The sequence below is a fragment of the Methylotenera sp. G11 genome, assembly GCF_000799735.1.
Classification (GTDB): domain Bacteria; phylum Pseudomonadota; class Gammaproteobacteria; order Burkholderiales; family Methylophilaceae; genus Methylotenera.
Genome location: NZ_JUHH01000001.1, coordinates 1613248 through 1670651 on the forward strand (window position 1 = coordinate 1613248; position 57404 = coordinate 1670651).

Sequence of the window (57404 nt, forward strand, 5' to 3'; positions counted from 1 at the left end):
CGTTGCACCGGTAGTCGAGTCATGGAATGCGATTAGATTGAATGCGCCATAAGCGGTCTCGATGACGCGTTCCGCAACGCGCTTCACCAGACGTTCAGTCTGATTGCGGTAGTTAATAAGGTCGGCAATCGTGCCTACCTTCAGTTCATGTTCTGCCGCAAATTTCAGCAGGTCCGGCAAGCGTGCCATTTCGCCGTTGTCTTTAAGGATCTCGCAAATCACGGATGTAGGTTCAAGGCCGGCCAGCTTGGCAATGTCACAACCGGCTTCGGTATGCCCGGCCCTGACCATGACCCCGCCATTCTGTGCGATCAGGGGGAATACATGGCCCGGACTGACAATATCCACAGACCTGGCATTGGCACTGACCGCCACCTGGATCGTGTGCGCCCTGTCTGCAGCGGATATACCGGTTGTCACGCCCTCGGCGGCTTCTATCGACACGGTGAAATTAGTCCCCATCTGCGTACCGTTCTTTTGCACCATAGGCTTGAGATTGAGCTGCTTTGCGCGCCCCTCGGTCAGCGTCAGGCAGATCAGGCCGCGGCCATGTTTGGCCATAAAGTTAATGTCGGTCGGCGTAACGAACTGCGCCGCCATGACCAGGTCACCTTCGTTCTCGCGGTCTTCATCGTCAAGCAGCACAACCATGCGGCCCTGCCGCATTTCCTCGATGATTTCGGCAATCGGGCTAATGCTCACAGGGGTCGTTTCAAGCAAGCAAAATGCAACCTTTGCCTGGGGTGCCGTCGCCCGGGGTACTATTGCCTGGGCTGGCTCATTCAACTTGAACTCAACGAGGTTGCTCATGATTTACTCACTGTAGATACATGCGTATGCAGAATGGTTGTGAATGGATTCAAAGTTCTCACATTCGACGATGTAGTTTTTAATGCGTGGTTCACGATTAAAGGCGCCGGCAATATCCCGTACCATATCTTCAACAAATTTCGGGTTATCGTAAGCGCGTTCGGTCACATATTTTTCATCAGGCCGCTTGAGAAGGCCATAAAGCTCTGATGATGCCTGCGCCTCCACCAGCATGATGATGTCTTCTATCCACATCAGCTCCTGCATCGAGACCGTCACCGTCACATGTGAGCGCTGGTTATGTGCGCCGTATGCAGAGATTTTTTTTGAACACGGGCAAAGGCTGGTGACCGGTATCAGTACTTTCACCTTAATGTCATGCCGGCCATGATTGATTTCACAGATAAAACTTACTTCATAATCCAGCAGGCTCTTAACGCCGGAAACGGGTGCGGATTTATTGATGAAATAGGGGAATGTCATCTCTATATGGCCGGATTCCGCCTCAAGCCGGCTAGCCACTTCATTCAGGATCACCTGGATGTTTTCCAATGAGACTTCAATCTCTTTCTCATTCAATATTTCGAGAAAGCGCGACATGTGCGTGCCTTTCAAATGCTGCGGCAGATGCACGTACATATTGAACATGGCTACCGTGTGCTGAACCCCGCCGGTTTTATCCTTTACGGTCACCGGGTGACGTATGGCTTTGATTCCAACGCGGTCAATCGCGATCTGGCGCGTATCGGCCAGGTTTTGTACATCCAGAATTGAGAGATTTACCGGCAAGTTCATATTGTTAGCCCATCTTTAATAATGATTCAGTTTCAAAATCTTAAAATTAATACCGCAGCCGCAATATTGCCGCGTTGAGCGACTATTTCATTGATGAAAGCACGTATCAGCCATGCAGCCTGGCATTGGCTATCCATCGTGCATAAACATTGCTCGCCAGATCATTCAACCTGGCAATGCGATTTTCGATATCTGACAGAATCTGCTGTTTGGACATGACGGATTCAGTCATCGACATTTCATCGAGATCATCCTTGCTGTCTTCACACCACTTCCTGACCAAGGCCTCGGTCATTTCAATATGACATTGAAAGCCTATGTGCAAGCCATTAAACACGAAAGCCTGGTTTGCGCAGTACTTACTGCGCATGGCATGCTGTGCGCCTGCTGGCAGGCTGTAGGTCTGGTAATGCCAGTGGAAAACATCGAATTTCTCCAGGCCGCCGAACCATTCTGAAGCAATCGCGGCATCATCAACCGCCACTTCGCCCCAGCCGACTTCCCAGCAGTCATTGTCGGTCACGTCTGCGCCCAGGGCTTTTGCCAGGAACTGTCCGCCCAGGCAGTGGCCAACCACCGGCACATCGGCAGCAACCGCTGACTGGATAAACTTGATAATCGGTTCACGCCAGCTGAGGTCATCATTCACACTCATCGGGCCGCCCATCATTGCGACTGCGGCAACCTCTGCATTAAACGCAGGCACTGCCTGGCCTTCATCCAGCTTGATCAATTGCCAGGGAATTTCACGCGCATTCAGGAATGTCTGCAGATACCCTGGCTCCTCTGTTCGAGAGAACCTGAAAACTAAAACCGATTGCATGTAGAATCAGCCTTTAGCGAGTGGCTGGTCATTGCGCTTGGATATTTCCAGGCGATATTTGGCCCAGTAGTAAGCGTCGATGACCGAGATTGCATAAATAAAGATGCCGCCCGCCAGCCTGCCTGCCCATGACCGCTCCGGCTCCGCCAGGTTGAAGGTGATCAAGCCAAGGATGATCATGAAACATGCCATCAGGAAGCCTTTTTTAGGCGTGTTATTGACCACTTGCCCCATGCCGGGGAGAAAAATGGCGATCAGCAATACATAGACAGGGCCCAGAGGCCTGTTGTTTTGCGCTGCATGAGTTGCGGTAGTTTTCATCATTGACCTTATTAAATGACAGCATTTTCCAGATTGCGCCTGATTGCGACAGCCTTTTTCAAAAGGCTCTCTACGATGTCTTTGCTTACCGGCGCGTTGTTATATACAGCATTGCGCATGAGCAGATATTCTCCGCGCTCACCCTGTTTTATCATATAAGTTAACCTTGTCATGTCTGGCGTCACCAGCAGCTCTTTCATTTTTGTATCAGAAAACAATTCGGGTACATCATTGTCCAGCAACGCCAGATCCACTGGCTGTTTCAGGTACTTCAATATGGCATGCTGCGGCCATTGCGCAGGGATTTCCATACTGCCATCCCACTGCCAGGAAGGGCTGTAGAACTCGTTGTTTGCTGGTCTTGCAATAAAATCCAGAGTACCGTGACTTGGATGGTTGGCCGCCACCTTGATCAGCAGCCATAACGGCGGAATCTTTCTCCAGCCTAATGTATCTTCAACCACACTGAGCTGCACCTTGAAACCGGCATAATTCCCGTACAGAACCGGCAGGTTAGCCTTATCCCAACTGGATTGCGGCTCTTGCAGCAGTGCATCACACTCATCAAATACGCTACTGCGCGCCTGTTTTTTAGAAGTAACGTCTTGACGATATTTACGGGTCATGATGATGATCATCATGATGAGCAGAACAGATACCGCGATATTCATTTGAACCTCACATATGGCAGCGGCCTGAGGCCGCTGCCAGTTTTGTTTAAAAGCTCAATATTTTAAACCAATGACCGGTTAATACCCTCTGGGGCGTGGCCATGGCATTGTGAACTGGTCTGCACGTTTCACGAATTTGTACCTGCGTACTACGAACCAGATGGATGCCAGGATATAGAACGCCATGATAGATAACAGTGACGCGCCATAACCGAGGAAGGTCGCAAAATAGGTTGCGCAGCACAAGGTCAGCAATGTAATTGCCGGAATCGGGTGGAAAGGATGGATGTAACCTCTATGTATCGTACCCAATGGCCACATTTTTCTGAACTTGATCATATTGAAGGTCATGAATGTATAGCCAAGCAAGCCTGACAGGATAGAGAAGGTAATCACCTGGTCCAGCAAACCTGTGAAAGCAAATGAGATGGCGATTGGCACTAAAAACAGCACAGCGCGATAAGGCGTACGGTATTTCGGATGGATCGCTCCAAAAAACACCGGCATGTAACGATCACGTGCCAATGAAAACCATGCGCGTGATGCATCATTGATACAGCCATTTGCCGAAGCCGTTGCCGCGAAAGCCGTTGCAATAAACAGCATCAACTGCAGCTGTGTACTGCCGAGCAATGTGGCCGCATCATACATCGGGGTTACGGCCTGACCCAGGTATTGCCAGGGCATTAGACCGGTAGCCACGAACCAGGTGATCGTTGCCGCCACCAGCAAGGTCATGATGCCGCCCATGGTACCCAAAGGAATGGAACGTCCGGCAGAGCGCACTTCTTCAGCAGCCTGGCATGTACCCTCGATACCAAGGTAATACCACATGCCGAATTGCAGGGAAGCGATGACGCCGATCCAGCCATAAGGCAAGTCGGTGAGCAGACCGGCGTGCTGCAGCACAGTACCTTCGCTCAAAGGATCCACTGCAAAAAACAGTACGATCAATGACAGGAAAGCAAGGAAAGTAATCACCAGGTTAAGCGTCAGTGTCGCAAATACCCCCCGGTAGTTGAGCCAGGCCAGGAACGCAACCGTCAGCACCACAAAGGGCTTGGTATCCAGGTTGGCATACCCCATGACCTCGGCACCGGATTTCATCAGGTCGCCAACCACCAGTGCATCCGCAGCACATAGCATGGTATACGCCATCACCAGGTACAAGCCGACATTGAAGGCCATGAGAGGGCCAACAATATGCTTGGCCTGCGTGTATTGTCCGCCGGCAGCGGCTACCGTGGAGGTCACTTCAGAGTCGATCATCGCGACACAGGTGTAAAGCAGGCCGATCACCCAGCATGCAATCAGTGAGGCATAAGCGCCGCCCTTGCCCACGGTAAAGTTCCAGCCCATGAACTCGCCTACCAGAACGATACCTACGCCCAACGCCCATATATGAAAGGGGTTGAGCACTTTGAGCATGGCAATTGGCTTATTGCCCGCGCCCGTTATTTTTTCGGTTGCCATTATACGTTCCCCTCTTCGAGATGCGTGCCGTGAACCACATCGTCTTCGGCACCTTCGCGTGAACTCATTAAATACTCTTCGTCATACTGTGAAGAAATCATAAATGCATCTACCACCATCCACACCAGCATCACAGCTGACGCACTCCAGGCGGCATAAACCAGAATATCCCAGAACTCCATAGTTGATCTCCTTTGCTTAAAAGCAATCTTATATTTTATTTATTATCGAATTTTTCTGCGATGACCTCACGGTATTGCTTATCAGACACTTTCAGCATGAAGATGAAATAGCCAGCAACAACGGCAATCGTTATCAGCAGCATTAAAGGGTCTATCGTGTAGTCAAAACGACTGTTGATTAAAGTGGCTGCTTTTTCCGGGTCGTAACCCAGTTTTACCCATTGGGCCTGCTGCACTGCATTTTGCCCTAATGATTCCCAGGTAGCTTTCACGGCGTGGGTTGCAGCTTCAGCCGCAGCTTCAGCCTTAGCCTCAGCCTTGAACAGCAGAGGAATCATCAAACTGGCATACACCAGAACCAACACTAGAATCGTGTCAAAGATCTGACCAAACATGCTCTGTTTAGGTGGGGTATAGTTTCTTTTCATAATGTTGTCCTAGTGTTGTTTTTTGGCAGCCCGGTTAAGATCCAGGTGCTTGATATCCAGGCTGTAGATAAATTCCTTATCTTCTTTAAAGTGCCTGGTCATTGCAAAAACTGAAGCTGAGTTAAACAACAGCAACATAGCACTAGCCACATAAAGCACTAGCCGGATGTTTGGCTCCTGAACGATACTCAGAATTGAGGCCAATACAAAAATCACCACTGCACACAACAATGCAACATCGAACCAAGCCATAAAACAGTCACGCAGGTACATCTCGTTCATTCTTTTATCTATATTATTTCTCATTACGCTGCTCCTATCCCTTGTAAAATGGTAAATCAGTGTATTAGTGAACTAGTCACCAGAATGGAAGACATAAAAAATAGCGGCAAGGAAATGCCGTATAAGCGGTTCTGACAGCCCCTTGTTTTGATAACAAGCAGTTTGGCTGTAAGCATTTTGAAAACTCAGGACTTGCGATCACAGCTTTAAGAAAGCTGCGTGCATATAACTTCTGCAAATAAAAATAGAGGGTATGCGCATTAAGTATGAATGTTCTTCTTACCTTATTCCGGTCGTTGGAAGTGAAACCCGTATTCAAGCAAAATGAACCATTCATTGCGCATACCCTCATAAAACCCAAAAAGATATTTGGGGGGGAAATACTTAAACTAATCTAGAATTTTGTAACTCCTGGAATCCAGCTAGTACCAGCTAATGGCACTTGTGCCATGGCTGAAGCCTCAATCGTCAGCGCTACCAAATCTTCAGGTTCAAGATTATGCAGGTGTGACTTACCGCAAGCACGTGCCACCACTTGGGCTTCCATCGTCATGACTGCAATGTAGTTCGCCAGGCGGTGACCTGCCTTGACTGGATCCACGCGCTTCATCAACTCAGGATCTTGCGTAGTGATACCGGCAGGGTCTTTACCTTCATGCCAGTCGTCGTACGCACCCGCTGTTGAGCCGAGTTTTTGGTACTCTTCTTCAAGATGCGGATCATTGTCACCAAGGGCGATCAACGCTGCTGTACCGATTGCAACCGCATCAGCACCCAATGCAATCGCTTTGGCCACATCGGCACCGTTGCGGATACCGCCGGAAACGATCAGCTGCACGCTGTCTTTACCATTACGGTAAACACCTAAATCCTGTAATGCTTTAACAGCAGGACGGATCGCAGACAGGATAGGCAGGCCCACGTGCTCGATGAACACTTCCTGTGTCGCCGCAGTACCGCCTTGCATACCGTCCAGCACCACTACGTCTGCACCGGCTTTCACTGCAAGCGCTACGTCAAAGTAAGGACGGGTCGCACCGATTTTTACGTAGATCGGTTTTTCCCAGTCAGTGATTTCACGGATTTCCGCGATCTTGATCTCCAGGTCATCAGGACCAGTCCAGTCAGGATGGCGGCAAGATGAACGCTGATCGATACCTTCTGGCAAACAACGCATTTTTGCTACGCGTTTAGTGATTTTCTGGCCCAGCAGCATACCGCCGCCGCCTGGTTTCGCACCTTGACCAACCACCAGCTCAATAGCATCGGCTTTGCGCAGGTCATCAGGGTTCATACCGTAGCGTGATGGCAGGTATTGATACACCAATGTCGTTGAATGACCACGCTCTTCCGGTGTCATACCACCGTCACCTGTCGTGGTGCTGGTGCCGGCTGCTGTCGCGCCGCGGCCTAATGACTCTTTAGCCGGGCCTGATAAGGAACCGAAGCTCATGCCGGCGATCGTCACCGGTGTTTTCAGGTGGATCGGTTTCTTGGCATGGCGTGTACCCAGGATCACATCGGTACCGCATTTTTCACGGTAGCCCTCTAACGGGTAGCGGCTGACTGATGCGCCGAGGAACAGCAGATCATCGAAGTGCGGCAACTTGCGTTTAGAGCCTGCACCGCGGATATCGTAAATACCCGTGGCAGCTGCACGTCTGATTTCTGAATTGGTGTACTCATCAAACGTAGCCGAGTAACGCGGTTTAGTTTGCGGCGTTTTATGTACTGTTTCTTTTGATTTATCGTCACTCATTTTAATAAGCTCCTGCGTTATCGACATGGAAGTGGTAAAGCGTACGTGCAGAACCATACTGTTTAAAGCTATCCGGGTTCACATCCGAGTGACCTGATTTAGCCAATAAGTCTGCCAGGATTTTTCTATCTTCTGGGCTAGTGGTTTTCTCTTCGCAATCCGCACCAAGGCTCTTGACCGTACCGCGAACAAAAATCTTGGCTTCGTAGATTGAGTCACCCAGGCCTTCACCTGCATCACCCAGGATCACCAGGTTGCCGGCTTGCGCCATGAAAGCTGAGAAACTGCCTACAGAGCCGCCTACAACAACGTCAGCGCCTTTCAGGGCGATCGCCGTGCGCAAGCCTGCATCGCCATCAATCACCAGCAGGCCGCCATTCGCGGTCGCTGCGGCTGCATTCGATGCAAAGCCTTTGACATGCACGACACCTGACATCATGTTTTCAGCGACGCCGCTACCGGCGCTGCCTTCGATGGTCACTTTAGCCAGCTGGTTCATACCGGCAGCATAGTAGCCTGCGTGGCCTTTAATCGTGACATGCACATCTGATTTAAGACCTACTGCGATGTTATGCGCGCCGTTAGGGTTCTCAATCACGACTGATTTACCGTCAAGCAGGCTTGCATCACCATGCAGGAACTGATTCACTTCGCGCAATGGCTTAGCATCTAAGTCAAATTTTAAAGTTTCCATACATACATCTCCTTAGGTGAAGGTTCGAATACCTTAGCGTTTTTAATATCTGGCAAGTGTGCCAATGAACGGAACTCTGAAGCGATAGCCACATAGTCATCATGTTCAGCGATAATTGCCGGTTTGCAACCGAATGGGTCGCGCACCAGAGCCAACTGGTTGCTGGTACCCATCAACAAGGTATAAAAGCCATCCAGTTCTTCGAAGCCGTGGTTCAGAGCTGTTTCCAGGTCATCACCTTCACGCATGCGCCATTGCAGGAAACGGCATGCTGCTTCAGTGTCGTTGTCAGTTTCAAACTCGATGCCTTCATACTGCAATTTACGACGCAGGCTGTTAGCGTTTGAAAGTGAGCCGTTATGTACCAGGCACCAGTCTTCGCCCGCTGTGAAAGGGTGCGCGTGAGCTGGCGTAATCGCTGACTCTGTTGCCATACGTGTATGGCCGACAAGGTGCGTACCTTTAAAGTTTTTAAAGTCGTAGCGCTCAGCAACCTGGGCTGGCGTACCAACGTCTTTATAGATATCCATCAACTGGCCTACTGACAGCAGGTGCAATTGTGGGTAATGTTCTTTCAACCAGATCTTGACTGTTTCCGGTTCCAGAGTCGTTGTTAAAACAGCGTGGTTAACTTTTGGCTCTACCTTGGCTTTAATGCTCAGGTGTTTTTCGAAATCATGACCCAGCTTAGTCCAGTTGAAATCAGCAGTACCTGAGTACAGGCTGAATTTTCTTTCATTCGCTGCAACCGATGGGCCAAACATCGCTAAACCTGCAGAGTCTGGTCCGCGCTCTGTCATGCCAATTAACATTGGCAGCATAAGCTCACCGATTGAGTCACGCATTTTTGGATTTCTAACCAATAATCCTACAATTCCACACATACTTTTCTCCTTACAAATAAAGTTAAACCAATCAATATAGTCAAACCCTGCTCTTCAATTAAATTAGAAGAAATCTACGTACCTGTTGATTTCCCAATCTGAAACATGACGTTGATACTCCATTGATTCTGCACGCTTGATCTTGATGAACTCTTCTGACAAAGAGTCACCCAGTGCATCTCTAATCACCTTATCGCTTTCAAGCTCGTTAATCGCTTCATTCAAGCTTTGCGGCAATATGCCGATGCCTTGTTCACGCATCTGCGTCGGTGTTAAATCGTATAAGTTGTTGGCATGGCCGCCACCTGGATGCAATTCACGCTTAACGCCATCAAGGCCGGCTGCAATCACTGCCGCAGTCGCCAGGTATGGGTTGCAGCTACCATCCGGCAGGCGCAGCTCAAGGCGGCCATATGGAATACGTACCATTGTTGAACGGTTGTTATTGCCATATGAGATATAAGCCGGTGCCCATGTTGAACCTGTCAGTGACTGGCTGACCACCAGGCGCTTATAGGAGTTAACGGTTGGGCAGGCCAGTGCCGTAATGGCAGGCGCATGTGTAAGAACACCGCCCATGAAGTGGTACGCCAGTTTTGACAAACCGTGGCCGGTTGGGTCGGAGTCATCATGGAACAGGCTCTTCTTGCCATCACCGATCGACATGTGCATATGCATGCCATTGCCTGGGCGGTTGCCGAAAGGTTTAGGCATGAATGAACAGATCATGCCCAGCTCATTGGCAATATGGCTGGCTGCCATCTTGAACATGAGATAATCATCTGCACTTTTCATGCAGTCAGCATAGGTGTAGTTGATCTCAAACTGACCGTTTGCATCTTCATGGTCGATCTGATAGATATCCAGGCCTGCTGCAATCAAGGTCTCTGTCAGGCGCTCCAGGAAGGCAGACTGCTTGGTCAAAGAATCCAGCCTTCTTTCGCCAGACGGTCTGTCTGCGCTTTAAGTACCACGCGTGAATCGTGACAGTAAGGCTTGCCCTCCACATGACCATCACAGATGATACGGGCATAACCAGGCTGCCATGGCATCAGCGTCAGGGTTGATAAATCACCTACTGCCATGTAATCCGGGCCATTAGGCGCAATGCCCATACCCCAGATCGCGCCGCCGGCAAAACCAGCGCCGTCTTTCAGAATGGAACCTATATGTTCAGCCGGTACCGACTTAACTTTAGCAACGCCATGAATATCAACAAACTGCGCCAATATATATTTGACATTGTTATCTTTTAAAAACTTCTTTGCTTCATCTAACGTTTTCATCTACTTCTCCCTGAAATGCAAGTATTCACATTTATGAAAAATATTTCTGAATCTCTAATAAGCCATATCCACTATTTACCGGCCTTGATTTTATAAGCACCAAGTATTCATTTTTGATATCTAGCAGACACCACTAAGTCTGATAACAAGCAAGTCCAACTGCCCCGCCACCTAATTCAACTGCAATCTCTAACATGACCTCCCACAGGTATGCCCCATAAGTTCCGTCACACCAAACCCTGTAAACCTGCTCGCCATTGATAGTCTGGCGAAGCACTGTAGCCGATATCCCTGCAAGCTGCGTCATGATCACTTCATCAGCGGACAGTGATTTCTCACGCAGATCCAATGAACATAATTCAGATAACAGATTGAGCACTTCACTTCCGCTCAGAATGAAAGCGGCATCTGCACGCGGCACCTTGTAAACATTAGGCACACGTGTCGTTTCTGCCGCCAGCTTTGCACAAGCGGCACCACCAAACTGATCCTCTACCAGGAACTCGCTGCCACCCAATCTCATCACCAGAGTGTTTTGATCACTCACAGCCCATGAGTTTGGGTTAGCAGGAATCGCGATTCCCCGTTCAGCCAGCCATTGCGATGCTTTCGCACCCTTTACCCCGTAACGTGACAGGCAGCTCACATCTGTCACGCCCAGTACTTTTTTCCTTGCCCGCTCGACTTCAGCACTCGCAAACTCCACTGCGGTGTTAACGCCATTCACTACATTCCATTTCGCGTTGCTTTTAAGTTGCGCATGCGCTACCGGGGAAGTCTGTAATATAGTTTTCATGCTCGATGCTTGCATCTCAAGATCCTTTTTTACTCTGGATATTATTCTGAAGAAACGGTGCCTCAACTACGGTAGCCTTGACCAGGGTGCCGCTATCCGTGCGGATTTCAAATGTTGATCCTGCTGATGTCCTGTCAGGCGACACATATGCAAACCCGATGCAGCGATCTATATATTTGCTGTAGGAAATACTGGTGACACGACCCAGGATGTCACGGCCATTCACGACCAGGTTACAGTCCATCGGCATTTCACCTTGATAGTTTTCGGCTAAAGCGAATGGCACCAGTTTTTTCCTTAATGGCCGTTTGGTGAGAATTTCCAGACTGCGTTGACCGATGAAATAAGGCTTGCTCATCTCTATCGCCCATTCCGCGCCAATCTCAAACGGATTCGTCAGGCCATCGGTATCAACACCAGGCATCGGGTGCCCCATTTCCAGACGCAATAAACGCTGCGTATCGCTGCCGAATGGACGCAGGCCATGATTCTGCCCGGCAGCCAGCAAGGCATTCCACACCTGTGGCACGTGCGCCATCGGCACATGCATTTCGTAACCAAGGTCTGAGACGAACGCAACACGGATCAGCCTTGCTTCAACGCCGGCGACCTGGCTCTCACGCACGCTGCTGATCGGGAACGCTTCATAAGAAAGATCAAGATCGGTCAGTGAAGACAGGATTTCGCGGGCGGCCGGGCCGGCAATATTGATGGCGCCATAGGCACCGGTCACATTGACCAGGCCGATATCCAGCTGCCACATCTGCTGTGAACGCTGCATTTCGCGATATACCGCTGCTGCATTTGAAGTACCGATAGACACATAGAACAGGTCATCCGCAAGGCGGCTGGCAATCCCGTCATCTGCCACCACACCGGCATCATCCAGCAGCATGACGTAACGACAACGGCCCACTTTCTGCGTTTTATAGCTGCCGGTAAAGAAACGCTCCAGGAACTCAGCTGCATCAGGACCATGCACTTCTATCTTGCCAAAGGAGCTGCCATCAATGATACCGGCTGCTTTACGCACCGCCATGGCTTCTACCTGGATCGCGTCCTCTTTGCTTTGGCCTTTTGCAGGGTAGTAAGCAGCACGCTTCCAGGCGCCAATATCTGTAAACACCGCGCCATTAGCCTGATGCCAGTCATGCAGTGAAGTCAGGCGATGTGAATGGAAACCGCGTCCACCCAGGTGGCCGATAGGTGTCGGGTGGTAAAAGGGCCTGGAGGTGGTGGTACCGATCTTCTCCACAGGCAGATCACGGATTCTGGCCAGGATGCGGATCGCATTCATATTGGAATGCTTGCCTTGGCTAGGACCCATGCCCACTGTAGTGAAACGCTTCATCAACTCGATATTGTCAAAGCCTTCTTTAGCGGCATTCACAAAATCCTTGATCTGGATATCTTCGTCGAAATCTACAAAGTTCTTGCCTTTTTCATGCGGCACCATCGGGTAAGGATGGCTTGGGCTAGCTGAATCAGCCAGGGCTGCATGTTTTTCAACTTTGACCGGTGCGGCTTCCAGACCCAGATAGCGCAAGGCTTCGCTGGCAGCACGTGCCCCATCCTTGATACGCTGTGCAAGATCAAACACACCGTTGACTTTACCTGCCGCAAAAATGCCATCCGGCAAGCGGTTGGGTACGAACTGCTGTATATCGTAGTCAAACTGCATGGCAGTGCCTGATTGATACAGCAAGGCTGCAGCCGGAGCCCAACCTGCACTCATGGCGATACCATCACACTCGACCGTAGCCTTGTTATTGGTTAATGCAACATTCGCAACATCGTCGTATTCACACAATACGGCACCGCGCACACCTGTTTTGCCTGATGCTGCCAGCGCCTCATAGACACAGTAGCCGGCATAGATCTTGATGCCGCGTTTTGACACAGCAATCGCTGCCGCACTGGTGTTGGCACCCTTGCGTAAATCAACGACTGCCACCACTTTAGTACCGGCTTCCAGCAAGTCCAGCGCAACGCGATAGCCGTAATCATTGGCTGTCACTACGAGGCCGTTATTGAACGGTTTAACACCATAACGGTAAATCAAGCGCTGTGCTGCCGAACCCAGCATCACTCCGGGCAAGTCGTTGTAGCGGAATACCGGTGGCTGCTCAAATGCCCCGCTGGCCACAATCACTGTTTTAGCGCGCACTTTATTGATGCCGCTTTCAGACACGATGGGAATCAGGTGGTCAGGGTAATAACCTGCTGCATAAGTCCCTGTGAGCAGCTTGATGTTGGGTTGGTCAACCACTTTACCGAGCAGCTCAGCCAGCTGTTTGCTGCCTGCTGAATCACCGCCGCGGTCATAAGTCAGGCTACCGCCTGCCTGGCGATTTTCGTCTACGATCGTGACTTCAAGGCCTGCCTGTGCTGCTTCATATGCAGCAGCCAGGCCAGCCGGGCCAGCACCGATAACCAGCAAGTCGCAATGTGAATGCTGCTTGCGTTTGAGTATGCGTGGGTAATTAAAGTTAACCACGCCCAGGCCAGCCGCATTACGTATTACTTTTTCCCAGAATGGGAAGAAGCGGCGTGGCGTATGAAACGCTTTATAGTAAAAACCGACCGGCAGCAGCGGCGAAATGGAATCAATATAGCTGCTCTTGTCTTTTTTAACACCACCCGTGGTGTTCACGGCAGTCAGTACCATGCCGTCTTTGACTTCAACCACATCTGCACGGATGTTAGTATCCATGCCATCCGTCACGAGTACGTTCACATCATGATTCGCCAGGCTCAGCACGCCGCGTGGACGATGATATTTGAAGCTACGACCCAATACTTTCTGGCCATTTGCCCATAATGCGCTGCTGATGGTATCACCTTCAAATGCCGTAAAAACCTCGCCCTCAAACGTGAAGCTGATTTTCTTGTTACGGTTAATCCATTCACCAGTCTGCTTAGATGCACGTAAAGTCATTTACCATTCTCCTGAGCTAGGCTTGAATTATTGTTATTTGCACCCAACAGATAAGTGCGAGTCACTTTATCTGTGAGCGTATTGCGTTCCGCAATAAACCAGGTACCGCTAGGTGAGTGATACCACCATTCTTTTTTATCACCAGGCGCACCGCTGCGGTTATGAACATAAGATGCCCACTCTGCATCAGTACAGGTTTTTTGATCCGGGCCTTCACGATACTCACCGCCGAATATGAATTCGTTCAGTGGCCGTGTGCCGTTCATTGGACAAGTGAGAAGTTTCATTGCATATTCCTCTGATTATTAAGCGCGCGTTAATGACCGGTTAATGGCCTACTGACGCAGCTCCTTTTTCACCTGTCAGTTCGTAATCTTCAAAACGTGACAAGCGGAATGAGTGAATTAAATCCGGCGCACTATCATTGGCAATGGTCTGCGCCATGGTCTTGCCGCTGATAGGCGTAGCCTTGAAGCCCCATGTGCCCCAGCCTGCATCGATATAGAATCCTTCAATCGGCGTTTTACCCATGATCGGCGCAAAGTCCGGTGTCATATCGGCCATACCTGCCCACTGACGCACGACTTTAACGTTAGACAGGAACGGGAACATATCCAGCATGTGTGAGGTCAGCCCTTCTACAAAATCAAGGGTAGACCTGGTTGAATGCACTTCATAAGGATCCAGTGACGACCCCATGACCAGCTCGCCGCGAGATGACTGACTCACGTAAACATGCAGGCTGCCTGATACCAGGATCGTGTCCAGCCAGGGTTTCATTGGCTCAGTCACACAGGCTTGCAATGGATGGATCACGATAGGCGTTTGCAGATCGACCATTTCTGTGATGCGCGGTGTAAAGCCGGCAACGGCACACAGCACTTGCTTGGTTTCGATATAGCCCTTATTGGTTTTTACACCGCAGACTTTGCCGTTTTTAACATCAATCGCCAGCACTTCCGTGTTCTGGTGAATTTCTGCGCCCAGACGGTCTGCACCGCGGGCATAACCCCATGCAACACCGTCATGGCGTGCAACTGAGCCTGGCGCATGGTACAAGGCGCCCAGGATCGGCGCCTGGCCGCTACAGCTCATATCCAGCTGCGGGCAAGCCTTGGCAATTTCATCAGGTCCCACCACACGGCTTTCAACACCTACGTGCTTATTGACTTCAGCACGCCAGCGCATGGTACGCATTGCAGATTCGGTATGGGCAAGTGTGAAATGTCCGCGGGTTGAGTAGAACAGATTCAGATCCAGCTCTTCTGATAAGCCTTCATAAATCTTGACGCTGGCATCATAAAAATTGACGCCCTCGGGCGTCAAATAGTTGGAACGGACAATAGTGGTGTTGCGGCCGGTGTTGCCGCCGCCGATATAGCCTTTTTCAAGCACAGCAACATTGGTGATGCCGTGATCTTTAGCCAGGTAATAAGCAGCTGCCAGACCATGGCCGCCGCCGCCGATGATTACCACATCGTATGACTTTTTCGGCGCCTCATGTGTCTTAAAAAAGCGTGGCGCCGGGTGATCTTTCGATAGTGCAAATTTAAGTAGTCTTAATGGCATTTATAAACTCCAAGAACCCTGTTTTCTGGTTACTGATTCTTTAAATAAGAAGATCAGCAATCGTGCGTTTAATTTTTAATTCTCAACTTCAGCATAAACCTGTTACTTAACTTTTTTAACCACTGTGAAACATTTGATGGTATTAAGCCACCGTAATTAATCGCTGTCAATAGGTAAATGAAACTTTTTTAATTATTATGAAACTTGTGCTAAAGTGAGCAAAAATCAATTCTAAGTATTAACGACATAAGCTGCTTGGAAACAAAGACTTACTACCATGGTAGTAATGAAATATGGCCGTGAAATTAAGACTAACCTGATCTGGATGGGAGTGAATATGAACAAAGACTACAACTTTTCCAGCGGTGACTCACCGTTGATTATCTCCATGCCGCACGCTGGTACCACAATACCCGAGGAAATTGCATCGCTGATGACGCCTGCCGCGCTGGAAATGCCCGATGTAGACTGGCATATCCCGCAGCTGTATGACATGGCCAGGGACTACGATGCAACGGTTCTATCTGCAGAATACATGCGCTATGTGATTGACCTGAACAGGTCGCCGGACGATACGTCGCTTTACCCCGGGCAGGATACAACCGGCCTGTGCCCGGTCGATACTTTCAGCAAGCAGCCGGTCTACAAACCAGGCATGCAGCCGGACGAAGCTGAAATCAAAGCGAGGATCCAACGATACTGGCAGCCGTATCATGAAAAGTTGCGTAGCGAAATAAAAAGGATCCATGCCATCCATGGCATTGCGGTGTTGTGGGATGCGCATTCCATCGCTTCCCATGTGCCGAGGTTCTTTAACGGCCGATTACCGGATTTTAATTTTGGCACTGCGGACAGGCAGTCATGTGCGACTTCCCTTGAGGATGCATTTGCTGAAACACTGGAAAAATCTGGGCATGCAAAAAAATTCAGCAGCGTTTTCAATGGCCGGTTTAAAGGCGGCTACATTACGCGGCATTACGGGATGCCGGCTGTCAACATCCATTCGGTCCAGCTGGAATTAAGCCAGTGTATTTACATGGAAGAAAAAATGCCATACCGGTACGACCCGGAGTTGGCTAAAGATGTGAAACTTCTGATCGGCGACCTGCTGCAGGCAAGCATAGCCTGGGCAAGTCGCCACAAACAGGGCTTATAGCTTTCCGTCTAATCCCAGTTGATAGTACTTATGTACGATCTTGTCTTGATTATCAAGTAACCAGTCAATATCCGGCTTATTGGTCATCGCTTTGCGAATGGCTAATGCGGTCGCCTTGCGATGGATATCAAACAGCACTTTATGATCAAGCTTCTCGTCTTTTGTCACCATCGGGTTGAGCCAGACTGAAACGATAATGCCCAGGTCGTTCGCTTTCTCTTTAGGAAGATCGCCGGCACGCACTGCATCAAGCACGCCGTTTGCAATCGCTGCCTGCACGGTACCCATCAGGATATTGGTATATTTGGTTTCTTTAACGGTTACTTTGCTGACCATCAAAGTAACAGGCCGCACCTGAATATCAGTATTCAGCAAGGCAAACACGCGCGTATGTCCTGCCACCTGGTCACCGGTAAGCGTTGCAATTGCAGTACCAACAGGACCATCCAGCTCCCCAATAATCACTTCCGGCTCTGCCGCTGTACCGGGAGGTCCACCAGCCACTAATGCTTCACCTGTACGCATTACAATTCGATCGCTCACAATACTCTCCTAATGATTTAACCAGCGTTAAGAAATATGTTTATATTTTAACAAAATTAACCTATAATTTTATTATATATTAACTATTATTACTTATGTTAAACTTTTTTCGTGAAAAGATGGTATCCTGTATATATAAAGTTTAATGTCACTTGCATGTATAAAGCACTACAGAAAGGTATAGTCCCCATACGGAAGGTTTGTTAATATGGGAAAATTTCTATTGTTTTTCTATCAACATTGAGGAAAAAATAATTGAGTGCAAGACGCCTTCAGCAACAGTACATCGCTACAACGCCTACCAGGTGCAATATCCTGCCCGAATGCAGCAGAAACTATTCCGTATGCATCCATTGGCATTTTACCAATCCCCCACTCTCTAGTAATATTTCCCTATTAACATGGCAGGTAAAGACATGGCAACAGTAAAAGAAACTGAAAACGTTAAGACTGATGATCAGAACAGATCTCTTGGGCGGCACTTAGGGACAACCATTCGCCAGCTACGCCTGGAGCATAATTTAACCATTGCAGATGTTGCCGAGAGAGCCGGCATCAGCCGTGGCATGCTGAGTAAAATTGAAAACAACCTTGCCTCTACAAGCCTGGAAACACTTGAACAGCTTGCCAATGCGCTGGGCGTTACTTTATCCAAGCTGTTCCAGAATTATAATTTGCCACGCGGCGCGGCGCAGCTGGTCAAAAAAGGCGATGGCATGGAAGTCGTCAGAAGGGGCACACGCGTTGGCCACACTTACCAGCTGCTGGCGTATGACCAGGGGCCACACAAAACATTTGAGCCGTTCCTGATCTCGCTGGAAGACTCCTGTGAAGAGTTCCCCGCGTTTGAACACCCGGGAACCGAGTTTCTTTATATGCTGGAAGGAAAACTGGAATACAGGGTAGGCAAAGAGACTTTCGTACTCACCAACGGCGACTCGCTTACGTTCCACGGCGACATCCCGCACCGCCCGGAGGCACTGCTGGAAACGCCAATAAAATTCCTTGCCATCATCCATTACGACGCACCCGACCAAGAACACCCTGAAGAGTAATCGGGCAGCAGGCAAGCCAATTACTCTTAGATACTACAGGGTTACGGATTAGCTGCGTGAATTGGCTAACAAGATGATGCCGGTCTTGAAAACCAGTATTGAGATCAGGCCTTAAACCTATCCTTACCTTACACCCCGCTGCGTATCAGCAGGAATCCATAGGCGAACAGTAAGCATACATGGATGACCTATAGAACTCTAACTTTGTAATATCCTTAACGACTTCCTGCACTCTCTGCATCTGGTTGATGGATTCATACAAGCGTTTTGCTTTCATGCGCCATGTAGCCAGGTAAGGGTCATAATCATCTTCAAATATCAGGTATATCGGTATCTGTGAAGCGCAGTTGCGGACTTTCTGGTCTATCTCGTCAATCACATTGCCGAAGCGTTTCAGGAAGTCGCTGTCAATGAACAGCAAAGCACACAGGTGGTCCTTTACCGTTTCATTCCCGTAGCCAATGAATTTCAACACATCGACACTTTGTGCCGTACAGCCAGCCTCTGAGAATCCAGTGCTGATGAGGCCGGAAATATCCGGACTTTCTGAAACGATAAGTACATTCGACATATTAACCACCCTAGATATGTGCATAAACGGACATGTGCATAAACGCAGCACAACAAATTTCAAGGCTGCTAGCTAGTTTCCATAAAGGAAACTTAGTTTCCTCACATGCAGTATAGTACAAATATCTGGAATGCAACACAAATAAATGATGATGCATGAGAATTTTATATACAGTTTCAGTGCGACCAGCCATAAAACCCGGCCTGGGTTAAAGCGACAGGCAATGGAGGATTAAATGCGCTAACCGCGGCGCCGCGCTGCAATGACGCTTGGCACCTGCTGGATTAATGCCAGCAGGCGGTTGAGTTGTTCCAGGTTCGAGATCTCGATTGAAAACTGCATCAGCGCCAAGTCACTGCGGGTCATGGTATTCGCCTTGATCGCATTGACCTTTTCGCGTACAAACAGATCACTGATGTCACGGAGCAGGCCTTGGCGGTCATGGGCTTCCACCTCAATATCAACATCCGTGCGGACATTCTGCGAATTACCCCACTGTGCGCTGAGCAGGCGATTGCGCCTGTCCTCCGGTAGCCGGTTGATAAACGTACAGGCCTCGCGGTGGATAGTCACGCCGTGATCCCGTGTCAGGTAACCGACAATCGCATCTGCCGGCATGGGTTTGCAGCATTTGGCAATACTGGTCTGCAGATTGCCTACACCCTCAATCACAACCCCGGTCAGGGATTGCAGCGCGCTATTGCGCCTGGAAATGAATGGCCGGGCTTCTTCAGCGGCTTTGGGAGCCGTTTCTTCCTGAATAGCGAGTGCGATCTGGTGCTCACTGACATCCCCGCGCCCAATCGCTGCCAGGAAGTCCTCAAGTTTCTGGAATTGCAATTTCTGCGCGATCTTTTCCTGGTTCAGTGCGCCAACGCCGGCACGGTGCAGCTCACGATCCAGCCTGGCCCTGCCCTGGGTAACATTTTCATCAAAATTCTGATATTTGAACCAGTGCCTGACTTTGGCACGTGCGCTAGGGCTTTGCAAAAAACCAAGCCCCGCATTCAGCCAGTCACGGCTGGGCGAGCCCAGTTTCGAAGTCAGGATTTCCACGCGCTGGCCATTCTGCAGCTTGGTGTTGAGCGGCACGATACTTCCGTTCACTTTGGCACCGCGCGTACGGTGCCCCAGATCGGTGTGCACAGTGTATGCAAAATCAATCGGGGTCGCGCCTTTAGGCAGGTCAATCACCTTGCCTTGCGGAGTCAGCACATACACTTTATCCTGGAACAGCTCGCTCTTGAATTGCTCAAGCAGGTCACTGCTGTCGGAAACCTCATCTTTCCATGCCAGTATCTGGCGCAGCCAGGCGATCTTCTCATCAAATCTGGCATCAGATTTTCCGCCTTCCTTGTAGCGCCAATGTGCGGCCACACCAAGCTCAGAGTGGTGGTGCATCTCGAAAGTGCGTATCTGCACCTCAAGCGCCAGGCCACGCGGCCCACTGACCGCGGTATGCAGTGATCGGTAATTATTGCTCTTGGGGCGTGCGATATAGTCATCGAACTCACCGGGAATAGGCTGCCACAGGTTGTGAATCAAGCCGAGTGCCGCGTAGCAGTCTTTAATGTCATCTACCAGAATCCGGACTGCACGCACATCATAAAGCTCGCTGAAATCCAGGCGCTTGCTCTTCATTTTCTTGATAATGCTATAGATATGCTTGGGGCGGCCGCTCACCTCGCCTTTGATGCCAGCCTGGCTCAATTCGTCTTTCAACTGTGCCACCACATCAATGATATATTGCTCGCGGTCTACACGACGCTCATCCAGCATCTTTGCGACCTCTTTGTAAAGCTGAGGCTCCAGATAACGCAGCGAGAGGTCTTCCAGCTCCCATTTAATCTGCCACACGCCAAGGCGGTTGGCCAGCGGCGCAAATATACCCTGGCTCTCCTGCGCAATCTGCTTCTGCTGCACGGGACTGGCTCCCGACAGGCGACGCAGCGTCTGCGTGCGTTCGGCCAGCTTGATCAGCACCACGCGAATATCCTGCACCATCGCCAATAGCATTTTGCGCAAACTCTCTATCTGCTGCGCATGATCGCCATTTTTACGGTCCGGGTTCTGCAAACCCTCGATCTCGCTGAACTCCTGAATCTGCTCCATGCGTGCAATGCCTTCGACCAGGCCGGTAATGCTTGCGCCAAAGCGAGTTTCCAGCACCTCCCGCCAGTCAGCCAGGTACTCCGGCACGGCATGCAGTATCGTGGCTACGATGGTTTCCGCATCCATATTCATATCAACCAGTATCGTCGCCGCACCCAATGCGTGCTGCAATAGCGGTGCGCCGGTCAATTCGGCCTGCCCAGAATAAAGCGGGGCGGCCAGATCGCAGGCATGGCGAATCAACTCGATTTCGGCAGGTGTATAACGCTGCGCTGAAGATTCGATCCAGGAAGATACATCGCCCTCGTTGGAGGCGAGCAAAACAGAAGTTGGGTTATGAACGGAAACCATGGAACATTATCGCATCTAAATACTGAACATACATTGGACAGTTTATGTTCAACGATATGCGTATTTATGTCAATTTTCCATAGTTTGAAACAGAATTTCCGCAAAAGTTAAATGACCCCAGGCAAAGCTGGAGGTCATTAGATAAGCGGGCATTAAATCCATGAGCCGCCCAAGGCAGCGCAGCTTCACGCCTTCCCCGACCAGGGGGGAAGGTTGGGATGGGGGTACGCCTGCTGCATTACGCAGGCTTGAATTCCACTCCCACCCTACCCCCCCTTGCAAAGGAGAGGGAATCATATTACTGAATTTGAATTTCCATATATTACATGGCCGACATATAGGCCAAACCTTACGAGTCCCCCGACAAAGACGGGGTTTACCTTATTAAATTGCTACCCGGCAACAGATGATGCAGAATCATAAGCCTTGGCATGCCTCAGCCCTGTAGTTTCAGATGGATTACTCAACCTGTGCACTACACTCCTGATGACTGCGATGTCATTTGCACTGCTCTGTCTTTAGGCAAAGCCATCAACGACGGATACCCAGGCTGCATGGGTTCCGACCTGCTCATAGCAAGGCCACACCGATTTCAACAGTAAGCGTTTGCCTCAGCTTTTTCATTGCATAACGCAAGCGGCTTTTAACCGTTTCAATCGACACCCCTGTCAGCAATGCAATTTCATGCAGCGTCAACCCGCTGAATTGCTGTGCAACCAGTGCTTCCCGCTGCTCTTTCGGCAAGGCGTTAATGGCTTGGTACAGTTTCTCATCCTGCTCATTATTCATCGCCGGAAAAACGGCTTGCGTATGCTGCTCTACCATCTGCTCAAAAACTGATGCATCGTCGTTATTATTTAATTCACTTTCCAGCACCATGCGCTGCTGGCGCAATAAATCTATTAACCTGTTATGTGCAATCGTATAAAGAAATGTTTTAAACCCACCCCCTGCCCGGTAGCTTGCACGCGCATGGTGCAGCCTTAACCATGCATCCTGGATCACTTCGTCCACCAAGTCCTTACGCGTGGTTTGCCAGGCAATGTAGCGGTACAGCCTGCGGCTATGCCGGTTATAAAGCATTTCAAACGCCTTGAAATCGCCATCACAATATCGTGCCATCAAATCATCGTCCGATTCATCATCCATCAATGCTGCTGATAACAGCAACTCTGGATTGATACTGGAACAGACTTGTTTTCCAACAACCGCACGCATCTAATCACCTCTTGCACATATAGGAGAACGCTGATTCATCATCTTTTTACAGTCAACTCCTCGACAGATGCAGTGATCTATCCTCACTTGCACCGGTGGTTTGTTGGCCATGCTGATTCACATAGTTCAAATTATCAAACCGGTTCTGGAGATATTGCTGCGCGTCTGCGGTATCTTTAAACATGGTGGATTTTTGCGCCATATTATCGGCAATGTGCGTCATAAATGCCTGTTGGGATTTAGGGTCACTTGCGAGCTGGTTATAGAATTTGAAAGCCTCATTCATACCCTGGCTGAATTTTCCGCTATTAATGAGTGCATCCACATTTTTTTCATCGGCACCCAGATTTACACTGACAGGCTTACTTTCTGCACTTGCCAAATGAGATGATTGGACCTTAGGTGCTACTTCAAATGGCCTGTCGTGGCCGACTGCCTCCATGTCATGCGACGCTTCGCTCTTTTTCTCCGCGCCACCCCAAGTAAGACCTGCCGTTATCTGACCTGAAACCGCAACTTGCTCTTGATTAAGCCCGCTGGCTTTGACCTCACCTTGGCCATAAAGCCCATAACCATTACCCAGGTCTTTATCAGCACGCACGCCTATTCCGGCATTGACATTGCCATCTTTCATGCCAATAGCAGTTTGGGCATAGGGTGTTACCTTGTAGCCATTGTCGTCATATGCTGTGCCGGAGGCCCGCACAAAAACGGCAGGATCCTTGAATTTTCCATCACTCACAACAGCAGCCGTCACATCAACTGCGCTGTCATGCGGGTTAATCACCGCACCGGCAAGCAGGCTGATTTTTTCCGGCTTGAATTTATCCGTGCCGTCTATGCTGTACCCGACACTGGCAATTGGTAGCACATGCGCGTCTCCGACCCTGGATGGTTTGCCTACAATGTTAACATCGATATTGCCGCTGATCGGCTTACCGTGTGCATCTTGCTGCATCCCTGCTTTACCGATGAAGGTCGCGCCACCCAATTCGCCGATTGGGTGCTGAACTTCAGTAGACTGGCCGCCATAGCCATCTTTGCTGATCGTACTTGTGGTGCTTGCATGTTTATCTGCAAAAGCAAGCACGACCGGGTCAAGATTCATATGCTTATAATTCTCAACTTCTTTCTTCAGTTGGCTTTCCCTGGCCGCCAGTCTAGCTGGGTCTTCTTCGCCAACCAGCCGCAATGCAGCATTATGAAACTCCTTATCTGCATCTGTTTTGCTCATATCAGCAGGCATGCTTGCAAGATTTTTAATTAATTCTTCATGTGCCAATTGTTTACTATTTTCAGCCATTTTGACTCTCCTTTTAATTCGAAACAATTACTACTTAAAAAGACACTACATTTTTTTATAATCAACACCACCTTCAAACATTCATCCCCATCGCCCTGCACAAGTCATCCGCATAGGCTTTAAGTGCCGCTTCATCCATTTCACCCGGGGCTGGTTTTTTTACTGAAGAAAAATCCACCAACTCAGGCGGCAACAACTGATTTGGCTGTTTAGGTGCGCTGACTGTAGTCATCACATCTGCACCATTCAGCCGGTTATGTTCCTCCAGATCGATCAGCGGAACATTAGCCGCCAGTTCACCATGGCGTATGGCGTTATCCATCTGCTTTCTGCTGGGGGCTTTGCCGCCCAATTTACGCAGTGATTTTGAAACTGCCTTGAGCCTGCGAATAAATTCCGGATCTTGAAAATACACCACTTTGTCTGCCAGAATCGGCCGCACGTTTTCCATAATCACCAGCTCCTTGCCTGCGCCCAGGCTGGTAATCTCCTGCGGCAGCATCAATGCACGAGATTGCTCCGAGGTGCTGTTGGTATTGCCTTCGCTCTTGAACATATTATTGGAACGTGACTTGGAAACCGCTTTTACCGTCTGGTTACCCAGCCACTCTGAAATGTCCTTGGCGGTTTGCGTTTCAGAGGCCTTGGGCGGGTAGATAATATTCAGCGCATGGTTGGTGGTGAAAGTTTGCGCCACATCCTCGCCATACACTTCCACCAGCTGGTTCGGGCTTTGAATGATCGGCAGCATGCGCAGGTTATATCCGGCAATGTAACTGATGCCTTTAGACAGCACGCCCACTTTGCCGATGGCGGTAAACTCATCCATCAGCAGCATGCAGCTGTATTTAAGCGCATCGTTCTGGCTTGGCAGTTCGCGTGTGTTCAGGTCAATCAACTGCTGGAAAAACAGGTTGAGCAGCGGCGCCATGCGTTCCAGGTTGTCTGGTGTCACACCCAGGTAAACCGACATTTTTTGCTTGCGCACTTCACGCAAATCAAAATCATTGGCACTGGTGGCGGCATCCACCAAAGGGTTGATCCACAGCTCCAGCCGGGAACGGAAAGAGGTTATGACGCCGGCGCGCGTGTTCTCGGCCGAGATTGAAACGTAGCTGTTCAAGGCTCGCACACAGGTGCCGGAATAAGGCTTGCCAGCCGCAGCGCGTTCATTGATCAGCCTTGCAAAATATTTGGCACCATCGCCATCCACTAACGTTTCGCGCACTACCTGACCAAGCGTGAGCGGTTTTTCGGGTGACTCGGCCAGCATCAACACAATGCCCAGAAACAGGCTGCGCGGTGTGGCAGTCCAGATAACATCCACGCCGTCTTCATCAGGGAACAGCATGTTGGCGATTTTCTGCACGTCATCAATACGGAAGTTCGGGTCTGCGCTGATATATGCTAATGGGTTATAGCGATGGGTGCGGTAATCTGCAGCTGCCGGGTTAAATAAATAACATTTCTGGCCGTGTTTTTTACGGAAGCCGCTGGTGATATCCCAGTTTTCCTGCTTGATATCCAGCACCACTACGCTTTCCGGCCAGTTCAGCAGGTTGGGAATCACGATCCCTACCCCCTTGCCACTACGGGTAGGAGCCGAAATAATGGCATGCTGCTGGCCGCCGAACATCAGATATTTGCCGCCATAGCTGCCAACGATAATGCCTTTGTCGCCCAGCAGGCCTGCTTTCCTGATCTCGCTGCTGCTGGCAAAACGCGCGTCCCCGAACAGTTTATTTCGAGGCCCTTGACTGATCAATAACGCCAGCAACGGCAAACAAACCACTGCCAGGCTGGTGCCACCAGCCTGATAAATCTTGATCAGCACACCCGGTGCCGTGCGATAGTAATACCAATACTGATACAGCGTCAGCAGCTGTGCCTGGTTCGGGTCTTTACTCACCATGATTAGAAACACCATGCCGGACAGAAACAGCCAACCCAAAGCCAGTGCCAAAAGCAGCACCAGCATTAGCAGCTTGCCGCTTGGCTTACTCAACGATGCACGCAGGGCGCTACTCACAGTTAGCCCACCCGCATTTTATGAATGATTTAGCTTTGCAGTTCATAGACAGGCTCAGCTGACTGATGTGCAGCCATGTTCTGGGCTGGCATATTGAGCGAGGCAATATGCCCATTGAGAATGGCATCAACAATGTGCTTATCCGCACCATCGGCAATCACCTGCGCATGGCTTACGCTGGCCGCTTGCGAGAGGATAGCGTCACGGGTGCTGAAAGCAGTTTTTAGTGAGTCATACTGCGCTACCGCCGCCTGCTGCTCTGCCGCCCGATTGGAAGATTGCAGCACCCGCATATAAGTGGCTGCCATGTGGAACCGGTCTTCCAGCTTTTTCTCATTGCTGATTTCATGCGAGACGGGCATTACACCGGCAGCATTGGAAGCTACGTTAGATTGCGATTGTGAATTTGACAGGTATTGCAAGCGCGCAACCGGGTCATAATAAATCTCGCGCAGACGGCGCTGGTGATAAAACAGCACAATGTCCAGTGTAGTAAACAAACGCTGCTTAATATATTCGGTATCCAAATGCGCACCGGTGCTACTGTCTTTGATCAAGGCGGTAAGCTGCTCGAATGCCTCATAAGCGCCATTGGCATGCATGGTAGAAATTGACCCCGGGTGGCCGGTATTCACCGATTTGATGAACTCCCAGGCCTCATCGCCGCGCAGCTCTGCCAGCAGAATACGGTCTGGCTTCATGCGCAGGCACGATGCCAGCGCCTGCTTCGGCGTTACGCGAGAGCCGCCTTCATCTTCCCGCGCATAGAACAAATGCACCTTGTTGGCATGCTGATTCAGAAACAGTTCATGCACATCTTCAATGGTAATCAGGCGTTCATCCAAAGGAATGCTGCGAATCAGGCTCTTGGTGACCGTAGTTTTACCGGAACCGGTTTTGCCGGCAATGAGAATATTGCGGTGGGTGCGCACCCCAAGATCCAGAAAGTCCTTAATCTTGCCCTGCCCCCTGAGCTTCAGCAGCTCATGCTCAAATGGCTTCAAGCCATCCTGAATTGGCGCCAGTTCCTGAAATGCACCCTCTGTGTCCAGCTCATCCAGCGTTTTATCGATCATGCTGGGTTTACGGATAGTGATAGAAACGGTATTAGCCTCGCACGCCGGCGGAATAATCACCTGCACACGCTCACCATTGGGTAAGGCTGAAGAAAGCACCGGCTTATCTGCCGAAATGGATTTGCCGTTATAGCTGGCAATTAAAGTAGCTAATTGCCGGCAATGGCTGAATGAAAGCTCCGGCACCTCATAACGCTGCCAGCCGGAACGGCCTTCTGTCCACAGTTCGCGCGGCCGGTTAATACAAATTTCAGTGAGCATGCTGTCATCAATAAACTTCTGGATCGGCAGCAAGTACTCTTCCAGCATTTCAGAAGACTGCACATCATCAAAATTTGTATGTGGTTTTGACATGATTCACTCCTTCAGATCCAAACCATAAACGGTGGAAAAATCCAAATCGCGCGCTACCATAATCTGTATGTGATCACCTTGGTTCACATACAGCGTAGGCGGAATGTTGATCGTATTTTTAAGAACCTCTGTTGCCAGTTGGTCGCTGCCACCACCGCCAATCTGAAGTTGCCCGTTACCATTTTTGCTTCTTGCAATAGCCAAAGCATCCTTGACCAGACTCAGCAAAACTGCTGCACCGAATCTTTCGGGGAAATGCGTATCCACCCAGCCGGAATGACCGGCGCGGCCCAACGTATCAGCCCCTGGTGAATCCAGAGAAATCACCACCCCGTTAGGGGTTTTAACACGCGACCAGACCACAAAAATACGCGCCTGCCCGGCAGTAAGGCCACCTTGATACTCACCTACCAATTGCGAACCGCGATCCAATAACACCACATGACCGTTATCTGAATAAATATCCCGCGTTAAACGGCAGGTGGTAATACCGGGCAAAGTGCTATCAATCGCGGTTTCCAACGCGCAATCCAAAGAGGCGCCTTTAGCAATAATAAAGTTACGGTTGGGTAGCAAAGAGGCAGAAACACCAGGCGATACGGTGGGCTTTAGCTTAAGTGCCAGCGGTGTTGGAGAGTCTATCTGCTGGGTGTTTAATTGCTGCTTTTCTGCAGCGGAACCGGTGCTTGCCGCACCTGAGGATCCGCCATTGATGACAAGATTACCCCCCATTCTTCTATCCAGCCATGTCGGTTTAGGCGGCTGGTTGTTAGCACCTTGCACGGGTTGCTGCACCGGTATCTGCGCCTGCTCTGCCTTAATTGCCGGCACTGCGGCTATCGGTTCTGGCGGCCGCTCCGGTGCTGATATATCAGGAATTTCCAATGGCGGTAGATGATTTGAAATCACCTGTGATTTTGGCTTCTCCGCTTTCGGAGCCTCTCCAGCATTAATGTAGTAAAGCATCATAGCGCCTGCGCCTGCAACCGCCATTGTGCCAATCAAGCTCACTAAGTTACCGCTTTTACTTCTACGGTTAACTGAAGGCAAATCATCATCAATGTCGCTTACCGTTGAACCTGAAGTATCGGCTTCGCGGCCTAATATGGATTGCGCAGTAACGTTATCGCTTACATCGTTGCCAGAAGATTTTTTCAGATTCAACTTATCAAAGATACTCATTTACGATTCTCCTTGATCACACGTTCCACATCACTTGCAATAGTGCCATCCGTGTTATCAGCGCCGCCATCTGCATTAAATGCGTCATTGCGGATACAGACCACCATCGCGCCTTTGCGCAGCTTAAGTTTTGGAACTACCCGATGAACAATGATGGTGTTGCCTTCGACACTGGTGTTGATTAACGCTTCTTTTCCGGCATCATCCACGGAATATACCGCCGGCATATCTCGATTATTGCTAAATGATAAATAGGTAAACCGTCCATCGTCACGCGCGGCTGTCGGGCTGATTTCTGAAGAGCCTGCCATCCAGTAATCATAATTGTGCGTTTCGGCCGGATTCAGGTTGTAGCTCTGCTCATCGAAAGCATCTTTGGTCGATTTGGCAAACTTATCTTTTATAGCCTCTGAGCGACGATTTCTCTCTGCTTCTTTTTGTTTGGCTTCCAGCTCGGCTGCGAGTTTGGCGGCTTCCTGCTCCGGGTAGCGGAATGTCACGCCATACACCAGATCAGGGTCTTGCCAGGCCTTGGTATCTTTTATTGAACGTGGCTGCACTATCAGGGCAAAATTGTATACATGCCTGGTAGTAACAACCGTAATATTAGTATCTGCCTTTCTGGCCTTGGGTTTAATAAACAAATGATTACCGCGTGGCACTATGCTCCATGCCTGGTCATCACCAATGGCTACATCTTTAATCGCCTCTTCATCGCCAAACTGCACATGCGTAGAAACCCCATAAAAGGTCGCCAGTTTAACGACATCCATCGCGTTGTAATCAATCACACGCATCCGTGAATCATATGGGCTTTTTTGCGGAATTATTTCAGCCAGCACCAGCGTCGGTAGCAGCATCAGTATCAATAAAAAATATCTCAAAATATGCTCCTATTGAATTGGCGGCACGATATGCGGCGCTGTCGGCTGTGAAGCATCCACCTGTGGAATTGTCACTTCTGCCGGGGCTTTAATCGGCTTGACGATACCAGATGAGATGGAACCGCCTGACACTTCCTGATCCGGGTCATTGCGATACTCAAGCACCTGAAAACCGAGCGGGTTGATCTCTCTATCTTTTTCCGTCAAAGGCGTACCCACATATTGAAACACTATCGTCGCCGCCCAATGCGTAGTACCTGGGTCTGCGGCATCCCTGACCGACTTGGTGTAGCGCACCAAGGCAATATTGTCTTTAATGAATGAAGTGCTTTTTATGGTGATCGTGGCAACGCCGTTATCGCCATAAACATTTAGTGGTGAGCTCGGGTTTCTGGGCGAAATCCATTGCCCATAACGACTCTGTTCCTGTTGCGAAGTCATCAAACCTACGTTTCTGTAGTATTCACCTATCAGGCTCTTTGAGTAACCTTCACGCCAACGCACATAGTGCTGCACATGATATTTATTGATCACCTCATCATAATTGGTTTTAACATTGGTCATGGCACTCACTACCTCGGCCACGCCGGTTGCACTATCCACCCGAATCACATAAGGCACAGAAGTTTTTAGCGGACTTAACATCGCCACCGCAAAGACTGACAGCACCGATATCATGCCAGCCCCTATCGCCACGTACCAGGCATGCTTCCTGGATTGATCCAGCATGCGAACCTTATCGGTCTCCCATGACCTGGCTTCCTCCAGATAATTGGAAAAGTTCTTTTTATCGACCTTGCTAACCATTGATGGCTCCCTTGTTACAAAGCACTACTTTATTGGCTTTAATCTCTGTGCTGGCTTTGCCATCGGTCGCTTTGTCATCATGTTCAAATGAAGTGTTGATTGGCTTAAAGCTACCTTTGCACTCAGCAGGCTTGGGTGGAAAATAGGCACAGCCCATCTGCAGCAAAAACAAAATCAGTACGCTAAAAATCTTCATATCATCAAGCCCACCCTAAATCAAAACTGTTCAACATTTAGCTGGTTAAAAATTACGTCAGCACGCCAGCCACTTGCAGTTCATAAATCATCTTGGTATCACCTACCACTTGCTCTTTGTTCTGCATTGGCCTGATTGGCACTTTTACCTGAATCATGTGCCTGACCTCCACCACCCTGCACACTACGCTCCTGTGCCGGAGTCACGGCATAACCACGCACCACCGCCGCCGCAGTAGTCGGAACTTGTTTAATGACTGCTAAAAATATACCTAGTAAGGTGATTAGTTCCACACTCTCCTGTAATGACAATGCACCTGTTGCCTGAGCAATCAGGTAATAAGAACTGACCGTGATAATTAATATGGGAAATAAAATGTAAATGGTGAGTGTGAGCAGCAAGATGACTAAAACAAAGTTAAGCACCTGACTCAACCAACCATCAAAATAGGCTTTGGTTTTTTCGGACAAAATCGAGACGATGAAAAGTGGACCCAGTGCCAACAACACAGAAAGCGACATTTTGGCCACCAGCAGAATACCCGCTACCACAGCGGTAATGCCGGCACCGGCAACACCTACGCCCATACCGGCGGCAAACATTGTGGGGTCTGTTTGCCCGGAAATACTGGATGCAGCCAAACTGGATTGCATAATAGACACAGTGGCAGACATTACGGTACTAATTAGCAATATGGATAAATCAGTCGCATCATCCGAACTCATTGCCATGTTGGCTATATTGGTCAATATGTTGGAAGGTATCAGCCATTGCACTAAGTCCTCAGGCATATTCCAGGCAAACTGCGCAACTATCTGATTATAGTTGGCAAAATTCAGCGCTAGCATAGAAACCAATGCTACTTTAAATACACGAATGTGCGCATCGGTCATAACCTCTTTAACTTCACCGCGCATTAACGCCAGACCATACCAAATGACATAAATAGTCAGGCAAGTTTTAACAAATACGTCTATTTCTGACACCACGTGACTGGCATAAAATGACATGGCGTTCTGAGCAACTTGCAGCGCGCCAGTGAGATTAATCAGTACACTTACGGTACTTAACCCAGGAAAGATATCAGAAAGTTCCATTATGAATTTTCCATATCATTCAGTGGTTGCTGAATACCAGCCAGCGACAGCTTCGTAAGAAGCTTTTTGTAAAGCTGCAACACCAACATACCCCAATATAGAAGTCAAATTATCTGATTTATTCTTATTAGCGTATGCTGCAATTTCCCTCTTTTGCTGCTCGTAAGCATCGCGCTGAGACTGCTGCAATATCGCCAACGAAGCCAATTTATTCTGCTCATTTTGCAAAAGCGCCTGCTGAACTTGAATTTGCGCCTGCAAATCTGCAATTCTTTTTAGATCGTTACGATCATTGGGTGGTGCTGCAGACGCAGTGGTAGGCGCGGTTGCCTCACCTATGGTTGTACTTGAGGCAGGTGAACTCCAAGATACGCTTTCTGTTAAAGAACCTAGCCCCAAAGTGCCAGCAACAGTAAGATTGCCATTATTATCGTATTGATTTTGCGTAGCCTGAATTTCAGGGGTAATAACAGTGTGTGTATTGCCAAGTGCAGGGATATTCACTTCCCATGTATTCTGCCCATCGCTTTGTGCAACTGATTTACTGTTTACTGCAGCAGTTGCATCTGTGATTTTTCTCTCCAAATCTGCAATAATTTGAACACGTAAAGCAGCTTGAGAATAAGCCTCTTGTGCCATGGCTTGAATCACTGCAATTTGCTGCGCATTACTTTCAGCCGCAGCATTAGTTTTTGCAGTTATATTATCTGTTTTTAAAAATCCAATTGTATTTACTTTCCAAGCATCACGTATCGTTGTTGAGTTGCTATTAGACAAAGTACCAATATATGCACTACTACCACTGTATGTACTGGGAAGTCTGTCTGCATAATGATAATCAGGATTAGATGAACCACTATTGGGGGTTAATATACTGCTGCCTATATCTCTTGCTCCAGACAGTGTATTCATGAAATCATCACGTAAGCTCACCAATTCATTGAGTTCTTTCTGTGCTGTTTGTAGTTGCTTCAACATCCCGAATAACTGCTCTTTCCATACTGACTTATCCCAAGCCTCCATCAGTGTGGTTTTAGCTTCTGTAGCTGCTGCTGATGCTGCTATGATATGCTCTTTAGCTAATTGATACCCTTGAAACACAACAAGTGCGGCTGCGTTTGCGTTGGTACTTACAAACAAACCAAATAAGAAAATTGATATAGATAGCATTTTTTTCATATCAGCCTCCATTCCGCACGCGATGAAACTCCGGCAGCCAAACTTGCGGATCATCACCCAATTCCGCTACCAGCCGCTCCGCCAGCAGTGATGTTGCCGTGTTGCCGGAAAGCACTGCCAGTTCATCATCAAAGCCCTGCAAACTGAGCTCGGCCACTACCGAGTTTTGCCCTTGCTTGATTAAAAACTGGCGCGATTTCTCACCCAGGTTTTTAATGATTTCAAACTCACGCACTGTGAGCTTGAATCCGTTCACATAGTCTTCATAATCGGCACCCGGGTTGGGCAGAAAAATCTTGGTGGCCGTTTGCTCAATCAGGGAGTGGCTGATTTTAGAGCGCAGCGAATCGCGCGGTGATTGTGTAAACATCACCAGAAAGCCGTTTTGCTTACGAATGGTTTTAAGTTTGTTTTGCACCAGGTCTTCAAAGTATTCATCCAGCAGCAGTTTCCAAAACTCATCCATAAAAATAATCAGACGACGACCATCGATGAGTTTCTCAATACGGTGAAACAGGTACATAATGGTTGGTGTGCGCGTTTCGTCGTTTTCAAGAAACTCGGTCACATCAAAACCAAAGATGGGCGAACCTTCCAGGCTAAATGAATCTTCGGCGTTATCAAACAGCCAGCCCAGCGCACCGCCGCGGCACCAGCGCGCAAGCCTCGCATATAGGCCATTGGCATCGGTGGGGTCAAAAAACTCCAGTAGCGCACCCAGCCGCCGTTTTGATTTGGCAGCGCCCATTACCCCGTTGATGGCCTGATTAATCTCACGCTCCTGTGCCGGCATCAAAGGCATGCCTTCATGTTCCACCAGTTTTTTGACCAGCGCCTCCAGAAACACTAGGTTATCAGGCGTGGGGTCGAGCTGAAACGGCGAGAACCCGGAAGGTACGCCATTCTTGATTGGGTAATATTTGCCACCCATGGCGCGCACGCCAATTGATGCGCCCAAATCTTTATCAAACAGAATATAAGTAGCCGGAAACTCGGGCGGCTGATTAAATTTCATGGCCATGGCCAGCATGGTCATCTCCAGCACAGTTTTGCCGCCGCCGGATTGTCCAATGACCATGGTATTGGCTAAATCCTTATGGTTTTTATCCAGCTTGGCCTCTTTACCTTCAGCGCGATGAAAGTTGAAGTAATACGGGCTGCCTGATGTAGTTTTAAACATCATCACCGCATCACCCCACTGATTGTGGCGAATGCGGCCGATAGGGAAATTATGAAAACTCGAAAAACCGGCAAAGTTCAGGCTGGTAATATCCCCCACTCTTACCCGGTATTCAAAATTACCGGGCAGCATGGCATAAAAAGAGCCGGCAATGCCCATTTCTTCGCGCGTCCATTTAATGCCGATATTGGATAACGACGCCCCAGCCAAGTTGACATGCTCGGTAAGCTGCTTACGGTTTTCTGCATATATCAGAATACTGATGTTATGCGCGCCCATCACAAAACGATTTGAGATTAAATCATCCAGCGCATCATGAATGGCATTTATTTGAGATTTCGCCAGGTCGCCCGAGTTAACCATACGCCCATACTGGCGCTGCATGCGCCCCACTGCTACCGGCTTGGATAAAAACGTAAACGACTGCGAAATCACCATTTCAAACGGCATGCCAAGTAGATCGTTCAGCAGCCCCGGCTGTGTCATTGACGGATATTCCTGCACCGCTAGGATTGAAGCGTAACGTTCTTGTGTAGGCGTTTTAAGCGACATCAGGCCGCTTTTACCAAAAAACGGGCGCGATGTTGTGAGCACATCTTTGATATCTGCCCTCGGTAAGGGGAATTTACGCCACTCACCATTGACCAGATAAGCCAGAAACTCTGCCGCTTCTGAAAACATGACACCGTTATGCTCGTAACAGCCCAGCATTTCAGGCTCATAACGGAACAAACCGCTCATTACCGCACCACTAATTTCGTTAATGACGTCAATGTTATCCAGTTGCTCTTCTTCTATTTCTTTTTGGCTTTTGGTATTAAAAATCGCAAACCAGCTTGTAGCCTTGACTGTTTGCGGGCGATAAATAATGGAGAGATAAATCTCGTTGACCAGCATACGTCCGCTGACCATTTTTGAACGATACTTCTCATTAAAGTCATGACAGAACCCGGGGTGGAAGTCACCATCGGGGTACTCATTAAACTCACGCCTGACCACATGCGACCATAGCGCCACCTTGGGCGAGGCGATATTGCGCATGATGCCATTCAACTGGCTGTGCCAATTATTGATGTCTTCAATATCGGCACTTTCATGGGCGGCACCTTGCAGCTTAATCACCTGCAAAAAGTCACCGTTCACCAGCTTGATGGTGTTTTCGTTGACATGGCTGGAATAAGGGATAAAAGCAGCGGCTTCTAGCTCACTTTTTAATGCACCGGCAAACTGAAATGCTCCTGTCATACCCCCCCCTTATTCCATCACATCAACTTTTTCAATACATCCACAATCAGAGTCACAACACTTATAAACAAAAACTTGCTCACTCCATCATTTCCGCACGAGTAGAAATCCAGTTAACTTAATTGGCTAGCCCAGATTCCCGCCTGCGCGGGAATGACGTTCACTGCATTTTCAATTCCCCTCACACCATGACTTCAGCGATTAGGCACTATTGCTTCCACTTACGTGTTTGCAAAGGTGAAAAACTGGCTGCATCCCAAAAACCTTTATTCAGGCAACGACCTATGGTTTTCATCCACACTTCAATCTCTGCAAAAATACCGGGATCTTTTGCGCTGATCAGGTACAAAATTCCATGTATTGGTATTACCGACAGCAAATACTGCGGCTGACCAATCATGATAATCACTAGCGAAGCAAACATGATCTCAATGACAAACGCCATATAAGGTATGCCAGCAACGGTGGGTATTCGCGTCAGCGCAACAAAGAGCAAGTCCTTATGAACAGCCACTTCCTTTTCACGCATTACTTACTCCCATCTCGGCTATATTAAATGCCAGAAATTGTGGCGCTACTACCCGCGATCAGTTTTATGAAAGCAGATGCACCAAATACGATTGCAATACCTAAAATTAATTTAAATGCACGCTCCCATTCCAACTTACCAAACATCGCCATCAAACCCATTACCACTACGGCTATTGTTGCCACAGCTTTCCCTAAGGCTCCGGTGAACAAACCCAGAATATTGTTTGCGGCACCTTCTAAGCCAGTAGTAACACCACCAGTACCAGTACCAGTTCCAGTAGTTGCCGCTGCAATAGTAGGCTCAAACGCAATCAAACACACTGCAGCACTAGTCAGCACAAACTTAACTAGTTGCTTATTTTTCTGCTCACGGTCAATAGCGCTCATCGGTTTTGCATTACTTGGCTGAACACTGAAAGCCTGTTTTGTGTTTTTAATCAAATTTGTGATACGCATAAATTACTCCTCGTGATTAATTAATATCGGTGCTGCCTTACTTAGCTTTATTCAACAACCTTCTTACGTACTGCTTTTATCAATTTAGATTGATGCTGAATAAATTTTGGTAATACTTTTCAACCTGTATGAACCTCGATATTTTTATCAACGGTAAACCATGATGTTTTGTGCAAGCTCGTCATTACGATATACAGCTAACTCACTTTTACTTTCAGGCTGGCTTCCTGCCTCTACAGGTTTGGTTGTTATGGATTCTTTTTCAACTACAGTACTGGCCGGTTTAATCGCTATTGGTGTTTTGGATATATTCACCAGCTTGATGGGTTTTATGAGCACACTCACAGCAGGTGTATTACTTTTCACACCTGCAACTGAAGCGTTACTGACGACTTTCTGCACATAGCCATTTGAAAATCCCCGGGTAAAAGAGCCTGTGTTGTAGGCCGATATTGCAGCGTGCAGTGCCGACTGGTTATCTGGTGCGCGTCTGCTCGCAGACTCATAATTCCACTTCAATATCGTGGCCGCAGCAGCAAGGTTCTTGCATGGGTCAAATGCGTCATCAATACTTAATCTGGTTTTGGCAAGATTCACAGAATTCACCTGCCCCAGCCCCATATCGATGTTGTAGTTATTGGCAATTAACCATTTGGCGGTAACCACTGCTTCATCTTTATTTTTAGGCTGGCGCTCCAAACGGTAACCCTTATTAATATTGATAGCCAAAGAATTGAAATTGGATTCGGTTTTGACTATGGCGGCCAGGGTTTGTGGTGCAACCATAGGCGCACACTCTAATGCCAGCGCATTAATATCCATTTTGGCCTCCGTTGTATGCCCCTGAACATCCCATGATGGTTTTCCCGAATCCTGAATAGTGTCATTTTCGATATTTTATGGGAATATTTCCCATATATTTGATACAATAATATCCCTAATTGAAAAGGTGTCAAGCACTTTTTGTATCAAATTGTAAAAAATGCTTATTCAGGGAGGCGTCATGAGAAACCGCAATCAACATTTACACACACAAAAACTTGAGTTTTCAAATGGCAGCCTGGAAGCCCTGAAGTGGCTGGCGTTGCTGTTGATGACAGCCGACCACATCAATCACTTCCTGCTTCATTTTCAATTCCCCTTGATGTACGCCACCGGAAGGCTGGCAATGCCTATATTCGGCTTTGTGCTGGCTTTTAATTTAACGAGAGCCAATGCCTTACAATCCGGAATCATCATCAGAACCATGAAACGCCTGCTGCTCTTTGGCTTATTGGCTACCCCGTTTTACGGGCTGCTTTACAGATGGGTGCCGGTCAATATCATGTTTATGCTATTCCTGGTGACATACCTGATTTATATTCTGGAAAGCAATCAAAAATACAAATGGTTCATCTTTATATTCGTGTTTTTGATCATTGGGATTTTTGTCGAATACCTCTGGTTTGGCATTGCTTACTGCCTGGCGGCCTGGTGGTTCTGCAAGTCGCCTGGATTATTGAGAATGCTGGTTTGGATAGCAAGCACGGCATTGCTTGCGGTAGTTAATATGAATTATTGGGCGTGTGCGGCGATTCCTTTGATCTTACTTGCTTCACGGATACGCTTTAATTTTCCGCGTCTGCGTTATGTTTTTTATGCCTACTATCCAATACACCTGGCGCTGCTGCTTTATATTCATAGAAACTTTTTGTAACTCAGTTGCCGGAACTTAAAAAAATAAGATCAAATAATAAAATCTGTTAAAATTGACGCATGCTGCAGCGTTATGTGATTCATTTTGCGTTAGTTTTCTTGTTTGCGTTTACGCAAATGGGCGTTGCTACGCACGAAATCAGCCACTTGACCGATGCAAGCCAGCACACACGCCAGGATTCAAAATCACAGCCAAAGCACAATGCTGCCGAACAATGTTCGCAATGTATCAGCTACGCAAAAATAGCAAGCGGGCTACAGTTATCGGCTTTTTCTATTCCGGCAATTGGTGCGGGCTCAACCGCCATCGCCAGCCAGCTTTTAAGTTTCCAATCAACATTCACCAGCGTTTATTCTGCGCGTGCGCCACCTCAAATAAGCAGCATCTGAATTGAATAACACCGGCAATTACACTGCCGGTGTCTTGCTTTTATTTTTGAGGTTACTCACATGCATTACAGACAGAACCCGCGCATGCGCTCAGCATTTGCGCTAAAACCCTTATTAGTCGTTATTACGGCGTTATTCACCTGCCAGGCCAGTGCTGCGAATGAAAGCACCGCTATAGAGCTGGCTACTGTCCCTGTTACGGGAAACCCGCTGGGCGTTAACTCAGATGAGATGGTGGTGCCAGTTTCAATACTGAATGGCCGCGAACTTTCCCTGAAACGTGAAAGCACGCTTGGCGACACCCTGAATGGAATTCCCGGAGTCAGTGCCACCAGCTTTGGCCCCAATTCATCACGGCCGGTTATCCGTGGCCTGGATGCCGAACGGGTACGTATCATGCAGAATGGCATCGGCATTCTTGATGCATCCAGCTTAAGTTTTGACCATGCCGTATCGCTTGACCCGCTGGTCATTGAGCAAGTTGAAGTCATACGCGGCCCGGCCGCTTTGCTATATGGCGGCAGTGCGGTGGGCGGCGTGGTGAATGCGATTGACCACAGGATTCCCACTGAAAAACTGGAAGGCGCAACCGGCCGTGCAGAAGCAAGCGCAGGCGGTGCAGATAGCCAGAACAACCTGGCGGGCGTAATAGATATTGGCAATGGAAAAATCGCGGTTCATGCGGATGCCTACACCCGAAAAACCAGTGACCTCGATATTCCGGGATTCGCAGTATCCAGCCGTAAAAACCGTGCTGACGGTACGGTACGCGACAATCGCGGCAGACTAGTAAACAGCAACGCCAGTGGTGAAGGTGGTGCATTAGGCGCATCGCTTACTTTTGACGACGGCTATGCAGGGATCTCTTACTCCGGGTTCAGAAACAACTACGGCACGGTAGCCGAACCGGATGTACGCGCCGACATGCAGAGCGACCGCTGGGATTTTGCCGGCGAGGCCAGAGAGTTAGGCGGCATGATAGAACGTGTAAAACTAAAACTGGCTCACACCGATTATCAACATCAGGAGCTGGAAAACGGTGAAGTCGGCACTACCTTCAAAAATCGCGGGCTGGAAGGTAGTTTCGAAGCTGGACATGCCAGCATCGGCAACCTGAAAGGCGTAGCCGGTTTTCAGTTCCAGAATTCAAATTTTGAAGCTTTGGGCGACGAAGCATTTGTGCCCTCGGTCAACACACAAAGCAAAGCACTGTACCTATATGAAGAGCTGCCGCTAAGCCGACTTAAACTGAGCCTTGGTGGACGGGTAGAACATGTAACACTGGATGCCGGTGCATTTAAGGATGATACAGCGAGAAAGAACAGTTTTAATCCAGCCAGCTATGCATTAGGTGGCCTTTATACGATTAATTCGAACTGGTCACTGGCAACCAACCTCTCTCACAACGAGCGGGCGCCAAGTTACTTCGAGCTTTATGCGAATGGTGCACATCTGGCAACCGGCCAGTACGAAATCGGCAACGCCAATTTTGACAAAGAGCGCTCTAACGGCATTGATGCACAGATTCGCTGGAAAGACGGTAAGAACAGTGTTAACTTCGGGGCTTACTACACCAGGTTCAGCAGTTTCCTGGGCTTGCTGAACACCGGGGATACTGATGCAGGGTCTGGCCTGCCGATTGCGCAGTTCTCATCGTTTGCCGCCACATTCAGGGGGCTGGAAGCTGATGGCAGATTCAACATTGCCGATTATCTGGATTTAACTTTGCGTGGCGACTATGTACGAGCCACAAATCTTGATAACAGCGACCCGATGCCACGCATTACGCCCTTCAGGTTGGGAGCCGGCCTGCATTACCAGAAAAACAGCTTCGGTGCCAGGGCGGATATCCTGCATGCCTTCGGGCAGAATCGTACCGCAGCGAACGAGCTCGCAACAGACGGCTACACCAACCTGAGTGCAATGGTCACTTACAAGCTACCGACAAAGCTAGGGCTGGAAGTGTATGCAAAAGCCAATAATCTGCTTGATCAGGAAATTCGCGAACATGCCTCGTTCCTGAAAGATATTGCGCCGCAGGCGGGACGTTCCTTGTTACTGGGTTTACGTGCTGATTTCTGAATCAATTCATACGCTCAGGGAGGGCTGCAGCATGCACCTTCCTGCATGTAACCTTCATATGAAAGGCCCTGTTTACTGAAACCTGCTTGCTTTTAACCCAACAGCATCAGACCCCAGACAACCGCCACAATCGTCAACGCAATAAACACTGCCGCGCTGCCAATATCTTTTGCCTGCTTTGCCAAGGGGTGACGTTCGATAGAAGTATGATCTACTGCGGCTTCAATTGCAGAGTTCAGCAATTCGACAATAAGAACCAATAGCACGCTGGCGATCATCAGCGCCTGCTCTACACGGTCATCACCCAGGTAAATTGCCAACGGAATCAGCACCAAGGCCAGAAACACCTCTTGCCGGAAAGCATCTTCATGTTTGAACGCTGCGGAAAACCCCTGCAATGAATAACCAAAAGCATTCATCAGCCGACGGATACCCGTTTTACCTTTAAATGGACTGACATCTGTCAGATGTTTAGATTGTTGTGTGTCATTCTCAGGAGTTTGCATTGAGTGCTCTCGGCTCGTGGGTAATAAAAAATTAATACATAATAATTTGTGCGCAAATTTTAACATGCGCTATCATTATGCTTTAAGTATTCAATCACGTATTTAACAAGGTTCATTATGGCACGCATGGTAAATTGTATTAAATTAGGCAAAGAGGCTGAAGGCATGGACTTCCCGCCTTATCCGGGTGAACTCGGCAAGCGTATTTATGCAAACGTTTCTAAAGAAGCCTGGGCAGCCTGGTTAAAACAGCAGACGATGCTGGTCAATGAAAACCGCCTGAGCCTGGCTGATCCGACAGCACGTAAATACCTGTCAGATCAAACTGAAAAATACTTCTTCGGTGACGGCGCTGATACGGCGAGCGGTTATGTGCCGCCAAAAAGCTAAGATAACGCGAACATTGCAGTAATAAAAAAGCGCCTGATACGGCGCTTTTTTATTTATTTACGATACCTTGTTCAAACCAGCGGTTTAAACAAAGCCGATCACGACTGGCTTGTCTCACGCTCCATATCCTGCACTGAAGTGTGGCGCACATCTTTACCTTTAACCATATACACCACATATTCCGCGATGTTCTTGGCATGGTCGCCGATACGCTCAATCGCTTTCGCTACGAACAATACTTCCAATGACATTGAAATCGTGCGCGGGTCTTCCAGCATGAACGTAATCAACTGGCGCATGGCAGCACGGAACTGCTCATCGACCTGCTCATCCTGCCTTGCCACTGCTACCGTTTTGCTGTCATCAAGCCGCGCAAAACCATCCAGCGCTGTACTCAGCATTTCGCGCACCAATGTAACCATCGCTTTAATTTCATTGAAGCGCGGTTTATACAAACGATCTTCATCAAAAATCTTTTGTGCGGTACGTGCGATCTTGGTAGCTTCATCACCAATACGCTCCAAGTCAGTAATGGTTTTTACGATCATCATGACCATGCGCAAATCGCCGGCAGTCGGCTGGCGACGTGCAATGATATGGCTGCAGTCCTCATCGATCTGCACTTCCAGCGCATTCACGCGATGATCGTTATTCATCACTTCTTTTGCCAGGTTTGGATCCAGCTTCACCAGCGCTTCAAGTGCCTGAATAATTTGCTGCTCTACCAGGCCGCCCATTTCAAGCACTTTTCCACGCAGCGCTTCCAACTCAGCATCATATTGCTTAAAGGTGTGTTCAGAATGCATTTTATTTTTCCACAATTATCCAGAACGCTATCTTAGGCACCTAATATGACAAAATTATTACAAAATGCGATTAAGCATTTATTTTTTATAGGTTTTAACGCCATCAGGTGTTGCCAGCAGCAATACATTGGCCGGGCGTGCAGCAAACAAACCATTAGTCACTACACCTACGATCTGATTGATTCTGGCTTCCATCTCAACCGGATCAGTAATATTTAAGCCATGCACGTCTAGAATTACATTACCGTTATCGGTAGTAAAGTCGCGCAATTTCGGTTGGCCGCCCAATTTAACCAGTTCGCGCGCTACGTAGCTTTTTGCCATTGGCAGCACTTCTACCGGCAGTGGAAACTTACCCAGCACAGGTACATATTTGCTGGCGTCGCAGATACAGATAAACTGTTTTGCCACCGCAGCCACGATTTTTTCACGGGTCAGGGCGCCACCGCCGCCTTTGAGCATGTGCATGTGTTCTGTGATCTCGTCGGCGCCGTCCACATAAATATCCAGGCTGTCTACACTATTAAGGTCAAACACTTCAATACCGTGGCCGCGCAAGCGTGCTGCCGTCGCTTCAGAACTGGCTACCGCACCGTCAATTTTATGTTTCACTTTTGCAAGTTCTTCGATGAAAAAGTTAGCGGTCGACCCTGTACCCACCCCGATAATACCGCCTTTTACATATTCAACTGCCGCTTTTGCTACCTGTTGTTTCAATTCGTCTTGTGTGTAAGCCATTTTAGTCAAGTCCTTGCAATTTCTTTATAATACGAGTTATATAATTCAATCCAATCTAGTACTATACACTGCACTCGTCCGTTTTAGAAACCCAGCCCACTATTAGAAATAGCGCATGCCTACAGATACCGCACAAAATTATTTAGAAAAAATACAGAACTCACACGTATATGACGTTGCTAAAGTAACGCCATTAGACCTGCAAATCAATCTATCCAAGCGCATTAAGAACAATGTACTGCTAAAACGCGAAGATATGCAGCCGGTATTTTCTTTCAAGATTCGCGGTGCTTACAACAAGATGGCAAGCTTATCGCCAGAGGCGCTGGCTAAAGGCGTAATTGCGGCCTCTGCCGGCAATCACGCACAAGGGGTTGCCCTCAGTGCACAGAAACTCAAGTGCCGCGCCGTGATTGTGATGCCCACCACCACACCGCAAATCAAGATCGATGCCGTTAAAAGCCGCGGTGCCGAAGTCGTATTATTCGGCGACAGCTATTCTGATGCGTATGCCCATTCACTGGAGCTGGAAAAGAAAGAAGGTTTGACCTTCGTACACCCGTACGATGATCCGGATGTCATCGCCGGGCAAGGCACGATTGCCATGGAAATCCTGAAAGCACACCCGGAACCGATTGATGCTATTTTCTGTTGCGTTGGCGGTGGCGGCTTACTGGCAGGCATAGCAGCCTACATTAAAGCCGTTCGCCCTGAAATCAAGGTAATCGGCGTAGAGGCAAAAGATGCCGAAGCCATGACGCTCTCACTCAAAAAAGGCGAGCGCGTGGCGCTGGATCAGGTAGGCCTGTTTGCTGACGGGGCTGCTGTCAAACAGGTGGGCGAACACACTTTTGCACTGTGCCAGCAATATGTAGATGAAATGATCATTGTAGACAACGATGCCATCTGCGCTGCGATTAAAGATGTGTTCGAAGATACACGCAGCATTTTAGAACCCGCCGGCGGCCTGGCCGTAGCGGGCCTGAAAGCTTATGCCGCCCGCGAAAACCTGCAGGATAAAACGCTGGTTGCCGTTGCATCCGGCGCCAATATGAATTTTGACCGCCTGCGCTTCATTGCAGAGCGTGCCGAAATCGGCGAGAAACGCGAAGCGGTATTAGCCGTCACCATTCCAGAGAAACCAGGCGCATTCAAGTCCTTCTGCCGCCTGCTGGGTGGCCGTAATATCACTGAATTCAATTACCGTTACTCAGACCCGCAGAATGCGCATATTTTTGTAGGGGTTGCCGTTTCAGACCCATCCGAGTCAGCCAAGCTGGTAAGCGCTTTGCAGCAAAAAGGCCTGCCGACATTAGACCTGAGCGACAACGAAGTTGCCAAGCTCCACCTGCGCCACCTGGTAGGCGGCCATGCACCGCAGGCGGAAAATGAAAAGGTTTTCAGATTCGAGTTCCCGGAAACACCAGGCGCACTGATGAAGTTCCTGGATACCATGGGACATGACTGGAATATCAGCCTGTTTCATTACCGTAACCACGGCGCAGATTTCGGACGGGTACTGGTAGGCATGCAGGTGCCGCCAAATGAACTGACCGAATTTTCGGACTTCCTGAGCAAACTGGGTTATCCATATTGGGATGAAACTGAAAACCCTGCCTATAAATTATTCCTGGGTTAAAGTGCAAGTTTTTAGCCAGGCTGGTGGTTGCTTTCAGCCTAAAATCAACTTGCATAAAAAATAAGCGCATGTTTTATATGAAAAAACTTACCAGCATGATTTTTGCATGCTTGTAAATCTAAAGTTCATTGCGTAATTTGACATATGGAATACCGTTGAACCTTATTTCATCGCGTATGCCAAATCACCATGCGAATTAGTGACAATAAACCTGAAAAATAAATAACCGGAGATTAAATATGAAGTTAAGGTATTTGGCAGTTACCCTGGCAATAGGCCTTGCGTTCAATGTCAACGCAAACGCCGCAGATAGAGGTAAGGCATATGTTTCAAACCAGGATGGCGGCGTAACGGTGATCGACCTCAATACCATGGCGACTTCGGCCAGCATTGATGTAAAGGGCGAAGGCCCTCGTGGTTTGGCAATATCAGATGACGGCAAACTGCTGGTTGTGGCGACACGCGAGAACGGCAGCGTGTCTGTTATTGATACCGCAACTAATGAAGTCATCAAACAAATCCCTGTGGGCAAAAACCCTGAATTTGTAAGGGTTCGCGGCAACTTTGCTTTTGTCTCTTATGAACCAAGCGCCAAAGGCGGCCCTCCACCGGCACCTGGTTCAGCCGCGGCAAAAGAAGCAGAAAAAGAAGCCGAGGATGACGATGCCGAACCGGCACGTATCGGCATTATTGATTTAAAACTAGGCAAAAAAGTACGTGAAATTGTCGGTGGCCCGGAAACCGAGGGGATCGAGTTCAGCAAAGACGGCAAACAGCTGGTGATTACCAATGAGGCTGACAATACCGTGACCGTACACAATATGAAAACCGGAAAGTTGCTCAAGACGATCAAGACACATAAATATGGCGACCGTCCTCGCGGCGTAAAAGTATCTCCGGATGGCAAAACCTACGTCGTTACACTGGAGTACGGCAACAAATTCATGGTACTGGATAAGAACTTTAAAGTATTGCGCACGGTTGATACCGGTGCCACGCCATACGGCATTGCTTACGACCGCGCAGGTGAACACATCTACGTAGCGGCAAACAAGGCGAAGACCCTGGAAGTATTTAACGCAAAAACGTATGAAAAAGTAAAACAAGTGACGACCGGGAACCGCTGCTGGCACTTCAGCTTCACCCCTGACGACAAAGAGATTCTGCTGGCGTGCGGCAAATCGGATGCAGTATTTGTGATAGATACCGAAAAGCTGGAAATCACCAAGCAGATCGAAGATAAAAAGATGCCCTGGGGCGTGGTGACTTATCCGAAATCATCAGGCAGTTTAGATAAGCCTTTATAAATACAGCCTGCAAAAAGCCCCGTTTCGGGGCTTTTTATTTTAATTTTTCCAATATCAATTCCCAGTCCCTGGGGTCTACCGGCGTAATGGATAAACGGTTACCGCGCTGCAGAATACGCAAATTGGCAAGCTCCGGCGTTTCCCGCATTTCTTTCAGGCTTAACAGCCTGGTTTTACGCACCAGCTTCACATCCACATTAAACCAGCGCGGGTTTTCCGGGCTGGCTTTGGGATCATGATACTTATGCCCCTCGATGAACTGCAATCGATCAGGGTAAGCGAGCGTACACACTTCAGCGATACCCGCAATGCCGGGCTCGGCACAGTTGGAGTGATAAAACAGCACGCCATCGCCCACTTTCATCTGGTCGCGCATAAAGTTTCTTGCCTGATAATTACGTACGCCATACCAATCGACAGTCTGATCCGGCCTCGCCGCCAGGTCATCAATTGAAACATCCGCCGGCTCAGATTTCATTAACCAATAACGCATGGTTTTTTCCAGTTAAAAATATTCGCTTATGATAATCTATAACCAAATCAACAATCATCAATTTTCATTATGACGAAGCCACAGCAGAAGAATGTATTAGGCACCCCGCTGCAAGCCTGCAGCCTCAGCCCGGTTACCGGTTTTACGCGTAACGGGTGCTGTGAAACCAGTATTGAGGACAGCGGCAGCCACACCGTCTGCGCACAAATGACAGAAGAGTTCCTGGCATTCTCGGCTTCATGCGGTAACGACTTAAGCACGCCGCGCCCTGAATATGGCTTTGCAGGACTAAAGGCCGGCGACCGCTGGTGCCTATGTGCCAGCCGCTGGCTTGAGGCATCCGAGGCCGGATTTGCACCACCGGTGATCATGGAAGCCTGCCACGAAAAATGCCTGAAAATCGTCAGCCTGGCAGACCTTAAATATCACGCATTAAGGTAGCCAGGAAATTTCCGGCATCACGGGCAATGGCTGACGCCATTGTAGCGCCCCCTGCTCCAGGTCATAGTCGGCAAGCGTCAGCAGCTCTCCCCCGACCTCAGAAGCGTTATAGCACATCAGGCTGATCCGGCTGATCAAACAGTTTGTCACGCTCTCCTGCGGGAAAGCGCTCAGCCGAAGATCAATCATTGCAGTTTTCCATGTATCAGAATAAAGGCCAACCGTTACATGAGGAAGGTATTGCGTACGCCCATCACAAGCCATGGAATGCAAAAGCGCATGCAGCGCGTGCAGGCGATGGCCAGCATCATGAACATGAAGAAATGGCGCTGAGCTGAAGCTGGCTAAGGAGCCGATTTCGATCTCAAATGGCTGTATGCAGGCACTTTTTAAAGCCGATACATCCGCTTCAAAATCCCAGGCACCGTAATTATCCGAACATTGCGGCTGTTCACTCAGAAACCCGTTGATACCAAGCGTTACATGTGGCTGGCGGCAATATCCATCCAGCAGAAAGCCAGACAGATGCTGCTCAGCAGCCTGTACCTGCTGCCGCACTGCCTGGCAATCCACATCTATCGCCCAAAGCGCATAGTGCGACCTGCCCCGATGCCAATCGGGAAAGTCCTGGCGGACATTTTTAATGGTATGCGGATTTTCAAGAAATTTTTTACGAATATCAAACAGGTTTGCCATGCCTGAGAAATCCAATCGGGAATAACAGCGTCTTATAGAAAATAACGGGGATTGAGAGTTCTCCACGGAACAGCCTAGACCAGCATCCTGAACCAAAAAGGCTCAAGTGGTAACAGCCTAGAGTGCATTAGGTACACCTGCAAGAGGCGCTCACACAGACGCTCGAATGACTAAAACCGATGCTATAAACTAGTTCAAGGAATTATTAGCCTAAACCGAACCGCAGAGAACAAACTTTGAAATCTGATGAATTATCTTAAATCCTGCTTCCTCTTAAGATAAAACTGCTTGAATTGATTCTACTCTCTTTTGACGTGTATTTTTGACAAAATTTTATATTTATTCATGCCCACATGCTTGATCAATCTGATCAAGCATGATTGTAATCCTGCGCTTGATATCGCCTACATCAACATCACCGCTCTTGCTGTTAAGCAGTTCGTGAGCCAGGTTCAGGGCAGTCATGATTGCGATTCTTTCCACACCGATCACTTTACCGCTATCACGGATATCGCGCATTTTCTTATCCAGAAAATTCACAGCGTTAATCAGGCCGGGGCGTTCTTCATCGGTACACGACACCGTAAAGTTCCGCCCCATGATACTGACGTCTACGCCTTTAATATCGCTCATTATTATTTGCTCTAAAATGTGATGTTGGATCTGATTCAGGGGAGACTGTCTATCAAGGTCTCGATGCGCTCGCTGGCCTGCGCCATATTGGCTTTCAATGCCGCCGTGTCGGCTTCCATCTTATTCAGGCTATGGCGTAGCTCCGCGTTTTCACCGCGTAACTCATTACACATCGAAATCAGGTGTGATAGTTTCTGTTCTAGCGCTTTTAAGTCTGCATCCATACAGCAACTATAATTTAATAAATTGATTATAGTCAATAGTTAACATGAATTTCATAAAGTATTACAATAATTTACAAACCAAATAAGTTGTAAATAGTTCCTTAGATTTAAAAATAAAAAGTTATAATCACAAAAGTTGATAGGTGCCGAGTTTGCTTTCTGCAAACAAGGTGAAACTGGGAAACAGGTGCGCTTCAATTTCTGAAACAATTCCTGTGCTGCCCCCGCAACGGTAAGTGAGTCTGATTATTCATAACGGTTTGCAATACGCCACTGATCTCTAAAATAGCTCGGGAAGGCGCAAACCCAAGGTTTAAAAACCCCAAGCTCACCAGCCCGGAGACCGGCCTCGCAACATTTACGCTAGAAAATTACCGCGGGGTGACGGTATCAAAGGCTGCGCTTCCAATCACTTGCTTCTGCGCTTTCTTTAATATATCCCTACCCCCTTTTGTTTTCTAGGTTATCAATAAAATAGCTTACAAACTAAGTTACTAAACGCTATACGCGGGGTCGCGCATAGCTTAGGGAATATATAATGAAAAGATCTACCATTGCCAGCCTGATTGGCCTCTCAATTTCGTCACCTGTTTTTGCTGCCGAAACCATAGCTCTTGATGACGTAACCGTAAAAGCAAACCGCTTTGAGCGCAAAGACACGGAGACGACCTACGCTTCCGAAATTCATACCGCGGCACAGATAGAAGCTTCTGGCGCAGCAACCCTTTACGAATACCTTGCCCAGCAGACTTCGCTGAACGCATCACCGAACATCGGCAACCGCGCAACTCCGGCAATCAATCTGCGTGGCTTTGGTACCGAGAACGGCCATCAGAACGTTGTCATTACGGTAGACGGACAACGCCTGAACAGCATCGACCTGTCACCCAGCGTGCTTGCTGGGATTGCGCTGGGCAATATCGAGCGCATTGAGATCGCCAAGGGCAGCAGCTCCGTCATTTACGGTGACGGCGCAACCGCGGGCAGCATTCAGATTTATACAAAAAACAAGACCGGTGTCACCATCAGCAGCTCTTTAGGTAATTTTGGCCAGAAAAACTCGTATATCAATGCCGGCTTCTCTGAAAAGTATATTGACCTCTCGGTGAATCTGGCACATGACAGCCATGACGGTTTCAGCAAAAAAGATGAGACCGGCCATAAAGACCAATTCACCAGCAATAGCCAGAACGTCAAACTGAAAATCAAACCTACCGATCAATTGCGCTTTAACATCGAAGCTACCAGCTCCCGTAACGACGTGCGCTACGTAAACGCAATGACGCAGGATGAATTCCGCGACGACCCGAGACAGGTCACGCAAAGGCCGTTCAGCCAGACATACACCCATCAAAGCTTCAATAGCGACCAGTGGCGGATCGGCGGCGAGTATGACGTTAATGACCATGTCAGGATCAGCGCCTTCCATTATCAGGAAGATAAATTCTCCGAGTTCATATCCTCAACACCATCAACAGCCAACTCCCTATACAAAGGCAATGACATCAGTATCAGCTACCAAAGCGATACGCTCAGCCTGCTGGCCGGCTATCAGGATTTTGACGGCTCACGCAAGTCGTTCAGCGACTACAGCCCATGGGGGACTTCCAAAGATGAAACCACCAAGAAAAATGAAGCGGTTTACGTCAGCGGTGAATACAAGATCAACGCTTTGACATTATCTGCCGGCGCACGTAACGAACAAGTCAAATATCGGTTCTCACCCGTTTCCTATGCCTTTGGCCCAGTGACCGGAGCAAAAAAATCAGAAGATATCGATGCTTTTGATATTGGCGCCAATTACCGTTTCAGCGATAGCCTGAGCGCATTCACCAACTACAACCAGGCTTACCAGGCGCCTGATATCGACAGGCTTTTTACTTTTGGCGGCGGGTTTAACGGTTTCCTTGACCCGGCAAAGGTGCGCACCCTGAATGCCGGCATTAACCACGTTTCAGCCTACAACCGCCTGAAGATTACCGTTTTCAGGGCTAACCTGAACAACGAAATATACCTCGATCCGACTTTTGGTTTTTTCGGCACCAACAGCAATCTGGACAAAACGTATAAATATGGATTGGAACTGCAGGACAGCTACAAATTCAGCAACGACCTAAGTGCTTCCATTATTTACAACTACACTCGCGCCATCGTGGATAAAGAAACAACGCTGGATGGCTCGATCATCAAGAATAAAGACTTGCCAGGCGCGCCCAGACATACCATTGTTGCGAACCTGAATTACAAGTTCCTTGATCATGCCAGCCTGAACCTGAACCACACCTGGCGTTCTACTGCCTATGCCTTTAATGATTTTGAGAACAATTTCAGCCAGAAGCAGGACAGTTTCAATTCAACGAATATTGCGATTAACTACCAGTACAGAAACCTGAACTTCTTTACCGCAATCAACAATATTTTTGATCAGGAAAATTCCGTGCAGATTGCCGACAACGCGATCTATCCGGTTGATTTTGTACGCACCTGGCGCGTAGGCATGAAAGCGGATTTCTAATGTGTTCTTTTATGCAGTAACACAAAATGTTATGATGCTGTAAATGATCGGGGCCGCGTATAACCCATACGCGCCTTTTTGAAAGGCACTTAAATAAAATGAACACATCAACTCCACAATCCGCTGTATACACAAAAGTCATCATTGCCGCAGCCATCGCTTTTTTCATGCTGCTGACCCGCGGCAGCCATGTACTGACCAGCGTATCATTGCCTGACGCAAGCCTGGCTTTACTCCTGATCGGTGGCCTGTACCTCAGGAAAGCCGCCTGGTTTGCCTTGTTCGTAGTGCTGGCTACGGCAATCGACTTTGGCGCCGCCGCAATTGACAGCATTCAGGCGTTCTGCCTGACCGATGGTTACTGGGGCATGTTGCCGGCTTACGCAGCCATGTGGCTGGCTGGCGCATGGTTAGGCCAGCAGGCTGACAGTACAGGCATTGCCAAATACACAGCGGCCTCTGTTGTTTCAACATTTGCTGCATTCGTGATTTCCACACAGACTTATTATTTATTTTCCGGCCGCTTCCCGGATGCAGGCATCGTTGAATCCCTGAAACATGGCTGGGAATACCTGCCAAGCTACATGGGCTTCACCGCAATGTACCTGGCGGCATTCTGGGCACTGACCAAGGCGCTGCCTAAACTACACAGCGCAATCAAAGCCTCATCATCTGCCAACGTCGCATAATCTATCGCGATCAGGGTGTTAAATACTAAAACAGCCCGCATTAGAGCAAAACTCTAATGCGGTTTTTTTATGGCTAACCATCAATTCACCGAAGCAGAAATCGCTGCCGTATACCGTGTGATTGCAGAGCGCAGGGACATGCGCCACTTTCTGCCCACGCCGGTATCCGCAGAAACACTGGCAAAGATTCTGCAGGCGGCACACCAGGCACCCAGCGTCGGGCTCATGCAGCCATGGCGCTTTATCAGGATAACCGACCGCACTTTACGCCACAGGATTCATGAACTGGTAGACGAAGAACGCAAACATACCGCGCAGGCCATTGGCGAATATGACAACACTGCACGCATGGCCGAGTTTCTGCGCCTGAAGGTCGAAGGCATACTGGACTGCGGCGAGCTTCTGGTCGCCGCATTATGCAATCACCGTGAAGAACATATTTTTGGCCGCAGAACGCTGCCGGAGATGGACATCGCCTCAGTGAGCTGCGCCATTCAGAACATGTGGCTGGCAGCGCGCGCAGAAGGCCTGGGCATGGGATGGGTGTCGATTTTCGACCCAAAAAAACTGGGCGCTTTGCTAAACACACCGGCAGATGCGAAACCGATTGCCATTTTATGCATCGGGCACGTGAGTACTTTTTACAACGAACCCATGCTGGTTGAAACCGGATGGAGAAAAGCCAGGCCGTTAACCGATATGGTCATGGAAAACCAATGGAGCACCCATGAATGACATACACTTGATCCTGGGCGGTGCCCGTTCCGGGAAAAGCGCATTGGCCGAGAAGCTGGCCGTGGAAAGCGGCTTGCCCGTCACTTATATCGCCACCGCACAAGTGTATGACCATGAATTCGGACAGCGCGTAGAACACCATAAAAACAGGCGGCCAGCGCATTGGCAGACCGTAGAGCAGCCCTTTGACCTGGGAAAGGCGCTGAAACAGCATGCCGGCATCGGCAAATGCGTGATTATAGATTGCCTGACTTTATGGCTGGCACAGTGCATCTGTCCTGACTGCGAACGCCCGGAGAATATAAGCTGGCCAGATGAGCGCCATGCCCTGCTGCGGGAGTTGGGCGACCTGCCCGGCATGATCCTGCTTGTCAGCAATGAGGTCGGCATGGGCATAGTGCCATTAGGTGAAATCAACCGCCAGTTTCAAGATGAACAGGGCAGGCTTAACCAGGCTGTTGCGCAGATTGCCGGCAAAGTGAGCTTTGTTGCTGCCGGGCTGCCGCTCAAGTTAAAAGGATAAACATGGAAACAATCTCATTTGAATTAAACGGTGAATATATCGAACTCTGCAACCTGCTCAAACTGGCGGGGATTGCCAACAGCGGCGGCCAGGGCAAACTGATGGTCTCAGACGGTATCGTTCAGGTAGATGGCCATATTGAATTACGCAGAACGGCAAAAATACGTGCCGGGCAGATTGTGGAATGCCTGGGGCAGAAGATCAGCGTAGTTGCGGTTTAGCGTCATCAGCGGTTTACAAAGTGAATTCTGGGCACTTCATCGTCAAACGATATGCGCGTTACGCTGGCGTGATCAATCACCATCCTGAACAAGCCTTTCAGCGGCATATTCAGCACGTCGGCCAGCATGGCACGAATGACGCCGCCATGCGTAATAACAGCAATTTCCTGACCTCGCGCGTGATGGCTCACATCTTCTATAAAACTCTTTGAGCGCATATGGAGTTGCGAAAAACTCTCGCCATTTGGCGGCGACAGGTTTGCATAATCCTTCGCCCAGGTATCAAATACATCCCGCGGTATGCTATCCCAGGCCTGCATTTCCCAATCACCAAAGTGCAGCTCTTTCAGGCGATGATCTAATTGCACCTCGCCTAAATCAAGCACTTCGGCCAATTTAACACAACGCTGCAGCGGGCTTGCATACACGGCATCAAAACGAATGCGGGCAAGCTTCTCTTTCAGCAGGCCACATTCTGCATGAAAGCTCTCCGAAACATCGACATCGCTTTGTCCATAGCAGATACCTGATGGGATATTCAATGACGTATGGCGTATCAAGTGCAATTTCATAACGAATTCAAAAGATTGATAAAACCAAAATACGCGAGCACGCCCAAGTAAAATGCCAGCTCCGTGATCTGCTGCGCTGCACCCAGGCAATCGCCGGTATAGCCACCCAGCCAATGCCTGATCTTGCGACGCCACCAATAGCCCGCAAAACCAACGCTGACCAGCCAGCTCAGGGTAAGCAGCACATAGTCACGCACGTTAACGCTATTGGATGCAACGCTCCAGTACACCAGCACCAAAGGCAATAAGCCAAATAGCGTCGCCACGGTTAAATCGCCAGCCCGAACCTTGCTTGCCAGCGGCTTGGCTTTTCCGGCCGCTTTCACATAACTGAGCGTTGCCATCATATAAACAGCACACAAACGGCTAAGTGCATGTGCCGCAATCAGCACATAAGCCAGGCTCTGAGCCGGCAAAGCGCTCAACAGCTGGAACTTGGCAAACAGCACCAGGAACAAGGCCAGTGCACCATAGGTGCCAAGCCGTGAATCCTGCATAATAGTGAGTATTCGCTCCCTGTCCCAGCCTCCACCCAAGCCGTCTGCACTATCGGCAAGCCCATCCTCATGGAAAGCTCCGGTCATATAGATAGTAGTCGCCATGCTTAGCAATACCGCAACATTGGCAGGGAATATCCAGCCGGCAACTACCAGCATCGCCGCACCTGCCGCCCCCACGAGAATGCCTACCAATGGAAAATACTTAGCTGAATGATTAAGCTCCTGTTCCTGGAAATCTTCAAAAACAGGAACTGGGATGCGAGTGAAAAAACCCACCGCAAGCAGCAGGTAACGCCATTCCCTACATAAGCAGCTTAGCATCGGTTACACCCGCCCCTGACGATCACTCACTTGATTTCTCGCTCACGCCAGCACTTTCAAACGAAGCCATTTCATTCAGAAAATGCACTGCGGCCTGCACCATTGGATAAGCCAGTGCCGCACCGGTGCCCTCGCCCAGGCGCAAGCCGGCATCCAGCAAAGGCCTGGCATCAAGGCGCGCCAGCAAGTGGCGATGTCCAGCCTCACCTGAGCAATGTGAAAATACACAATACTGCAGAATATTGGGCTGTAGATGATATGCCGCCAGCAATGCCGAGCTTGCAATAAAACCATCAATCAGTAACAACGCATTATGCTGAGCTGCCCCCAGCATGGCTCCCGCCATCATCGCAATTTCAAAGCCGCCGAAGGTTGCAAGCGCCTGCATTACATCTCCATCCGCTAATTGATGCTGCGCCAGCGCTTGCTTGAGTATTGCCGTTTTTTTCACCAGGCCGGCATCATCGACCCCGGTTCCCCGCCCTACGCACTGCTCAATCGGCATATCCAGCAACACGCTCATCAGGCAGCTTGCCGAAGAAGTGTTGCCTATGCCCATCTCTCCAAAACCAAGCACATTACAACCCGATTTGATCTCGTCCTGTGCCAGCTGCGCCCCCATGGCCATCGCTTGCTCACAATGCTCCCGGGTCATTGCCGGCTCCAGCAGAAAGTTGCGGGTACCCAAGCCGATTTTGGCATGGATTAAATCAGGGTGTGCGTCAAACACATGATTGACGCCCGCATCCACAACACGCAGTTGCATATTGTTCAAGCGCGCGAAAACATTAATTGCCGCGCCGCCCTGCAGGAAATTCAGCACCATCTGGGCGGTAACTGCCTGCGGGTAAGGGCTGACACCAGATTCCACCACACCATGATCCCCCGCAAACACCAGTAAAGTGGGCTTATTCAAGTGCGGCTGCAAGGTATTCTGTATCAGGCCAATCTGCAAGGCCATTGGCTCCAGCATGCCCAACGCCCCCAATGGCTTGGTTTTGTGATTGATTTTATGCAGGAGTTTTGCCTTAAGTGCCTGATTTGGCTGAGCGATGTTAAATTTCATAATGACAGATTTTACATGCTTGCCCGCACCAGCCTAATAAAAATACTAAATATTAGAAATATTTTTGTCCGTTTCTAATTTAGTTTGCTATAATGCGCGTCTTGCAAATATTTACCGAAGTTTGCAGCCAGTTGTACAAGGGCCGGGTAGCTCAGTCGGTAGAGCAGCGGATTGAAAATCCGCGTGTCGGCAGTTCGATTCTGCCCCCGGCCACCATCTAAATTAAGCTCACTTTATGTGGGCTTTTTTTATTTGTAAATTTAGCGAGTAGTACAAATAAAAACCAATAATAAAGGCAATCTACTAATGATCTTTTTCTTAAGAATTTTTATTTTGATTAATTTATTTTATATTAGCAATGCTTTCGCTGAAGATGTAGAGTGCATGTCAAAAATTGGGAAGCGCAGTATTTGTGATATTGCTAAGGAAATTTCAAGCGAAATGGCAAAGGAGCTACCGATGCAAATTAACAAACAATTTTCAATTGAAAAAACTCTCACCTATAAAAATACAGTAAGTCTTTGGGGTAGATTTACTTTTAACGAAAAGGCTCTGAATAAGCACCTTGTAAAGGCTAAAATTTCTCAAAGTGAATTTCAAAATACATGGAAGACACAGGCAAATAAAGGATTATGTCAGAAGGGTTCTGCCACTCACCAATTCATTACATCTGGTGGAATTATGCAATACACCTATGTATTTAAAGACAATACACCATATATGACTGTAGATATAGATAACTGTAATACTTAGACAGTTTTATAAAAAAACGAGTGTCGGCAGTTCGATTCTGCCCCCGGCCACCATCTAAATCAAGCTCACTTTGTGTGGGCTTTTTTTACGTCTGTTGATTACAAAAAATCGTGGTCTGTCCCCTATTATTGCTATTATTGTCGTTTTGCCAGCGCAGCAAAATCACGCCTTTCAACCATAGCAACAGCCTCACGCCCAAATTGAGTGAGAGACTCCACATCGGTTTGATTCGAAGAAAGTTTCATGACACCTAACGTTTGACATAGGGGGCGGTGCACTTCAGCGCAGCGTCCTGCTTGATGGATAGGTTAGGCATGCTAATTTTAATTTGAGTCATTTATTTATAGCACCGATGATAATAAGACCAAAAAAACTAAGAATATACACTGCGAAAGAAATACCCAAGGCTGATGAAATTTTTGTATTTACTTTCTTCTCCAGCAATATGCAAAAGGCAATCAAAATAAACGACATTGCATAAACAACAATAGGAATACCTTGCGTCAATCCAAGGTAGAAAAAATACCATGTTGGTGGATTGTTTCCAGACCCTGCAAACGCGGTTATTACTACAGCAAAACCTGTACTAAGAATGGTAATGGCTAGGAGTGCAAAAAAGAATATGATTTTGGCAAAAAAATTCATTTAATTGATAGTCCTAAAATTGCCTAGCGCTTGAATGATGGGTTAGAGCAAAACATTCCAATTATCCTCATATTTTGCAAGCACCCCAGCAATGGCTTTGTTACTCATTGTTAAAGTCCTATTCTTGCTTTTGCGCTCACTGTTTGGGGTGGAAAGAAGGTCGTCAAGCTCGGTGATTGGAAATACAAAAAAACGACTTCTAGGTTTTGTTCTGTCTAAAAGCACTACAACTAGAAAATCAAAACCATAAGTGAGTTTACCATTCACGGCATGTCCATTTGGCCAGTCGATAGACTTCACTTGAACTCTCTTTATGTCATCTCCCTTAACAAGGATTACATCCCACCCCTTTTGAGTTTCACCATGGGCAAGATATGCCTCTGCATCTCTTTTCAAGAGTTCGCCTAATACCAAATACTCTCCTATTGCCGCAGATACTGAACGATTGTTTTTCATTTGCTCTAACGTTTGAATTAAGGGGCACGCTTTAGCGTGTCCCGCTTGAATGATGGGTTAGGTTTTTTTGTGTAGCCCATATAAAGAAGCCGCCCACCAAGTAAACAAAGTAATAAAGATGTTGGAACTTTA

60 protein-coding genes, 1 tRNA gene, 1 pseudogene and 1 riboswitch (2 of these 63 only partly in view) are annotated in these 57404 nt (G+C 48.6%); of the genes and pseudogenes, 15 read left to right on the plus strand and 47 right to left on the minus strand.

What is annotated here, in order from left to right; all coding sequences use genetic code 11:
* From ribBA to GQ51_RS07515, 17 genes and pseudogenes are all read right to left on the minus strand, one after another.
* Positions 1 to 666, minus strand: the 5' portion of a protein-coding gene (ribBA, locus tag GQ51_RS07435; RefSeq protein ID WP_052177866.1) for a bifunctional 3,4-dihydroxy-2-butanone-4-phosphate synthase/GTP cyclohydrolase II. Its footprint begins 393 nt before the window's first position; the window shows 666 of its 1059 coding nt (coding positions 1–666); it begins with the start codon at positions 664 to 666; its stop codon lies off the left edge, out of view.
* A gap of 147 nt (positions 667 to 813) precedes the next feature.
* Complete coding sequence (gene folE2 / locus GQ51_RS07440) at positions 814 to 1605, minus strand: GTP cyclohydrolase FolE2 (RefSeq protein WP_047551736.1); 792 nt, start codon at positions 1603 to 1605, stop codon at positions 814 to 816.
* A 106-nt stretch (positions 1606 to 1711) separates the two neighbouring features.
* Positions 1712 to 2428, minus strand: coding sequence for a type 1 glutamine amidotransferase (locus GQ51_RS07445; protein ID WP_047551739.1), 717 nt, complete (start codon positions 2426 to 2428; stop codon positions 1712 to 1714).
* 6 nt (positions 2429 to 2434) lie between these two features.
* Positions 2435 to 2749: a hypothetical protein gene (locus GQ51_RS07450; RefSeq protein WP_200884406.1), complete on the minus strand. Its 315-nt coding sequence runs from the start codon at positions 2747 to 2749 to the stop codon at positions 2435 to 2437.
* 11 nt (positions 2750 to 2760) lie between these two features.
* Positions 2761 to 3420, minus strand: coding sequence for a hypothetical protein (locus GQ51_RS12050; RefSeq protein WP_052177754.1), 660 nt, complete (start codon positions 3418 to 3420; stop codon positions 2761 to 2763).
* A gap of 78 nt (positions 3421 to 3498) precedes the next feature.
* Positions 3499 to 4893, minus strand: a complete 1395-nt coding sequence (locus GQ51_RS07460; protein ID WP_047551745.1) for an APC family permease — start codon at positions 4891 to 4893, stop codon at positions 3499 to 3501.
* Positions 4893 to 5075 carry a hypothetical protein gene (locus GQ51_RS07465; RefSeq protein WP_047551748.1) on the minus strand — a complete coding sequence of 61 codons (183 nt, stop codon included), beginning with the start codon at positions 5073 to 5075 and terminating at the stop codon, positions 4893 to 4895. Before GQ51_RS07465 ends, GQ51_RS07460 begins: the two co-directional genes overlap by 1 nt.
* A 35-nt stretch (positions 5076 to 5110) precedes the next feature.
* Positions 5111 to 5503, minus strand: a complete 393-nt coding sequence (locus GQ51_RS07470) for a hypothetical protein (RefSeq protein WP_047551751.1) — start codon at positions 5501 to 5503, stop codon at positions 5111 to 5113.
* A gap of 9 nt (positions 5504 to 5512) precedes the next feature.
* The gene (locus GQ51_RS07475; RefSeq protein ID WP_047551754.1) at positions 5513 to 5809 is read right to left on the minus strand and encodes a hypothetical protein; all 297 of its coding nucleotides are present in this window, start codon (positions 5807 to 5809) and stop codon (positions 5513 to 5515) included.
* Positions 5810 to 6179: 370 nt separating this feature from the next.
* Positions 6180 to 7544 (minus strand): FMN-binding glutamate synthase family protein, encoded by a 1365-nt coding sequence (locus GQ51_RS07480; protein WP_047551757.1) that lies wholly within the window; start codon positions 7542 to 7544, stop codon positions 6180 to 6182.
* 1 nt (position 7545) lies between these two features.
* Positions 7546 to 8238 (minus strand): protein glxC, encoded by a 693-nt coding sequence (locus GQ51_RS07485; RefSeq protein WP_047551761.1) that lies wholly within the window; start codon positions 8236 to 8238, stop codon positions 7546 to 7548.
* The gene (locus GQ51_RS07490; RefSeq protein WP_047551764.1) at positions 8226 to 9122 is read right to left on the minus strand and encodes a class II glutamine amidotransferase; all 897 of its coding nucleotides are present in this window, start codon (positions 9120 to 9122) and stop codon (positions 8226 to 8228) included. The genes GQ51_RS07485 and GQ51_RS07490 overlap by 13 nt, the downstream gene beginning before the upstream one ends.
* A 63-nt stretch (positions 9123 to 9185) precedes the next feature.
* Positions 9186 to 10408: pseudogene (locus tag GQ51_RS07495) on the minus strand (type III glutamate--ammonia ligase).
* A 133-nt stretch (positions 10409 to 10541) separates the two neighbouring features.
* Positions 10542 to 11204, minus strand: coding sequence for a hypothetical protein (locus GQ51_RS07500; RefSeq protein WP_047554024.1), 663 nt, complete (start codon positions 11202 to 11204; stop codon positions 10542 to 10544).
* A 16-nt stretch (positions 11205 to 11220) separates the two neighbouring features.
* The gene (locus GQ51_RS07505; RefSeq protein WP_047551767.1) at positions 11221 to 14142 is read right to left on the minus strand and encodes an FAD-dependent oxidoreductase; all 2922 of its coding nucleotides are present in this window, start codon (positions 14140 to 14142) and stop codon (positions 11221 to 11223) included.
* Positions 14139 to 14429: a sarcosine oxidase subunit delta gene (locus tag GQ51_RS07510; RefSeq protein WP_052177756.1), complete on the minus strand. Its 291-nt coding sequence runs from the start codon at positions 14427 to 14429 to the stop codon at positions 14139 to 14141. Before GQ51_RS07510 ends, GQ51_RS07505 begins: the two co-directional genes overlap by 4 nt.
* Before the next feature lie 40 nt (positions 14430 to 14469).
* Positions 14470 to 15711 carry an FAD-dependent oxidoreductase gene (locus GQ51_RS07515; RefSeq protein WP_047551769.1) on the minus strand — a complete coding sequence of 414 codons (1242 nt, stop codon included), beginning with the start codon at positions 15709 to 15711 and terminating at the stop codon, positions 14470 to 14472.
* A 337-nt stretch (positions 15712 to 16048) separates the two neighbouring features.
* Here GQ51_RS07515 and hutG point away from each other — a divergent pair, with 337 nt between their 5' ends.
* Positions 16049 to 16867, plus strand: coding sequence for an N-formylglutamate deformylase (gene hutG / locus GQ51_RS07520; protein ID WP_047554026.1), 819 nt, complete (start codon positions 16049 to 16051; stop codon positions 16865 to 16867).
* On the opposite strand, the gene fae is transcribed toward hutG, so the two are convergent.
* Positions 16862 to 17410, minus strand: coding sequence for a formaldehyde-activating enzyme (gene fae, locus GQ51_RS07525; RefSeq protein ID WP_047551772.1), 549 nt, complete (start codon positions 17408 to 17410; stop codon positions 16862 to 16864). The genes hutG and fae overlap by 6 nt on opposite strands.
* Positions 17411 to 17826: 416 nt before the next feature.
* On the opposite strand from fae, the gene GQ51_RS07530 reads away from it, so the two are divergent.
* A complete protein-coding gene (locus tag GQ51_RS07530; RefSeq protein WP_047554027.1) occupies positions 17827 to 18465 on the plus strand; it encodes a helix-turn-helix domain-containing protein in 639 nt (212 codons plus the stop codon).
* Between the two features lie 145 nt (positions 18466 to 18610).
* On the opposite strand, the gene GQ51_RS07535 is transcribed toward GQ51_RS07530, so the two are convergent.
* From GQ51_RS07535 to GQ51_RS07610, 16 genes are all read right to left on the minus strand, one after another.
* Positions 18611 to 19036: a hypothetical protein gene (locus tag GQ51_RS07535; protein WP_047551776.1), complete on the minus strand. Its 426-nt coding sequence runs from the start codon at positions 19034 to 19036 to the stop codon at positions 18611 to 18613.
* Positions 19037 to 19276: 240 nt separating this feature from the next.
* Entirely contained in the window at positions 19277 to 21499 is a 2223-nt protein-coding gene (locus GQ51_RS07540; RefSeq protein ID WP_047551779.1) for a RelA/SpoT family protein, read from the minus strand.
* 570 nt (positions 21500 to 22069) lie between these two features.
* Positions 22070 to 22717: a sigma-70 family RNA polymerase sigma factor gene (locus GQ51_RS07545; RefSeq protein WP_200884407.1), complete on the minus strand. Its 648-nt coding sequence runs from the start codon at positions 22715 to 22717 to the stop codon at positions 22070 to 22072.
* A 52-nt stretch (positions 22718 to 22769) separates the two neighbouring features.
* Positions 22770 to 24020 carry a hypothetical protein gene (locus tag GQ51_RS07550; protein ID WP_047551782.1) on the minus strand — a complete coding sequence of 417 codons (1251 nt, stop codon included), beginning with the start codon at positions 24018 to 24020 and terminating at the stop codon, positions 22770 to 22772.
* A gap of 73 nt (positions 24021 to 24093) precedes the next feature.
* Positions 24094 to 26049, minus strand: a complete 1956-nt coding sequence (locus GQ51_RS07555) for a type IV secretory system conjugative DNA transfer family protein (protein WP_200884408.1) — start codon at positions 26047 to 26049, stop codon at positions 24094 to 24096.
* A 29-nt stretch (positions 26050 to 26078) separates the two neighbouring features.
* The gene (virB11, locus tag GQ51_RS07560) at positions 26079 to 27479 is read right to left on the minus strand and encodes a P-type DNA transfer ATPase VirB11 (RefSeq protein ID WP_200884409.1); all 1401 of its coding nucleotides are present in this window, start codon (positions 27477 to 27479) and stop codon (positions 26079 to 26081) included.
* Positions 27480 to 27482: 3 nt separating this feature from the next.
* Positions 27483 to 28661 carry a type IV secretion system protein VirB10 gene (gene virB10 / locus GQ51_RS07565; RefSeq protein ID WP_047551787.1) on the minus strand — a complete coding sequence of 393 codons (1179 nt, stop codon included), beginning with the start codon at positions 28659 to 28661 and terminating at the stop codon, positions 27483 to 27485.
* On the minus strand, positions 28658 to 29545 hold the full coding sequence (virB9, locus tag GQ51_RS07570) for a P-type conjugative transfer protein VirB9 (RefSeq protein WP_047551790.1): 888 nt from the start codon (positions 29543 to 29545) through the stop codon (positions 28658 to 28660). Before virB9 ends, virB10 begins: the two co-directional genes overlap by 4 nt.
* A gap of 9 nt (positions 29546 to 29554) precedes the next feature.
* On the minus strand, positions 29555 to 30352 hold the full coding sequence (locus GQ51_RS07575) for a virB8 family protein (protein ID WP_052177757.1): 798 nt from the start codon (positions 30350 to 30352) through the stop codon (positions 29555 to 29557).
* The gene (locus tag GQ51_RS07580) at positions 30345 to 30548 is read right to left on the minus strand and encodes a hypothetical protein (RefSeq protein ID WP_047551793.1); all 204 of its coding nucleotides are present in this window, start codon (positions 30546 to 30548) and stop codon (positions 30345 to 30347) included. Before GQ51_RS07580 ends, GQ51_RS07575 begins: the two co-directional genes overlap by 8 nt.
* A gap of 98 nt (positions 30549 to 30646) precedes the next feature.
* On the minus strand, positions 30647 to 31645 hold the full coding sequence (locus tag GQ51_RS07585) for a type IV secretion system protein (RefSeq protein ID WP_047551796.1): 999 nt from the start codon (positions 31643 to 31645) through the stop codon (positions 30647 to 30649).
* A 15-nt stretch (positions 31646 to 31660) separates the two neighbouring features.
* On the minus strand, positions 31661 to 32824 hold the full coding sequence (locus GQ51_RS12480) for a type IV secretion system protein (RefSeq protein WP_047551799.1): 1164 nt from the start codon (positions 32822 to 32824) through the stop codon (positions 31661 to 31663).
* 1 nt (position 32825) lies between these two features.
* Positions 32826 to 35249 (minus strand): VirB4 family type IV secretion/conjugal transfer ATPase, encoded by a 2424-nt coding sequence (locus GQ51_RS07595; protein ID WP_047551802.1) that lies wholly within the window; start codon positions 35247 to 35249, stop codon positions 32826 to 32828.
* Between the two features lie 208 nt (positions 35250 to 35457).
* A complete protein-coding gene (locus tag GQ51_RS07600; protein ID WP_047551805.1) occupies positions 35458 to 35778 on the minus strand; it encodes a type IV secretion system protein VirB3 in 321 nt (106 codons plus the stop codon).
* 23 nt (positions 35779 to 35801) lie between these two features.
* Positions 35802 to 36236, minus strand: a complete 435-nt coding sequence (locus GQ51_RS12055; RefSeq protein ID WP_052177758.1) for a TrbC/VirB2 family protein — start codon at positions 36234 to 36236, stop codon at positions 35802 to 35804.
* Positions 36237 to 36383: 147 nt separating this feature from the next.
* A complete protein-coding gene (locus tag GQ51_RS07610; RefSeq protein ID WP_081987120.1) occupies positions 36384 to 37058 on the minus strand; it encodes a lytic transglycosylase domain-containing protein in 675 nt (224 codons plus the stop codon).
* A 181-nt stretch (positions 37059 to 37239) separates the two neighbouring features.
* Between GQ51_RS07610 and GQ51_RS07615 the strand changes: the two genes are divergently transcribed.
* Both GQ51_RS07615 and GQ51_RS07625 read left to right on the plus strand, forming a co-directional pair.
* Positions 37240 to 37932: a TraX family protein gene (locus GQ51_RS07615; protein ID WP_052177759.1), complete on the plus strand. Its 693-nt coding sequence runs from the start codon at positions 37240 to 37242 to the stop codon at positions 37930 to 37932.
* 449 nt (positions 37933 to 38381) lie between these two features.
* Complete coding sequence (locus GQ51_RS07625) at positions 38382 to 40403, plus strand: TonB-dependent receptor (protein WP_047551808.1); 2022 nt, start codon at positions 38382 to 38384, stop codon at positions 40401 to 40403.
* A 92-nt stretch (positions 40404 to 40495) separates the two neighbouring features.
* Here the strand turns inward: GQ51_RS07625 and GQ51_RS07630 are convergent, their stop codons facing one another.
* Positions 40496 to 40909, minus strand: a complete 414-nt coding sequence (locus GQ51_RS07630) for a diacylglycerol kinase (RefSeq protein ID WP_052177869.1) — start codon at positions 40907 to 40909, stop codon at positions 40496 to 40498.
* 117 nt (positions 40910 to 41026) lie between these two features.
* On the opposite strand from GQ51_RS07630, the gene GQ51_RS07635 reads away from it, so the two are divergent.
* Positions 41027 to 41299 (plus strand): oxidative damage protection protein, encoded by a 273-nt coding sequence (locus tag GQ51_RS07635; RefSeq protein WP_047551811.1) that lies wholly within the window; start codon positions 41027 to 41029, stop codon positions 41297 to 41299.
* 98 nt (positions 41300 to 41397) lie between these two features.
* Here the strand turns inward: GQ51_RS07635 and phoU are convergent, their stop codons facing one another.
* Both phoU and rpiA read right to left on the minus strand, forming a co-directional pair.
* Entirely contained in the window at positions 41398 to 42105 is a 708-nt protein-coding gene (gene phoU, locus GQ51_RS07640; protein ID WP_047551814.1) for a phosphate signaling complex protein PhoU, read from the minus strand.
* A 78-nt stretch (positions 42106 to 42183) separates the two neighbouring features.
* Entirely contained in the window at positions 42184 to 42843 is a 660-nt protein-coding gene (gene rpiA, locus GQ51_RS07645) for a ribose-5-phosphate isomerase RpiA (protein ID WP_047551816.1), read from the minus strand.
* 115 nt (positions 42844 to 42958) lie between these two features.
* Here rpiA and ilvA point away from each other — a divergent pair, with 115 nt between their 5' ends.
* Positions 42959 to 44482 carry a threonine ammonia-lyase, biosynthetic gene (gene ilvA, locus GQ51_RS07650; RefSeq protein WP_047551819.1) on the plus strand — a complete coding sequence of 508 codons (1524 nt, stop codon included), beginning with the start codon at positions 42959 to 42961 and terminating at the stop codon, positions 44480 to 44482.
* Positions 44483 to 44721: 239 nt separating this feature from the next.
* A complete protein-coding gene (locus tag GQ51_RS07655; RefSeq protein ID WP_047551822.1) occupies positions 44722 to 45789 on the plus strand; it encodes a YVTN family beta-propeller repeat protein in 1068 nt (355 codons plus the stop codon).
* 34 nt (positions 45790 to 45823) lie between these two features.
* On the opposite strand, the gene GQ51_RS07660 is transcribed toward GQ51_RS07655, so the two are convergent.
* Positions 45824 to 46282: an EVE domain-containing protein gene (locus GQ51_RS07660; protein WP_047551824.1), complete on the minus strand. Its 459-nt coding sequence runs from the start codon at positions 46280 to 46282 to the stop codon at positions 45824 to 45826.
* Between the two features lie 69 nt (positions 46283 to 46351).
* Between GQ51_RS07660 and GQ51_RS07665 the strand changes: the two genes are divergently transcribed.
* Positions 46352 to 46723: a DUF2237 family protein gene (locus GQ51_RS07665; RefSeq protein ID WP_047551827.1), complete on the plus strand. Its 372-nt coding sequence runs from the start codon at positions 46352 to 46354 to the stop codon at positions 46721 to 46723.
* On the opposite strand, the gene GQ51_RS07670 is transcribed toward GQ51_RS07665, so the two are convergent.
* The 3 genes from GQ51_RS07670 to GQ51_RS07680 all read right to left on the minus strand — a co-directional run bounded on the left by GQ51_RS07670 (position 46715) and on the right by GQ51_RS07680 (position 48276).
* Complete coding sequence (locus GQ51_RS07670; protein ID WP_052177761.1) at positions 46715 to 47419, minus strand: 2'-5' RNA ligase family protein; 705 nt, start codon at positions 47417 to 47419, stop codon at positions 46715 to 46717. The genes GQ51_RS07665 and GQ51_RS07670 overlap by 9 nt on opposite strands.
* A gap of 339 nt (positions 47420 to 47758) precedes the next feature.
* On the minus strand, positions 47759 to 48052 hold the full coding sequence (locus GQ51_RS07675; protein WP_047551829.1) for a cell division protein ZapA: 294 nt from the start codon (positions 48050 to 48052) through the stop codon (positions 47759 to 47761).
* A gap of 35 nt (positions 48053 to 48087) precedes the next feature.
* Entirely contained in the window at positions 48088 to 48276 is a 189-nt protein-coding gene (locus tag GQ51_RS07680; RefSeq protein ID WP_047551832.1) for a hypothetical protein, read from the minus strand.
* A 124-nt stretch (positions 48277 to 48400) separates the two neighbouring features.
* Positions 48401 to 48642: riboswitch (cobalamin riboswitch) on the plus strand.
* A 172-nt stretch (positions 48643 to 48814) separates the two neighbouring features.
* Here GQ51_RS07680 and GQ51_RS07685 point away from each other — a divergent pair.
* The 5 genes from GQ51_RS07685 to GQ51_RS07705 all read left to right on the plus strand — a co-directional run bounded on the left by GQ51_RS07685 (position 48815) and on the right by GQ51_RS07705 (position 52959).
* Positions 48815 to 50791, plus strand: coding sequence for a TonB-dependent receptor (locus tag GQ51_RS07685; protein ID WP_047551835.1), 1977 nt, complete (start codon positions 48815 to 48817; stop codon positions 50789 to 50791).
* Positions 50792 to 50889: 98 nt separating this feature from the next.
* Positions 50890 to 51480, plus strand: coding sequence for a hypothetical protein (locus tag GQ51_RS07690; protein WP_052177762.1), 591 nt, complete (start codon positions 50890 to 50892; stop codon positions 51478 to 51480).
* A gap of 69 nt (positions 51481 to 51549) precedes the next feature.
* Positions 51550 to 52215 (plus strand): 5,6-dimethylbenzimidazole synthase, encoded by a 666-nt coding sequence (gene bluB / locus GQ51_RS07695; RefSeq protein WP_047551838.1) that lies wholly within the window; start codon positions 51550 to 51552, stop codon positions 52213 to 52215.
* On the plus strand, positions 52208 to 52738 hold the full coding sequence (gene cobU / locus GQ51_RS07700; RefSeq protein WP_047551841.1) for a bifunctional adenosylcobinamide kinase/adenosylcobinamide-phosphate guanylyltransferase: 531 nt from the start codon (positions 52208 to 52210) through the stop codon (positions 52736 to 52738). Before bluB ends, cobU begins: the two co-directional genes overlap by 8 nt.
* 2 nt (positions 52739 to 52740) lie before the next feature.
* Positions 52741 to 52959 (plus strand): RNA-binding S4 domain-containing protein, encoded by a 219-nt coding sequence (locus tag GQ51_RS07705; RefSeq protein ID WP_047551843.1) that lies wholly within the window; start codon positions 52741 to 52743, stop codon positions 52957 to 52959.
* 5 nt (positions 52960 to 52964) lie between these two features.
* Here GQ51_RS07705 and cobC read toward each other — a convergent pair whose 3' ends face one another.
* From cobC to cobT, 3 genes are read right to left on the minus strand one after another with little or no spacing between them, the layout of a single operon-like run.
* Positions 52965 to 53531 carry an alpha-ribazole phosphatase gene (gene cobC / locus GQ51_RS07710; RefSeq protein ID WP_047551845.1) on the minus strand — a complete coding sequence of 189 codons (567 nt, stop codon included), beginning with the start codon at positions 53529 to 53531 and terminating at the stop codon, positions 52965 to 52967.
* Positions 53528 to 54352, minus strand: coding sequence for an adenosylcobinamide-GDP ribazoletransferase (locus GQ51_RS07715; RefSeq protein WP_047551847.1), 825 nt, complete (start codon positions 54350 to 54352; stop codon positions 53528 to 53530). The genes cobC and GQ51_RS07715 overlap by 4 nt, the downstream gene beginning before the upstream one ends.
* A gap of 22 nt (positions 54353 to 54374) precedes the next feature.
* Positions 54375 to 55418: a nicotinate-nucleotide--dimethylbenzimidazole phosphoribosyltransferase gene (gene cobT / locus GQ51_RS07720; protein WP_047551849.1), complete on the minus strand. Its 1044-nt coding sequence runs from the start codon at positions 55416 to 55418 to the stop codon at positions 54375 to 54377.
* Positions 55419 to 55558: 140 nt separating this feature from the next.
* Between cobT and GQ51_RS07725 the strand changes: the two genes are divergently transcribed.
* Both GQ51_RS07725 and GQ51_RS07730 read left to right on the plus strand, forming a co-directional pair.
* A tRNA-Phe gene (locus GQ51_RS07725) sits at positions 55559 to 55634 on the plus strand.
* Positions 55635 to 55751: 117 nt separating this feature from the next.
* Positions 55752 to 56171, plus strand: coding sequence for a hypothetical protein (locus GQ51_RS07730; RefSeq protein WP_152604123.1), 420 nt, complete (start codon positions 55752 to 55754; stop codon positions 56169 to 56171).
* Between the two features lie 333 nt (positions 56172 to 56504).
* On the opposite strand, the gene GQ51_RS07735 is transcribed toward GQ51_RS07730, so the two are convergent.
* The 3 genes in view from GQ51_RS07735 to GQ51_RS12415 are tightly spaced (at most 42 nt apart) and all read right to left on the minus strand, a layout consistent with a single transcriptional unit that may run on beyond the window.
* The gene (locus tag GQ51_RS07735; protein ID WP_047551853.1) at positions 56505 to 56816 is read right to left on the minus strand and encodes a hypothetical protein; all 312 of its coding nucleotides are present in this window, start codon (positions 56814 to 56816) and stop codon (positions 56505 to 56507) included.
* Between the two features lie 42 nt (positions 56817 to 56858).
* Entirely contained in the window at positions 56859 to 57272 is a 414-nt protein-coding gene (locus GQ51_RS07740; protein ID WP_047551855.1) for a hypothetical protein, read from the minus strand.
* A 17-nt stretch (positions 57273 to 57289) separates the two neighbouring features.
* Positions 57290 to 57404 carry the final stretch of a hypothetical protein gene (locus GQ51_RS12415; protein ID WP_152604124.1) on the minus strand. The gene runs 335 nt beyond the window's last position, so the window shows 115 of its 450 coding nt (coding positions 336–450); its start codon lies off the right edge, out of view; the stop codon is at positions 57290 to 57292.

Coding starts and splice junctions, on each gene's coding strand:
- GQ51_RS07685 (WP_047551835.1), top strand. CDS start 48,815: ATGAAAAGATCTACCATTGCCAGCCTGATTGGCCTCTCAATTTCGTCA.
- GQ51_RS07465 (WP_047551748.1), bottom strand. CDS start 5,075: ATGGAGTTCTGGGATATTCTGGTTTATGCCGCCTGGAGTGCGTCAGCT.
- GQ51_RS07485 (WP_047551761.1), bottom strand. CDS start 8,238: ATGGAAACTTTAAAATTTGACTTAGATGCTAAGCCATTGCGCGAAGTG.
- GQ51_RS07715 (WP_047551847.1), bottom strand. CDS start 54,352: ATGCTAAGCTGCTTATGTAGGGAATGGCGTTACCTGCTGCTTGCGGTG.
- GQ51_RS12050 (WP_052177754.1), bottom strand. CDS start 3,420: ATGAATATCGCGGTATCTGTTCTGCTCATCATGATGATCATCATCATG.
- bluB (WP_047551838.1), top strand. CDS start 51,550: ATGGCTAACCATCAATTCACCGAAGCAGAAATCGCTGCCGTATACCGT.
- folE2 (WP_047551736.1), bottom strand. CDS start 1,605: ATGAACTTGCCGGTAAATCTCTCAATTCTGGATGTACAAAACCTGGCC.
- GQ51_RS07445 (WP_047551739.1), bottom strand. CDS start 2,428: ATGCAATCGGTTTTAGTTTTCAGGTTCTCTCGAACAGAGGAGCCAGGG.
- GQ51_RS12480 (WP_047551799.1), bottom strand. CDS start 32,824: ATGAAAAAAATGCTATCTATATCAATTTTCTTATTTGGTTTGTTTGTA.
- GQ51_RS07580 (WP_047551793.1), bottom strand. CDS start 30,548: ATGAAGATTTTTAGCGTACTGATTTTGTTTTTGCTGCAGATGGGCTGT.
- GQ51_RS07475 (WP_047551754.1), bottom strand. CDS start 5,809: ATGAGAAATAATATAGATAAAAGAATGAACGAGATGTACCTGCGTGAC.
- GQ51_RS07505 (WP_047551767.1), bottom strand. CDS start 14,142: ATGACTTTACGTGCATCTAAGCAGACTGGTGAATGGATTAACCGTAAC.
- GQ51_RS07510 (WP_052177756.1), bottom strand. CDS start 14,429: ATGAAACTTCTCACTTGTCCAATGAACGGCACACGGCCACTGAACGAA.
- GQ51_RS07550 (WP_047551782.1), bottom strand. CDS start 24,020: ATGGCTGAAAATAGTAAACAATTGGCACATGAAGAATTAATTAAAAAT.
- GQ51_RS07530 (WP_047554027.1), top strand. CDS start 17,827: ATGGCAACAGTAAAAGAAACTGAAAACGTTAAGACTGATGATCAGAAC.
- GQ51_RS07470 (WP_047551751.1), bottom strand. CDS start 5,503: ATGAAAAGAAACTATACCCCACCTAAACAGAGCATGTTTGGTCAGATC.
- GQ51_RS07660 (WP_047551824.1), bottom strand. CDS start 46,282: ATGCGTTATTGGTTAATGAAATCTGAGCCGGCGGATGTTTCAATTGAT.
- ilvA (WP_047551819.1), top strand. CDS start 42,959: ATGCCTACAGATACCGCACAAAATTATTTAGAAAAAATACAGAACTCA.
- GQ51_RS07460 (WP_047551745.1), bottom strand. CDS start 4,893: ATGGCAACCGAAAAAATAACGGGCGCGGGCAATAAGCCAATTGCCATG.
- GQ51_RS07610 (WP_081987120.1), bottom strand. CDS start 37,058: ATGGATATTAATGCGCTGGCATTAGAGTGTGCGCCTATGGTTGCACCA.
- GQ51_RS07490 (WP_047551764.1), bottom strand. CDS start 9,122: ATGTGTGGAATTGTAGGATTATTGGTTAGAAATCCAAAAATGCGTGAC.
- GQ51_RS07675 (WP_047551829.1), bottom strand. CDS start 48,052: ATGAGCGATATTAAAGGCGTAGACGTCAGTATCATGGGGCGGAACTTT.
- GQ51_RS07600 (WP_047551805.1), bottom strand. CDS start 35,778: ATGCGTGAAAAGGAAGTGGCTGTTCATAAGGACTTGCTCTTTGTTGCG.
- GQ51_RS07680 (WP_047551832.1), bottom strand. CDS start 48,276: ATGGATGCAGACTTAAAAGCGCTAGAACAGAAACTATCACACCTGATT.
- GQ51_RS07545 (WP_200884407.1), bottom strand. CDS start 22,717: ATGCGTGCGGTTGTTGGAAAACAAGTCTGTTCCAGTATCAATCCAGAG.
- GQ51_RS07705 (WP_047551843.1), top strand. CDS start 52,741: ATGGAAACAATCTCATTTGAATTAAACGGTGAATATATCGAACTCTGC.
- GQ51_RS07670 (WP_052177761.1), bottom strand. CDS start 47,419: ATGGCAAACCTGTTTGATATTCGTAAAAAATTTCTTGAAAATCCGCAT.
- virB11 (WP_200884409.1), bottom strand. CDS start 27,479: ATGTCAAAACCACATACAAATTTTGATGATGTGCAGTCTTCTGAAATG.
- hutG (WP_047554026.1), top strand. CDS start 16,049: ATGAACAAAGACTACAACTTTTCCAGCGGTGACTCACCGTTGATTATC.
- GQ51_RS07735 (WP_047551853.1), bottom strand. CDS start 56,816: ATGAATTTTTTTGCCAAAATCATATTCTTTTTTGCACTCCTAGCCATT.
- GQ51_RS07595 (WP_047551802.1), bottom strand. CDS start 35,249: ATGACAGGAGCATTTCAGTTTGCCGGTGCATTAAAAAGTGAGCTAGAA.
- GQ51_RS07655 (WP_047551822.1), top strand. CDS start 44,722: ATGAAGTTAAGGTATTTGGCAGTTACCCTGGCAATAGGCCTTGCGTTC.
- GQ51_RS07450 (WP_200884406.1), bottom strand. CDS start 2,749: ATGAAAACTACCGCAACTCATGCAGCGCAAAACAACAGGCCTCTGGGC.
- rpiA (WP_047551816.1), bottom strand. CDS start 42,843: ATGGCTTACACACAAGACGAATTGAAACAACAGGTAGCAAAAGCGGCA.
- cobC (WP_047551845.1), bottom strand. CDS start 53,531: ATGAAATTGCACTTGATACGCCATACGTCATTGAATATCCCATCAGGT.
- GQ51_RS07665 (WP_047551827.1), top strand. CDS start 46,352: ATGACGAAGCCACAGCAGAAGAATGTATTAGGCACCCCGCTGCAAGCC.
- GQ51_RS07585 (WP_047551796.1), bottom strand. CDS start 31,645: ATGGAACTTTCTGATATCTTTCCTGGGTTAAGTACCGTAAGTGTACTG.
- phoU (WP_047551814.1), bottom strand. CDS start 42,105: ATGCATTCTGAACACACCTTTAAGCAATATGATGCTGAGTTGGAAGCG.
- GQ51_RS07480 (WP_047551757.1), bottom strand. CDS start 7,544: ATGAGTGACGATAAATCAAAAGAAACAGTACATAAAACGCCGCAAACT.
- GQ51_RS07500 (WP_047554024.1), bottom strand. CDS start 11,204: ATGAAAACTATATTACAGACTTCCCCGGTAGCGCATGCGCAACTTAAA.
- GQ51_RS07740 (WP_047551855.1), bottom strand. CDS start 57,272: ATGAAAAACAATCGTTCAGTATCTGCGGCAATAGGAGAGTATTTGGTA.
- virB10 (WP_047551787.1), bottom strand. CDS start 28,661: ATGAGTATCTTTGATAAGTTGAATCTGAAAAAATCTTCTGGCAACGAT.
- GQ51_RS07535 (WP_047551776.1), bottom strand. CDS start 19,036: ATGTCGAATGTACTTATCGTTTCAGAAAGTCCGGATATTTCCGGCCTC.
- GQ51_RS07690 (WP_052177762.1), top strand. CDS start 50,890: ATGAACACATCAACTCCACAATCCGCTGTATACACAAAAGTCATCATT.
- GQ51_RS07615 (WP_052177759.1), top strand. CDS start 37,240: ATGAGAAACCGCAATCAACATTTACACACACAAAAACTTGAGTTTTCA.
- GQ51_RS07625 (WP_047551808.1), top strand. CDS start 38,382: ATGCATTACAGACAGAACCCGCGCATGCGCTCAGCATTTGCGCTAAAA.
- cobT (WP_047551849.1), bottom strand. CDS start 55,418: ATGAAATTTAACATCGCTCAGCCAAATCAGGCACTTAAGGCAAAACTC.
- GQ51_RS07635 (WP_047551811.1), top strand. CDS start 41,027: ATGGCACGCATGGTAAATTGTATTAAATTAGGCAAAGAGGCTGAAGGC.
- GQ51_RS07575 (WP_052177757.1), bottom strand. CDS start 30,352: ATGGTTAGCAAGGTCGATAAAAAGAACTTTTCCAATTATCTGGAGGAA.
- GQ51_RS12055 (WP_052177758.1), bottom strand. CDS start 36,236: ATGCGTATCACAAATTTGATTAAAAACACAAAACAGGCTTTCAGTGTT.
- GQ51_RS07540 (WP_047551779.1), bottom strand. CDS start 21,499: ATGGTTTCCGTTCATAACCCAACTTCTGTTTTGCTCGCCTCCAACGAG.
- GQ51_RS07515 (WP_047551769.1), bottom strand. CDS start 15,711: ATGCCATTAAGACTACTTAAATTTGCACTATCGAAAGATCACCCGGCG.
- cobU (WP_047551841.1), top strand. CDS start 52,208: ATGAATGACATACACTTGATCCTGGGCGGTGCCCGTTCCGGGAAAAGC.
- GQ51_RS07630 (WP_052177869.1), bottom strand. CDS start 40,909: ATGCAAACTCCTGAGAATGACACACAACAATCTAAACATCTGACAGAT.